The sequence below is a fragment of the Methylobacterium sp. R2-1 genome, assembly GCF_014191355.1.
Classification (GTDB): Bacteria; Pseudomonadota; Alphaproteobacteria; order Rhizobiales; family Beijerinckiaceae; genus Methylobacterium.
In genome coordinates this window covers 1-57002 of sequence record NZ_JACHWM010000005.1, presented here as the reverse complement: position 1 = coordinate 57002, position 57002 = coordinate 1, and the positions used below count along the sequence as shown (strand labels likewise).

The window sequence follows — 57002 nt, the reverse complement described above, 5'->3', positions numbered from 1 at the left end:
CTGCGCGGTGAGGTAACGCCGCCAGCCGCCGTATCCGGTGATGTCCGTGCCCGAGCCGATCCCCTCGGCCTCGACCAGAAACCCCTTGGGGTTGGTACCATCGGCGAGGTGAAGGGTGCCGATGCCGAGCGGGGCCGGGATGGCGGCCACGAAGCGGCCGAAGGCGGCTGGCGACAGGGCCCAGACTTCGGCGGCGATGGTCGCGCCGGCATCGGCCGCGACCCGCAGCAAGCCCGGTCGCCGGGGCGGACCGCCGGGCAGCGCGTAGAGCCGGTACTCCGGCCGCGTCTCACCCGCCCGGAGGAAGCGCGCCCCGAGGCCGGTCAACTCGCCGTTGAGCGGCAGTCCCGAGAGATGCGCGCCGATCACCGCGAGCTCGATCTCGTCCGGTCCCGCACTCGCCGGCCCGGCCACCGGCGCCGGCACCGGCTCCACGCTCGTGCCGATCGGGACGCCGGAAGCCGCATGGAGACGGGCGCCGAGCGCCGCGAGAAGTCCGTCGCGGCCCCGCGGGGCAATCAGAGTGAGACCAGCCGGCAGGCCGTCGGCCCGGAAGCGGCCCGGCACCGCCAGCGCGCACAGGTCGAGCAGGTTGACGAAGTTCGTGTAGGTCCCGAGTTCGCTGTTGGGTCCGATCGGATCGGCTTCGAGTTCGGCGCAAGTGACGGGCCTAGGGTAGGTCGGCACCACCAGCACGTCGATGCGCTCCCACAGGACGTCCGCGGCCCGGCGCAGCTCGGCCAGCCGGTAGAGGCCCGCGAAAGCGTCGGCGGCACTGAAGCCGGCGGCCCGGCCGATCACCGCGCGGGTCGTCGGGTGCAGCGCCTCGGGCTGAGTCTCGATGAGCGGACGGATCGCCTGATAGCGCTCGGCGACCCAGGGGCCGTCGTAGAGGAGCGCGGCGGCGGCGAACAGCGGCGCGAGATCGACCGCCTGGGCCGAGCCTGCGACGGTAGCGAGGTCAGCGAGCCCCGCTGCGAAGGCCGCTTCCGACAGCGGGTCGCTGCCGAAGCGGCGGCTTGCGGCATCCGGCACCCCGACGCGTAATCCGGGCGGCAGCCCGGGTGGCTGGGCCGGGATCGGCAGGTCGCGGGAATAGGGGTCGGCGGCGTCGTAGCCAGCCATGATCCGAAAGACCCGATCGGCGTCCGCGACCGTGCCGGCAAAGACCGAGACGGTGTCGAGCGTGCGGCAGGCCGGCAGCAGGCCCCGGCCCGACACGGACCCGAGCGAGGGCTTCAGCCCAACCACATTGTTGAGACCCGCCGGCACCCGCCCGGAGCCCGCCGTATCGGTCCCGAGCGCGAAGGCGACGAGACCATGCGCCACCGCCACTGCTGAGCCGCTGCTCGACCCGCCGGGCACGATGTCCGCGTTCAGGGCATTGCGCGGGGCCGGATGCGGCGTGCGCAGGCCGACGAGCCCGGTGGCGAACTGGTCGAGATTGGTCTTGCCGATCAGGATCGCGCCCGCGGCAAGGAGGCGCGCGACGGACGGCGCGGTCTCGGACGCGAGATATACGAAGTCCGGGCAGGCCGCGGTGGTGGGCAGGCCGGCCACGTCGAGATTGTCCTTCACCGCGAAGGGCACGCCCCAGAGCGGTTGGGCGACAGGGTCGAAGGGGCCGAGCGCCTCGGTCGCGGCGACGGTCTCGGTCTCGGGCAGCAGGGTGAGGAAGATGCCGGGATCGTCGATCGCGGCAAGACGCCGGTAGGTCTCGGCCAGGACCGCCCTCGGGTGAAGGCCGGTCGCGTAGGCCGCGTGCAGGGCGGAGATCGTCGGGAAGGGAGGCACGGTCCGTCCTCGTGTGTGCGTATCACAGGCCCGCGAGGCGGGCGGCTTCTCGGGCGATGCGCCCGTCCGGCGCGATCAGGGCGTCGAGCACCCGGAAGTGGTCGGCCCCGGGCACGGCGTGGAGCTCGCCGGCGAGGCCCAGCGCCCGGCGTGCCGCGTGGTAATCCTTGGACTGACGGCACAGCTCGGGCAGCTCGGCCCCGCCGTAGATCACAGAGACGGGCGGCCCACCCGGCGCGAGGCGGCGGATCGGCGAGAACTCGGCCACCTCCGCCTCGGAGAGGCGCAACGCGTCGTCGAGCGCAGTCCCAGCGATCGGTTCGAGATCGAAGATCCCGCTCACCGCCAGAGCGGCGTCGACTGTGTCGGCCGCAAGCGTCGTCATGAGCGACGCGAGATGGCCACCGGCCGACCAGCCCGCGACGACGAGGCCGCCCGTTCCGGTCTCCCGGCGCAGAAGGCGCAGCCCGGTCGCGATCTCCTCGGCGATCCGGGTGAGGCTCGCCTCCGGCGCGAGGGTGTAGCCGACCAGAGCCACATCGAGGCCGAGGGCGAGCGGCCCCTCGGCCATGCAGCTGAAATCCTCGCGGGCATTGCGCTGCCAGTAGCCGCCGTGGACGAAGGCGAGACAGGGCGCCCCCGCCGTGCCGCAGCGGTAGAGATCAACGGCCTGCCGTTGGGCAGGTCCGTAGGCGAGGGTGCTCCCCGCCTTGCTTTCCCGGAAGGCGGCGCTGCGGGCGCGCCAGCCCGCCAGGAGGTCGGCGCTATCCCGGACCGCCCCCGAATTGTCGTAGGCTCGGGTTAGCGCTGCCCGATCGAGGCCGCGCCAGTCCACGGTATCGAGCGCCGCCATCAGGCAGCCTTCGGCGCGTGATGGCTGTGAAGCTGGGCCGACAGCATTCGGCGAAGGTCGTTGAAGGCGGGACTCGACACATCCCGGCGCCGCGGCAAGTCGACGGTGTGCACGGTCTCGATCCGTCCCGGACCTGGCGACATCATGACGATCCGATCGGCGAGGAAGATCGCCTCCTCGATGGCGTGGGTGACGAACAGCACGGTGAGGCCGGTCCGCGCCCACAGATCGAGGAGCTCATCCTGAAGGCGCTCGCGGGTCATGGCGTCGAGCGCCCCGAACGGCTCGTCCATGAGGACCATCTCGGCCTCGTTGGCGAGCACCCGGGCGATGGCCACGCGCTGCTTCATGCCGCCCGAGAGCTGGTGCGGATAGGCGTCGGCGAAGCGGCCGAGCCCGACCAGATCGATGTAGCGGCGGGCGGTGTCGCGGACCTCCGCCGCCGGCCGGCCCCGCGATTTCGGTCCGAAGCCGATGTTGTCGCGCACTGAGAGCCACGGGAACAGGCCGTAATCCTGGAAGACCATGCCGCGGCTCGGCGCCGGACCGGCGATCGGCTTGTCCCACATCAGGGCCTGGCCCGCGCTCGGTGCCTCGAAGCCGGCGGCGATGCGCAGGAGGGTCGACTTTCCGCAGCCGGAGGCGCCGAGCAGGCAGACGAACTCTCCCCGCTGGACGGTGAGGCCGGCGCCTCGCAGGGCCTCGGTCCGGCCTCCCCGCGCGATGTAGGTCTTCGAGACGTCCCGGATCGTCAGGATGGGAACGGTGGGCTCAGCCATGGGAGGGACTCCAAGAGAGGAGGCGGCGGCCGATACGCATGACGACCCAGTCCGAGACGAAGCCGGCGACGCCGATCACGCCCATGCCGCAGATCACGATCTCGGTGCGGGAGAGCTGGCGCGCCTCCATGATGACGGCCCCAAGACCGGTCTGGACGCCAGTCATCTCGCCCACCACGATCACCACCCAGGCGAAGCCGAGGCCGAGCCGCAGACCGGTGAAGATCGATGGGAGGGCGGCAGGCAGCACCACCCGGAGAAACTGGGCGGGACCCGTGCAGCCCAGCATCGCTGCCGCCTCGAACAGGCGCGGCTCCACCGAGCGCACGCCGAACACGGTGTTGACGAGGATCGGGTAGAAGGCGCCCAGGAACACGAGGAAGAACGCTGAGCTGGCTCCAAGCCCGAACAGGATCATGGCCAGCGGCAGCCACGCGGTGACCGGGATCGGCCGCAGGATCTGCAGCACGGGATCGAGCAATGCGCGGACCACGGGCACGCGCCCGATCATCAGGCCGAGCGGCAGTGCCGCCGCAGCGGCCAGCGCGAAGCCGCCATAGACCCGCGACAGCGAAGCCCAGAGGTGAGTCCACAGGGTGGCGCTGAACGCGTCGTCGTTGATGCCGCCGAACGCCATGTCGCGCAACGCCAGCCAGACCTCGGCGGGGGGCGGGACAAGGCTGTAGGGCCGGTCCGCGGTGGCGAAGTGCCAGATCGCGAGCGTCGCCAGCGGCACTACCAGGGCAAGGGCAGGGCCGCGCAGGCGCTTGAGGAGGACACGGAGCGGGGGGGCGGTCGGCATCGGGCTCTGGCTCTGAGCCGGCAGGGCGGTCGGCAAGGTGGCTGGGACGGCAGCTCCCTCGATCGCGGCGCTCATGCGTCCCTCATCGCGTCGACGAAGCGTGTGTCGATGAAGCCGGCGTCGGGGAGCCGCTTGATCTGCTTGAGCGCCAGCATGCGTTCGGCGTAGACCTTGGCCTGACGCACCTCGTCCGGCCCGAGCTTCCAGGTGAGTTCCACGTTCGGGGCCGAGAGCACCAAGGCCTCACGCTTCTGGCCGAGCTTGCTCACGGCCATGGCGATCATCGCGTCCCGATCCTTGGCGGCGAACTCGGTAGCCTTGCGGTGAATCTCCAGCATGGTGCGCACCAGGGCGGGCCGCTCGGCAAGCGTGTCCCGGTGGGCGCCGAACACCATGTTGAGCGACCCCATCTCGGTGCCGTAGGGATACTCAACGAGTTGACCGACTCCCGAGGCGAGGCTGACGCCGGGGGCGGGCTCGGCGCCGACATAGGCGTCGACGTCGCCGCGGGCGAGCGCGAGGTGCATCTCTGAGAAGGAGACGCGCACTGGGGTGATGTCCTTCACGGACAGTCCTTCCATGCGCATCCGCTCCAGGGCGAACACCTCCTGCGTGCTGCCGGGCCAGATTGCCACGCGCTTGCCGCGCAGGTCCTTGATCGCCCTGATGTCGGAATCCTTGCGGGCGATCACCCCCATGCCGCGGTTGCAGGTGGAAGCGATCACCACGATCGGCTCGCCGGCCGCAGCCCCCAAAGTCGCCGCCGCGAGGCCGAAGGTGCCGAAATCGACCGACTTGGTAACGACGGCGTTCTTGCCCTCGGTCGGGCTCTCGAACGGAATGACCTCGACCCGCACGCCTTCGGGCGTGAAGCGCTCGTAGAAGTGCGGCGCAATCGAGTGGATGAGCTTGAGCGAGCCCATCCGGATGACCGTGGGGGCGGCCTGCGCCCGGGCGGCGCGACCGGGAAGGGAACTCACGACGAGGCCGGTTCCGAGACCGGCGAGTAGGCTGCGGCGGTCGATCATCGGACGGCTCCTGTATGTGGCAACGTCTTGAGCGTATGAAGCGCGCCTGTTGCCGACGAGTGCTATTTCTTGACGACCCTGTTGCGATTCAGGCAACACCTGCGGCGGGAGTATGGTGATGAAGCATCTGCGCAGCCTCACCGCTGTGGCCGAGGTCGCCCGCTGCGGCTCGATCCGGCGGGCGGCCGAGCGCCTCAACATCACGCCCTCGGCCCTCACCAGACAAATCCAGGACATCGAGTACGAGCTCGGAACCCCGATCTTCGAGCGCCTGACGCAGGGGATGCGCCTCAATGCGGCGGGGGAATTGTTGGCCCGGCACATCCGCGACCAGGCAGCGGACCTCGATCGGGTCCGCTCGCAGATCGCCGACCTCTCCGGCGTACGCCGGGGTCACGTGGCGCTTGCCTGCAGTCAAGCCTTCGTCACCCGGATGATCCCGGAGGAAGTCGAGACCTATCGGGCACAGTTTCCCCAAGTCGCCTTCACCGTGCAGGTGCGCGACCATGTCCAGGCGGTGGCCGCCCTCGTCTCCTTCGAGGCGGACCTCGCGCTCGTCCTTCAGCCGCCGCCCTCGGCGGAGCTGCACGCGCTCTATGCCGGCCGCCAGCCCCTGTGCGTGCTGATGCGCGCAAGCCATCCCCTGGCCACCGAGGACGGGCCGATCCGGCTGCGCGACTGCCTCGCCCACGCGCTGGCGCTGCCCGACCGCTCGCTCGCCATCCGCCACCACATCGAGCAGGCGCTCGCCCGCCGCGGCGTCGAGATCCGGGCGACCGTGGAATCCGGATCGCTGGAATTCCTGCGCAACGTCGTCCTGCGGGAGGATGTCATCAGCTTCCAGGTTCCGAGCGGGATCCCCGACGACCCGCACCTGCACAGCCGCCCGATCGATACCCGCGACCTCGAACCGATGAGCGTCGTGCTGGCGCAGCTGCGCGGGCGCCTGCTGCCGGTCGCGGCCACCAAGTTCGCTGATCAGCTCGCCGCGCGCTTGAACCGTCAGGCGGCCGCCTGACCATCGGCCAGCTGTCGGCGCAACTGAAACCTATGGTCAGGCCTTAGCCGAAGTCTGCTGCGGAGATGCAGCCGAGCGGCTGCGAAATCCTCCCACTCTGCCACTCACCTGTTTTAGATGGTTTCACCCGCCCCACCGTTGATCCAACTGCGCTTTTCCCACTACTACCGTCTCACTTGCTGGGCCGAACGCCGGGGGTTGGGCGGACATGTGGTGCTTAGGATCAACAGCCAACGGCGTTGATCGTCGCTCGGGAGAAGAAGCCCGGCCAGTAAGGAAAAGGCAGCCGCTACGTCGTCATCCAAGATGATCATAGATGCAGTCGTCCACCTAGTCACGAACGAGTGTGATCTGTTGACGATTTTTGCCTGTGATGCGGCGCCTCGCCCCATCGTTCCTAGATCGACATTCAGTCTTGCAGGTCACAGCGTTCTCACACAGCCAGAATCGGGAATTCGCGTCGACTCTATGCAGATTTGCGTAGAAGGTCCGCGCGACCCGACTGACAAGCGCACTGAGCTGCCCGGCCTTCGGCTTCAATCCTGGGGAGGACCGACAGTGTCGGCGGCAAAGGCCTGCCGGGATCCAAGCGGCTTCGGCCGCCCCGTGGTGCTGTCGCGGGCAGTCTGTCGCTCCATCTCGGCATTCAGTTCCGCCCCGAGGAGAGCGATGACGACGGACAGCCAAATCCAAGTCATGAACCCCACGCCGGCACCGAGTGATCCGTAGACACGATTGTAGCTGTCGAAACTGGCCACATACCAGGAGAACAGGACGGATCCGCCGACCCAGGAGAGGGCGGCGGCGACGCTGCCCCAGCTCACCCAGCGCCATTTCGCCTCTCGTCGGCTCGGGCCATAGCGATAGGTCAGCGACAGGCTCAGGCTGACGAGCAGCAAGAGGGCCGGCCAACGCATCACGCGAAGCGCGGTATCGGTGAGCCCGCCCAAGCCCATGCGGCCCAGTACGATCGGCAGGACCACCACCATGCCGGTCGCCGCGACAACAAAGACAATGCCGGTCAAGGTGAAGAGAAAGGTGGTCGCGTAGAAGCGCACCAGCGATCGCTTCTCGCGCTCTCGGTAGATCACGTTGAGCGCGTCGAAGAGCGCACTTACCCCCGAGTTCGCGCTCCAGAAGGCAATGAGCAGGCTGAGGAGCGAAGCGGTGCCGAGGGCACCCGTACTCTGCCGGGCGATGCGGACGAGTTGCTCTGACAGCAGGTCGAGAACGCCGTTCGGCAGAACGCCTGTAAGCAGGCTCAGGTGTTGTCCGATCGCTGTCGGATCCGAGAACAAGCCGTAGAGCGAGACGATGGTGGCAAGCGCCGGAAAGATCGCAAGCAGGGCGAAGAACGCGACACTCCCCGCCGTCGCCAGAACCCGATCGCGGGGCAAGGAGAGGACGATCCGCCAGAGGATGTCTCGCCAACCAAGAGCTGGAATGTCGGTGGGTTGATCAGCTGTGCGGCCGCGGTTGCGCTCGTGCGATCGGGCGATCGCGATCCCGATGCTCCGCTCGTCAGGTGGTCGCGTGCTGATGGATCGCCAATCTTCGCCTTCCGCCTCGTCCTGATGCATGAGGCGCCTCGTCGAGCCTGCAACGGCTCAAGTTCATCATGACGGAGCCATAGGCAAGCGCCGGTCACGTGGAGCGCGGTTATGTATGCGCGCGGAAATGCCGACTGTCGAACAGATCCAGCTCTCGTGTGTTGATCGCTCGTTGGCTGCGCGCCTGCAGGCCGAAGCGGCGCAACGGCGCACATCGATTCCCGGCACCCACGCGAGCGATAATGGCAGAGTTCCGAACAGCCCTGGTCGCGGGCGCAAACGGCATCATCGGCAAGGCGGTGATGCAGGAGCTCGCGACAGCGGAAGGTTGGCACGCGCGTGCCGTCTCCCGTGGATCGCACGGATCGTGCGAGGCCATCGCGGCGGATCTGACCGATCCGGAGGCGACCCGCGCCGCACTCGCACAAGCCCGCGACACCACGCATCTATTCTACGCTGCGCTCGCGCCGCAGCCGAGCCTCGCAGATGAGGACCGGGTGAACGGGGCGATGCTGCGCAACCTCCTCGATGGGTTGGATGCCCACGGCGCGCCGTTGAAGCGCGTGGTGCTGTATCAGGGCGCGAAGGTCTATGGTGTTCATCTCGGGCCTGTTCCGGCACCGTTCTATGAGGACGAGAACCCGCGCCACATCGGGCCGAACTTCTACTTCACGCAGGAGGACCTGTTGCGGAGCCGCGCGGAGCGCGGCGGCGCGGCTTGGTCGATCCTGCGCCCTGACGTGGTGGTCGGCGACGCGGCCGGCAACGCTATGAACATTGCCATGGTGATCGGCGCATACGCCGCCCTGTGCAGAGCGGAAGGGGCAGCCTTCCGCTTCCCGGGACCGGCCCACGTTTACGAGCAAGTGTTCGCCCAGGTAACGGATGCCCGCGCCCTCGCTCGGGCGAGCCTCTGGGCGGCGACGTCCGACGCCGCCCTTGGGGAGGCCTTCAACTACGTGCACGAGCCATTCCGGTGGCGGCGGGTTTGGGAGAAGCTCGCCGCCGCGCTCGATCTGCCCGTCGGGCCGCCGGTTCCAATGCGCCTGGCTACCCACATGGCGGACAAGAAGTCGGTCTGGGAGCAGCTGGTGGCCGAACAGGGCTTGAGCGACATGCCCTACGAGCGTGCGGTCGGCTGGAGCTTTGGCGACTTCGTGTTCCACAGTGACTTCGACCTCGTCTCCGATATGGGCAAGATTCGCCGCGCTAGGTTCGGAGAGAGCGTCGACAGTGTCGAGGCCCTGGTATCCGCAATTCGGCGACTACAGGCGGCGAAGGTGCTGCCGCGCTAGGGCCCCTTGCTCCGGTGGCAGACGCCTGGCTCGATCCGGCCGCATTGCAATCGCAGCTAATGCCCAGAGCGGTAATCGCCTCATGACCGGCGCTCGACCGCGAACTGGACCTCAAATGCCACCATGCAAACCTTCACGAGCGGCGGACGGCGGATCGGCGTGGAGCGGTTCGCCGCCTGCAGCGACGCCGCAGGGACGATGGGGAGCGGGGCCACGATGCCCGCCGTCCTGCTGCTGCACGGTGCAGACGGGCTGACCTTTGCCGAGGGCTATCGGCTGGCCGCTCGCACCATCGCCGCTTCGGGCTACCATGTCGCGTTTGTTCACTATCTCGATCGGACGGCTGATCAGCGCGTTGCATATGCACGCCTGCGGCAGGATTTTCCGGTTTGGACGGAAACGGTGCGCGATGCCGTCGCTTGGCTGGCGGAGCAGCCGGAGATCAACGCGCGACGGCTCGGCATCGTCGGGATCTCGCTGGGCGCAGCGCTGGCCTTCGCGACAGCCGCGACCGAGCCGCGGGTGCGCGCGATCGTCGACTATTTCGGTCCCCTGCCGGACGAGCTTGCGCGCGAGCGCCCGCGTCTGCCTCCAACGCTCATCCTGCACGGCAGCGCTGATCCCATCGTGCCGGTGTGCCATGCACGAGCGCTCGAACAGCTGCTCCTTGAGCAGAGCACCGCGTACGAGATCAAGATCTACGAAGGACAGGGCCACGGACTTTCGGGAGCCGCCCAGTTCGATGCGGCGGCACGCGTGGTACGCTTCCTCGACCAGCATCTCCAGAGCTCAGCCGCGTAAGAGTGTAGCTCATACAGGGATGCAGTGCGTCGACAGCCGTCTCGGGGCACGCCAAAGCATCGGAAAGTCTGCCCGGTTCTCACCGACGAGAGAATGACAGCCACCTAGGCCACCCGGCTTCCCTTCGCAGGAGTTCTGAGGTGCGGCGGACGACACCGAGGCGCGTCGGCGCCGATTGTGCATCTGCCGCGAACCGGCAACAGACCCGTTCGAAGCGAGAGCGAGCTTCACCGGACGGGCGTGCTGCTTCGGTGGAGAGCACTTTCGCTCTACAACAGGATGCACGTCAGCGATGAGACAGGGCGAGAGGAGCCCCCCGACAGACCGTGTCGGAACGATCTGCCGGTCCCTGCGGCGAGCCATCATGGAGCGGGCCCTTACCCCGGGAGACCGATTGCCTGAAGACGCGCTCGGCGAGCGATTCAACGTCAGCCGCACCATTGCGCGCCAAGCGCTCGGCCAGCTCGCGGGGGAGGGATTGGTCGAATTGCGCCGGAACCGCATTGCCGTGGTCGCGAGTCCGAGCTGGGAGGAGGCACGCGATACCTTCGACGTACGCATCAGCCTGGAACGCATTGTGGTCCAGCGGCTGGCTGGCCGTTTGAGCGCCGAGCAGCAGGCCACGCTAGAAGCGCACATCGCGGGCGAGGAGCGGGCGAGCGGCGGTCCGGAGCCGGCCTCGATCCGGCTCGCCACAGAGTTTCACCTGCTGCTCGCCGAAATGACAGGGAGTCCGGTGCTCCGCCGCTACGTGGCTGAACTAGGCTACCGCTGCGCCCTGATCTTGTCGCTTTACAGCCGGCCGCACTCATCGGACTGCGCGGTGAGCGAGCACAGGGAGATCGTGGCGGCGCTCGTTGCAGGCAATGCCGGGCACGCGGTCACGCTCATGGACCACCATCTCGACGCGGTGGCCGAGCGGGCGCGCATCCTCACCGAGCCCCAGCGCGAGCACGACCTCATCCGCCTGCTCGCCCCCTACGTCGACGGCTAAAGGATCAGGCCGTCATGCTCTGCCGCTCGAGAAGCCGCTCGGCGCTATCGTTCCACACTTCCATCGAGACAATCAGACCGTCCTGCACGGTGAACCGGTCGACGTAGCGGTTGCCCTCGAACGCGGTGCCGTCCGGCCACGCGCCGTAGAGCGTGCCGAGGCTGTAGACTGTGGTAATGCCCTCACCTGGCACGACGTCGAGCCGCTCCATACGCTTCTTGACCCAGGCGTAGCGGCCGGCGTTGAAGGCCGTCACCTCGCGCGGATGCCTGAACACCCGGCCGCCGGTGAAGACGATTTCGATGCCGGGCGCCATGTAGCGCGCGGCGGTCTCGGGATCGGGCACCATCGAGGCTTCCAGATATGCCGTCACAACCGCCGCATCGTGCGCGGCCTCCGCTACCTTCGTGTTCATGCCCGGATCTCCGTGGTGCCGAGCGTCCATCGCGCTCGGCCTCGCGAACCGAGCATGGCGGAGCCGACCAACGCATGCATGCAGAAAGTGTATGCACTTTGCTGGCGCTTTGTGCACACTTTACGGGCACGCCTCGGCCGATTCGAAAAAAACGAACGAAATCAACGATGCCTTGGCTGGCACGGCTGTTGCGGACGTCGGTCGACCACATACGGGATTGGACGCCATGCCTCATCGCCCCACCACCGCTCAATCCCTCATGCGGCGCCTTGCCCTCGGCGCCCTCCTGATAGGGTTCTCGAGCCTCGGCCCGGTTCGGGCTGCCGAACCGGTGCGAATCGGGCTGGTCACGGCCCTCAGCGGTCAGTCGGCGAAGTCGGGCGAGGCGATCTCCCGCGGAATCGGACTCGCGATCGAGGAGATCAACCGCAGCGGCGGCGTCCTCGGCCGCCCCCTGGAACTCGTCGCCCGCGACGACGAGGCCAATCCGTCGAAGGGTGTACTCGCCGCCCGCGAACTGATCCAACGGGCCGGCGTGGTCGCGCTGATCGGCGGTCTCGACACGCCGGTCTCGATGGCGATCGTACCGATCGCCAACCAGATGAAGGTGCCCTTCGTCGGGCCCTGGGCGGCCGGAACCGGCATCACCCGCAACGGGGCGGCGGACAATTATGTGTTCCGGGTCTCGGCGGTGGACGCGCTCGTGGACGAGGCCCTCGTCGCCTACGCGGTAAGGACCTACGGCGCCAAGAAGCCCGGTGCGATCCTCGTCAACAATGCCTGGGGTGAGTCGAATCAGCAGGGGATCGTCGCGGCGCTGAAGGCCGCGAACCTGCCCAGCGCCGGTATTGAGAAGTACGAAGCCAACGACATCGACATGGTTCCGCAATTGTCCCGCTTGCGGGAGGCGGGGGCCGACGCGCTGTTCCTCGTCGGCAATGTCGGCCCTTCGGCCCAGGTGGTGAAGTCCCTCGACCGGATGGGCTGGAACGTCCCAGTGATCTCCCACTGGGGTCCGGCCGGCGGGCGCTTCGACGAACTCGCGGGCCCTGGCGCGGCACGGGTGCACTTCGTCCAGACCTTCACCTTCGCGGGCAATGACAGCCCGAAGGCGAAGGCGGTGCTCGATGCCCTGAAGGCGAAGTACCCGGCGATCAAGTCCATGGCCGACGTCACGCCCGCCGTCGGCATCGCCAATGCCTACGACGCTACGCACCTGATCGCACTGGCGATCCAGGCCGCCGGCGCCACAGAGGGGCCGAAGGTCCGCGACGGCTTTTACAAGGTCCCAGCCTATGCCGGCCTGATCAAGACCTACGAAGCGCCCTTCGCCCCCGATCGGCACGACGCGTTGAGGCCGGACGACTACATCTTCGCAAGCTTCCGCAACGGCGAGATCGTCGCGGTGGCCAAGTGAGCAGCCTTCCCGAGGTAGGGCAGGAGACGTCACGATGCTGACCAGCACCCTCGTCAGTGGGCTCGGCCTCGGCAGCATGTACGGGCTGGTGGCGCTCGGCTTCCACATCACCTTCGCGGTCTCCGGCACCGTGAACTTCGCGCAAGGGAGCGCCGTCACGCTCGGGGCGGTGCTGGGCTACACCTTCGCGGTTCAGCTCGGCTGGCCGATGCCACTGGCCGTCGCCGCGGCTTTGGCCGGCTGCGCGCTGCTCGGGCTCGCCGTCGAGCGGCTGCTGGTGCGCCCCTTCGTGGTGCGCGGCTCCGATGCGTGGCTCCTGGCGACGGTGGCCGGCGGAATCATCCTCGACAACGTCCTGCTGTTCACCTTCGGCAAGGAACCGCGCAGCCTGCCCTCGACGCTGGTCGCGGCGCCCGTGCAGATCCTGGGCGCGGGCGTCTACCCGCTTCAGCTCCTGATCCCCGTGGTCGGCGTCGCGGCGGCTCTAGCGATCCGCGCCGTGTTCCGCGGGACCGAACTTGGCCGCGTGCTGCTGGCGGTGGCGCAGAATTCTGAAGCTGCGCGGCTGATGGGTATCGACGTCGCCCGCACCGTGGCCTGCGCCTTCGCGCTCTCCGCCGTGCTCGCGGGTGCGGCGGGCTTGCTGATCGCGCCGCTCTTCTCCGTCTCGGCCGAGATGGGCGCCCTGTTTGGGATCAAGGCCTTCGCGGTAGCGATCCTCGGAGGGATCGGCTCGGCCACCGGCGTGGTGCTAGCCGGCCTCCTCTACGGCCTCGTGGAGGCCGGCGTCACCGCGACGCTCGGATCCGGCGCGACCCAGATCGTCGTCTTCTCGGTCATCATCCTCGCCCTTGCGCTTCGCCCGAACGGCCTGCTCGGCCGCGCCGCTGTCAATAAGGTTTGACCATGCGCTCGCCTCTCCGGGCGCCGGCCGCGATGCCGCTCGCCATTCTGGCCCTGATGCTCGCGGGCCTCGGCCTCGTCGCCGCAACGAGCGGCTACAGCCACTTCGTCATCGCCCTAGTGGCACTGACGGTGCTGGCCGGCACCGGCCTGAACGTCCTGCTCGGGCTCTCGGGGCTGATCTCCTTCGGCCATGCCGGGTTCTACGCGCTCGGCGCCTATGCGAGCGCGATCCTGACGCTCAAGGGCGTGAGCTTCTGGCTGGCGCTTCCCGCCGCAGCCGGGATCGCAGCCCTCGTCGGTGCCGCGCTCGCCGTGCCCGCGATGCGGGTGCGCGGGCCCTATCTCGCCATGGTGACGATCGCGTTCGGCTTCCTCGTCGAGCACGCGCTGATCGAGGGCGGCGAATTCACCGGCGGGCAGAACGGCCTCGTAGTCGCCACCGGCCCGAGCCTGTTTGGCCTTCCCCTCGGGGAGCGCGACCTCGCGATCATCGCGGTAATCGCCGCGGGCCTCAGCCTTTACGGCTTTCACCGGCTCCGCCATGCCCGTCTCGGCCAGGCTTTGCGCGCGGTGCGCGACGCGGACGTTGCCGCCGCCTCGCTGGGCTTCGATCCCGTCCGAGTGAAGACCGCCGCCTTCGCGATCTCGGCGGCGCTGACCGGGCTGGCGGGCGCGGTGCTGCCGCCCCTGATGCTGTTCATCGCGCCGAGTTCGTTCCCGTTCACGCAGTCGATCCTGTTCGTCCTCGCGGTGGTGGTCGGCGGGGCCGGCACCGTGCTCGGCCCCCTGTTCGGCGCGCTGGTGACGGTGCTCCTGCCCGAGGCGCTGGCGGGTCTTGCCGAGTACCGGCTGCTGTTCTTCGGCGTGACGACTCTGGTGGTGCTCTGGCTGGTGCCGGCAGGCATCGTTGGCAGCCTCAGCCGCATGCTGCCGCGGGGCGGCGGAGTGCGCTCGGAGCCGGGAGCGGACGCGCCGGATTTCCTGAAACGGACCGAGGGCGAACCGCTCGCCGTCGAGGAACTCGGCATCGCCTTCGGCGGTATCCGGGCGGCGGACGGGGTCGCCTTCGAGGCGCTGCCCGGCGCGATCACCAGCGTCATCGGTCCGAACGGCGCGGGCAAGACCACCGTCCTCAACATGATCTCGGGCTTCTATCGGCCGAGCACCGGCACGATCCGCCTCGGAGGGCGTGAGCTCGCCGGACGGCCGGCCCACGTGATCGCCCGTGCCGGCATCGCCCGCACCTACCAGACGACGCGGCTGTTCGGCTCGCTCAGCGTCATTGAGAACGTCATCCTCGCTCGGACACCCGGACGGCTGCTGCGCCGGTCGCGGTCGTCTGACCGGCACGAGGCGGCGGCATTGCTGGCCTTCGTCGGCTATGCCGGCGCCCTCGACCGGCCGGCCAGCGAACTGCCACATGTCGACCGGCGGCTGGTGGAGATCGCCCGCGCGCTCGCCGGAGCCCCGCGCGTGCTGCTCCTCGACGAGCCGGCCGCCGGCCTCGCCCGCGCCGAGACCGACCGCCTCGGCGCGCTGCTGCGCCGGATCGCGGCCTGCGGTATCGCGGTGATCCTCGTCGAGCACGACATGCCCCTGGTGATGGGCGTGTCCGACCGTATCCTCGTCATGGATGCCGGCCGCCCGATCGCCCGCGGCACGCCGGCCGAGGTGCGCCGGGACCCTGCCGTTCTGCGAGCCTATCTCGGGGCCGCCGAGACCCCGGCCCGGCCGCGGGCCGCGCCTTGGATCGGTCCCGCCGACGCGGTCCTCGCGGCCCACGGCCTGCGCGCTGGCTACGGAGCCGCGCCCGTTCTCGACGGCATCGCCCTCGCGGTGCGGCCGGGCGAGACCGTGGCGCTGCTGGGCTCCAACGGCGCCGGCAAGTCGACGGCGATGCGGGCGCTCGCCGGCCTGCTGCGCCCGGTCGAGGGATCGGTGGTGCTCGCGGATGCGCCGGTCGCGGCCTTGCCTGCCCACGCCATCGCGCGGCTCGGCCTCGCCCTCGTCCCGGAAGGGCGCCAGGTCTTTCCCGAACTCACCGTCGTCGAGAACATCCGCCTCGGCGCATGGAGCCGGGGCGGCCGGGTCGATTCGGCGGAGGTCGAGGCGCTGCTCGACCGGTTCCCGCGCCTGCGCGAGCGAGCGGGCAGCCGCGCCGGCCTGCTCTCGGGCGGGGAGCAGCAGATGCTCGCGATCGCCCGCGGGATGATGGCGCATCCGCGCATCCTTCTGCTCGACGAGCCCTCCCTCGGGCTCGCCCCCGCGATCATCAACAGCCTCTACGCGACCGTGGCCGAGCTGCGCGATGCGGGCACGACGATCCTGATCGTCGATCAGATGGCCGCGCTCGCGCTGACCGTGGCGGATCGGGGCTACGTCCTAGAGCAGGGACGCGTCGCCGCATCCGGCACGGCGGCGGAGCTCAAGGCGGACGCGGCCCTCGAGGCGGCCTATCTCGGCGCCGCGTGAGGCCGCACTTTCCCTCACCGACAGGAGCGAGACCCTTCCCGTGACGACATCGGAGCCGACAGTGTCGAGCCATGGCCGCTACGCCTATTCCGCCCTGCCGGACCGCCCGGTCTACGATTGGCCGGGGGGGAAGCGCCTCGCGGTCTATATCGCGCTGAACCTCGAAACCTTCGATTTCGGTGATGGCCTCGGCGCCGAACTGGCGCCGGGCGGGCCGCAGCCGGACGTGCTGAATTTTGCTTGGCGCGACTGGGGCAACCGGGTCGGCGCGTGGCGCATCCGCGACATGCTCGATGACCTGCAGATGCCGGCGAGCATTCTCGTCAACAGCCGGATCTACCGGGATTGTCCGGGTCTGATCGAAGCCTTTCGTGTTCGCGGCGACGAGATCGTCGGGCACGGGCGCAGCAATGCCGAGCGGCAGGGCACTCTCTCGGAGGCCGAGGAGCGGGCCCTCATTGCCGAGGCGACCGCGGTACTGAGGCGGGAGGAGGGCAGAGCGCCGGCGGGCTGGCTCGGGCCTTGGATCTCGCAGTCGCGGGTCACGCCGGACCTGCTGGCGGAGGCAGGCTACCGCTACCTGCTCGACTGGTGCCACGACGACCAGCCGACTTGGTTCGCGACGCGCGACGGCGGGCGCATCCTCTCGGTGCCCTATCCGCAGGAACTCAACGACATCCCTGCCATCGTCGCCCGCAAGGACACGGGTCGGGCCTTCGCCGAGGCCATCACCGACGCCTTCGAGGAGATGCTCGACCAGTCGCGCCGCGCGCCGCTCGTCATGGGCATCGCCCTGCACCCCTACATCGTCGGCCAGCCGCATCGACTGCGCCCCCTGCGGCAGGCGCTCGAACGGATCGCCGGGCATCGCGACACGGTCTGGCTCACCACGGCCGGCGCGATCGCGGCGCACGCCGCCGAGTTGGCGGAGTAGCGGCACCGTGGCGCGGCCGGCCTCAGGCATCCCCGGGCGACCGTCTGTCGCTCGGCCCAAATGGAAGCGGCAGGGACGCCGTCATGGATCGTAGCGCAGACCCTCACCATCCCGCGCCAACCGCCACGCGGCGCGCGCTTCTCCTAACCTCTGCGGCTGCCCTGGGGGCGACGACCATGCCGAGCCGTCTCTTCGCCGAAGCGAGCGCGCCCCGCGGGGTCCTCGCCCGATCCAGCCAGGGCATGGTGACGAGCCCGCACGAACTCGCCAGCGAGGCCGGACGGGAGGTGCTGCGGGCGGGCGGCAACGCCATTGAGGCGGCGATCGCGATCAACGCGACCCTCTGCGTGACCTATCCGCATTTCTGCGGCCTGGGCGGCGATGCCTTCATGATCGTCAGCGATCGCAAGGGCGCCACCTTGACCCTCTCCGGCATCGGGCAGGCGGCCGCGAAGCTGCCGGATGACGGTCGGCCGATTCCGCTGCGCGGATCCGGATCGGCGATCACGGCGGCGGCGGCCGTCGATACCTGGGAGCAGGCCTTCGCCTTCAGCCAGCGGGCGTGGGGCGGTCGGCAATCTTGGAAGGGGCTGTTCCAGCGCGCCATCGCCTATGCATCGGACGGCTTTCCCCTGACACCGTCGCAACGCTTCTGGGCGAACTTCCGCGCGAAGGAGATCGGCAACTGGCCCGATGTCGTGCGCGTGTTCACTGCCGAGGGTCGCGTCCCGGACGTCGGGGAGACCTTCCGGCAGCCCGACCTCGCTCGCACGTTCACGACGCTTGCGGAGAATGGCGGCCGTGACTTCTACGAGGGCGAGTTGGCCCACCGGATTGCGCGTGGCTTGCAACAGGCGGGCTCGCCCCTGACGGCGGACGACCTCGCCCGCTGCCGGGCTCGGAACGAGAGCGCGCTGCGCGTGCCCTACCGGGGCGGAGAGCTCATCAGCCTGCGCCCGCCGACACAGGGGCTGACCACCCTCGAGATCATGGGCGTTCTCGATCGCTTCGACGTGGCCTCACTGCGTGAGGGCAGCGCGGATTACTACCACCTCCTCGTCGAGGCGGTGAAGCTGGCGTTCATCGACCGCAACCGCTTTATTGCCGATCCCGATTTCTTTGACGTTCCCGTCGAGACGCTGCTGTCGGCCTCCCACTTCGATGCGCTGGCTCGCAGCATCGATCCGCGCAGGGCAGCGCCCTGGCCGCATGTCTTTAAGACCGGCGATACCGTCTTCATCGGAGCGGCCGACCGAGACGGTAATTGTGTCAGCCTGTTGCAGACGGTCTATTTCGATTGGGGAAGCGGTGTCGTCGCGGGCGATACCGGCATCCTCTGGCACAATCGCGGCGCAGCGTTCAGCGTTGATGCCGGGAGCATCAACGTGCTGCGCCCCGGCAAACGGCCGTTCCACACCCTCAATCCCGGGATGTATCTCAAGAACGGCCGTCCGCATCTGTTGTACGGAACGCAGGGCGCGGATGGTCAGCCGCAGACGCTCTCGGCAGTGCTGACGCGGCTGATCGACTATCGCATGGACCCGCTCACAGCCCTTGCACGGCCCAGGTTCCTTCTCGGAAAGACGTTCTCGGACAGCCGCGACAGTCTCAAGCTCGAACTCGATGCAGGACAGGCCGTGTTCGACGAACTCAGGGCGCGTGGACACGAGATCAGCCCCATCCCCGCGCAGAGTCCACTGGCCGGTCATCCTGGCGCGATCCGTATCGACGATGACGGTGGCTTTGTCGGCGCTCACGACCCGCGCAGCGACGGCTTGGCCCTCGGCCTCTGAGGCCGCTTGGAGTCTGATTGGCTCGAAGGCGGTCTGTCGGCCGGTGCTTGCCCACATCTGCGTCTTTGACTGCAGTTCAGCCGCCATGGCGTGAGCGCGCCGATCATACGCTCGGCGCTACAGTAGGTGCAGCGTTCGGTGCCCGGCCGTCCAGCCGAGGATCACGGCATCGATCGCGTTGCCGAGCGAGATCTTCGAGGCGCGATAGTCGAGCCCTTTCTTGCCGGGTGGCCTATGACCGGCTTGTTGGACACCCCCTAAGCTATTGGAGCTCGGTCGTCGGATCCAAAAGGACTGAGGAGCCCGAGGTCGAGTTCCGCTGTGCCGTAACCACTCGATCCGCATCGACCTAGAACTCACGCCGACACCTGCGACGCTGCAGGGAGCATCTCCGGCTTCATCGTCACACCGAAACCGGGTGTTCGTAGATCCGGCAGCAGGCCAGTCAAAGCGTGCTTCGGGTCAGGTGTTCGCGCGCCTTACGACATGCATAATCGCGGGAGACCGCGAATTCGCGGCGGTAAACCGGGACAAGCGGCTCTGGATCCCGGCAGACCGTGCTTCCCGCTGCCGGTGTGAACCATTCGCACTGTCGGGGAACTTGGGTCCCTCGCCAAGGTTGGCAGAAGCCGAAGCTGGAGATTCCTGGAATGCTGGCGATGAATTACCGCGGCCCATACAGGGTCCGGGTTGACCGTAAGCCTGTGCCGGTATGCGAGCACGTCCAGGATGCCGTCGTGCGGGTCACTCGAACCTGCATCTGCGGCTCCGACCTGCACCTCTACCACGGCCTCGTGCCGGATACCCGAGTTGGGATGACCTTCGGTCACGAGTTTATCGGTGTCGTGGAAGAAGTCGGACCGGCGGTGAAGAACCTGTCAGTCGGTGACCACGTGCTCGTGCCGTTCAACATCGCCTGCGGCCAGTGCCATTTTTGCAAGCAGGGCCTGTTCGGCAACTGCCACGAGTCCAACTCCCAAGCCAGCGCAGTCGGCGCGATCTACGGCTACTCTCATACGGCCGGCGGTTATGACGGCGGCCAAGCCGAGTACGTGCGCGTTCCTTACGCAGACGTCGGTCCGTGCAAGATCCCGTCGAATATGGACCTCGACGATGCGGTACTCCTCACCGATGTCGTGCCAACCGGCTATCAGGCCGCCGAGATGGCAGGCATCCAACCAGGCGACACGGTCGTCGTGTTCGGGGCCGGCCCTGTCGGAATCATGGCGGCGCGATGCGCATGGCTCTTCGGCGCCGGTCGTGTGATCGTCATTGACCACATCGATTACCGCCTCGACTTCGCCCGTACCTACTGCCCGGCCGAGGTGTACAACTTCCGTTCGTTGGAGGATCCTGTGGTCTTCCTGAAGAAGACGACCGACTCGCTCGGAGCGGATGTCTGCATTGACGCTGTTGGCGGGGATGCCGCCGGTAGCGCCCTGCACACGCTGCTTGGCACGAAGTTGAAGCTTGAGGGCGGCTCCGCAACAGCGCTGCACTGGGCCATCAACTCGGTAAAGAAAGGGGGCGTTGTCTCGATCGTCGGCGTGTACGGACCTACCGGCAACCTGATCCCCATCGGCAATGTCGTGAACAAGGGGATCACCATCCGAGCCAACCAAGCCTCAGTCAAACGTCTCCTGCCACGGCTGATCGAGCACATCGAAGCCGGGCGGCTCAACCCGAAGGCGCTCATCACGCACAAGGTGCCGCTCGAGGAGATTGCGGACGCCTACCACATCTTCTCGGCTAAGCTCGACGGCTGCATCAAGCCGGTGCTGGTCCCCCCTTCGGCACACGGTTGAGGATGACAGGCATGAAGAACCTACCCATTGACCCGTCGAAGGTCCCCGGCTGGGGCGTTGATGCGAACCCTGAGAACGACCCGACCTACCCCATGCGCGACCGGTCGCAGGAGGATAAGCGGGGCATGAATTGGAGGCGGCCGCCTCAACAGCGGGAGACGGTCGAGATCCTACAGTCCATCGAGCGGAACAACCTCACCGCCGTTTTTGGGACGTCGACACCACCGAGCGGCGTCAGCGGGATGATACGCCGTCAGGCATTCAGGTACAGCGAGTCGGAATGGGCGCACTGGCTCATGCTAATGGCCGCCGATCGCGTGAACGTCGTCGAGGGCCTTGTTGAGGACGTTGGTCGCGGTCGCATCCCGAATATTCCGGGCGAGATGGGCATCCGTTCCGAGCTGGAGCACAACCAATCCGGGCTGATGAGGAAGGTGGTGATCTCGGGTGCCATCCTGAGCCTCGGCATCCTGGCAGCGCGGATCTTGGCAACCGACGGGTCCAGGCGGCCTCCCGCGACACGACGGGACTAAGGGGTGGGCTGCCGTCGCATGATGGTATTACAGCACCCCGTGCAAGGCGATGACAGCCGTGGACACGGTTACGCAGCCAGCCTGAAACGCCGAGCTCGTTCATGCCCGCAAACTCTAGCTGGACCTATGGACCACAACATTTTGATGTCGTAGCTGTAGGAAGTATGTGCAGCGAAGACGGAGTGGGCATCTCACCGGCAGCGTAGACGGACCGGAAGGGCACAGCAGTTCGCACGCCGCTTGTGTGGCATGAGCCGACCTTATTGCGTGATGGACGGAAGATCTGCTCTTGCGAGGTGAGCAGATGCTCTCGGAACGGGCGGACATCTCTCGTAACGTAAAGCCTCGCAGTTCATGCGAGTCTGCCTAATTCTCCAACTCAACCGCGCTTGAGCGGCGTCGCGTCGTCGCCCGGCCGTCTCCTTCGATGCACGTCGGCGAATCGCAGTAGGGGGTTCGAGATCCGGCATGCATCGTCACTGCCCTCTGGGTCGACGTGTGGAACGTCCAGGCTCCAGCAAGGCCGCCCTGCGACGTTCCTTGCGCAGCATGCGCTAATCCTACCCTGTGAATCCGGTAATCCGTTTTCTCCTTCCCTCAACAGCCGAAGTAGCGCCTACAGCGATCGTTGCCCCGAGCAGGAGGCAATTACTTTCTTCATCCGTCCCCGACTTCGCGGTTTAACCGTGAACGTTGGGCTCGCCTCCCTGGGCCCAGGCAGGGTCCAGGAGGATGAAGATGACGGCGATCCCGCGCGAGATCAGGCTTACGGGCGATCGCCAACGCCTTGACGTGTTGTGGGAGGATGGTACGGCTTCGCGTTTGACGGCTGCCATTCTGCGGGCACACAGCCGCAGTGCTCAAGCCGTGCGGGTCGAGATCGACGAAGGCCCGCCCGCATTGCCGCACGATATCGCGATCGAGGACGTCGTGCCGGTCGGTGCCTACGCGGTGAATCTCGTCTTTTCCGATGGGCATGACCGCGGGATCTTCCCCTGGCCGTACCTTCGCGCGCTCGCTGACGAAGCGGCTGCCTCGGGAGAGTGGCGATGAGCGCGGGTCAGGATGCCATTCAAGAGGCGACCAATGAAGTGGCCTGCGATGTGCTGGTGATCGGCGGCGGCACGGCCGGGCCGATGGCGGCACTGAAGGCCAAGCTGCGCAACCCGGCCGCCCGCGTGATCCTGTTGGAGAAGGCCAACGTCAAACGCTCTGGCGCGATCAGCATGGGTATGGACGGGCTGAACAACGCCGTCATCCCAGGCTACGCGACACCGGAGCAGTACACCAAGGAAATCACGATCGCGAATGACGGCATCTGCGATCAGGCGCCCGTCTACAAATACGCCGAACGCTGCTTCGAGATCATCCAAGAACTCGATCGTTTCGGCATCCGCTTCCAGCGCGACGGGAATGGCGACTACGACGTCAAGAAGGTGCACCATCTCGGCACCTACGTGCTGCCGATGCCGAACGGCGACACCGTCAAGAAGGCGCTCTACCGGCAATTACGCAAGGCGCAGGTGCTGATCTCGAACCGCTTCATGGCAACGAGGCTTCTGAACGCGCCCGACGGCGCGGTGGCAGGCGCGGTGGCGGTCAACACCCGCACCGCCGAGTTCCTGGTGATCCGCGCCAAGGCGGTGATCCTGTGTCTCGGGGCGGCCGGACGGCTTGGCCTGCCGCATTCGGGCTACCTGTGGGGCACGTACGAGAACGCGGCCAATTCCGGCGACGGCTATTCGATGGCCTACCATGCGGGCGCCGGGCTCGCGAACCTCGAATGCTTCCAGATCAACCCGCTGATCAAGGATTACAACGGCCCGGCTTGCGCCTACGTCGCCGGCCCGTTCGGCGCTTACACCGCCAACAGCCAAGGCAACCGCTTCATCGAGTGCGACTACTGGTCGGGCCAGATGATGCAGGAATTCTACAACGAGCTTCAGAGCGGCAACGGTCCGGTCTTTCTCAAACTCGACCATCTTCACGCGGACACCGTGTCGGAGATCGAGTCGATCCTGCACAAGGTCGAGCGGCCCTCGCGGGGACGCTTCCATGAGAACCGTGGCACCGACTATCGCCATCGCATGGTCGAGATGCACATCTCGGAGGTGGGCTTCTGCTCGGGCCACAGCGCGTCAGGCGTGTTCGTCGATGAATTCGCCCGCACCACCGTGTCGGGATTGTATTCGGCCGGCGATATGGCGAATGTCCCCCACAACTACATGCTCGGGGCCTTCACCAACGGGGCGGTGGCAGGCGAGCACGCGATCGACCATGCGGGGGAGATCGACCTTCCGGCAATCGATGTCGAGGCGATCGCTCGCGAGCGGGAGCGGGTGCTGGCACCGACTCGACGGGAGGACGGCATCCCGCCCAACCAGATCGAGTACAAGACGCGCCGCTTCGTGAACGATTACCTGCAGCCGCCGAAGGTCACGGCGAAGATGGAGATCGGGCAGCGGCGCTTTTCCGAGATCCGCGAGGACCTCGAGACGCGGATGGTCGCCCGAGACAGCCACGAATTGCTGCGGGCGCTGGAGGCCGCCTCGATCCTCGACTGCGCCGAGATGGCTGCCCACGCCTCGCTCTACCGCACGGAGAGCCGCTGGGGTCTTTACCACAACCGCACCGACTTCCCCGAAAAGAACGATGCGGATTGGTTCTGCCACGCGATCCTGCGGAAGGCCGACGGCCGAATGGTTAGCGAGAAGCGGCCGGTCACCCCGTACATCGTGCCGATCGAGGCGGAGGAGCGCGGTGCCTACGATCGCCAACGCGTCCGCCGGCAGGCTTGAGCCAAGGAGAACCCGATGCCTCTCGCCCATTCGCCCAGTGCCGTGCCCGTCACCGTCGACGAGGCCAAGTGCATCGCCGACAAGGGCTGCACGGTCTGCGTCGATGTCTGCCCGCTCGACGTGCTGCGGATCAGCGACCTCACCGGCAAGGCCCACATGAAGTACGACGAGTGCTGGTACTGCATGCCCTGCGAGACGGACTGCCCGACCGGCGCCGTCACCGTCCAGATCCCCTACCTGCTGCGGTGAGCCAGATGCCCGTGACCGATCCGTTCGAGAATTTCGGCGACGTCGCCGAGATCGCTTTGGGCCTCGACGATGCTGACCCGGCGGTGCGCCGGGTCGCTGTCCTGGCGCTGGCCGAGACCGCTGACCCGGATGCGGTACCTCATCTCGCCCGCGCCGTTGCCGATCGGAACCTGGACGTGCGGCGACAGGCAGCGCTCTCGCTCGGCGGCTTCGATGGCCCTCAGACGGCCGAGGCGCTTGCAGGTGCGCTCACTGATCCTGACAAAGCAGTCGCCGTCGCTGCCGCCGAGAGCCTGACCGAATTGAAGGATCAGCGCGCCGGTGCGCCGCTGCTGCCGCTGACCGGTCATGCCGACCCCTTCGTGCGCGCCGCGGCGCTGCGCGCCCTGCGCGGTTTGAGGCTCCCGGAAGCGCTCGGTCCCGCGGTCGCGGCGCTCGGCGATCCCGAGCCGGCAGTTCGGGCGCAAGGTGTCGGCGTCATCGCCTACCTGAAGCAGGAGGCGGCTTTACCCTCGCTCATCGCCGCGACCCGCGACGCGGATGCCGAGGTGCGCCGCGCCGCTCTCGGCGGGCTTGCATTCGCCCGCCACGCCAGCGCGGTCGATGCCATCGCGGGCGCGCTGCACGATTCCGAGTGGAGCGTGCGCGAGACCGCTGCCGAGGCGCTCGGCCGTGCCGGAGCGGCGGAGAGCGCCGAGGTGCTGATCGCGGTGCTCGATGATGCCGCTTGGCAGGTCCGCCAGAAGGCGCTGCGCAGCCTCGGCCGCCTGAAGGTCCGCCGCGCGGTAACGTCGGTGGTCCTCGCCCTTTCCGAGGAGATGGCAGGCTTGCGCAAGGAGGCCGCCGCGGCGCTTGGGGAAATTGCCGATCCGACAGCGCGGGCGGGGCTGGAGGGGATCGTGAACGATCCCGACCCGGACGTGCGCAAGACGGCTCGCTGGGCACTGGGACGGCTAGCGGCGTAGCGCTTAGCCGCATACCAAATTCGGGTAGTCCCCTCGGGATGGCGGATTTGGCTTCGGCGGGGTTCCATCGTGCTTGTACGATGGGACCCCTCCTCAAGCGCCGCGCGGGCTCCGCGATACGGTTGCCGCTTATCCCTCCGTCAGAACGATCTCCTGCAACCGGCCGGGCCGCATCAGGCGGATATGCGCCCGGTCGATTGCGACGACGCCGTCGCGCTGGAAGCGCTTGAGCATCATCGTCACCCACTGACGGGTCGATCCGACCAGCGCGGCGAGTTCGTCGTGGGTGATGCGGCGGCGGATGATGATTGTGCCGTTCTCGGGCGTGCCATAGAGGTCGCCGAGGTTGAGAAGCAGTTGCGCCAGCCGCTCGATGACCGAGCGCGTTCCGAGCATCTGCGCCATCGCTGTGTAGCAGCGGCCCTTCGCTTCCAGCGCGGCGATGAGGCAGAGCGCGAAGCCCGGCATCTGGCGGATCAGCCCGCGCAGGGTCGCACTCGACAGAACGGTCACCCGCACAGGCTCGATCGCCTCGCCCGACCACTGGTGGCAGCCGCCGCCATAGATGCTGGGGCCGCCGATGAAGTGGCCCGGCGTCCAGTAAGCCAGCGTCACCTGTCGGCCCGAAGGCCCCGAGTAGTACACGCGCACGCGTCCCTCCTCGATCAGGAAGATGCCCTCGTGCGGCTGGCCCTGGGTGAAGACGCTCTCGCCGGGCGCAAGGCTCAGCGTGCGGCCGGCGGCGCGCACCCGGGCGATCTCGGACGGAGTGAGGCCGTCGAGGAAGCCGGCACCGTCATCGAGCCCCTCGACCGTCTCGCTGAGGAAGAGCGCGCTGGCGATCAGGGGCGCCGGACGACGGGGTTCGGAGAGGGCGAGCGATGCCGACGACATGGGGACCTCGGGAGAACATAAGGGCTCGGGACCCAGGATGCGCGGACACAGCCGCGCCCCGTCTCCCGTTCCGATTATCGGTACGGCCCGCTTGAGAGCAATTCCAAATCAGAATGTGGTTAGAACACATTCTTCTCCCGTCGACGATTTCGCGAGAAGAGATTTCCGAAGTCCCATGAATAGTTGTCAAGCGGTCGAAAACTGAGCTTGCCGATGAAATTAATTGCTCGCGGCCGCGGCTCTCTAGACGGCACATCCATGGAGTCACCGCCCTCTTGAGCGGTCGATTCATTTACCCCACGGAGCCTGACGGTGACACATCGCTTCCCGCTCACCCGCCGCCTCGCCACCCTGCTCCTGACGGCCACGGCGCTCGGCGGGGCGATCCCCGGTGCGGCCCGAGCCGAGACCATCCGGGTCGCCGTCGGCACGCAGGACACGACGATCAACTGCGCCACCGGCGGCCTGCTGATCCGCGAACTGAAGCTCCTCGAAAAGTTCCTGCCGCGGGACGGCAAGTACAAGGACGCGACCTACGACATCCAGTGGCGCAACTTCACGAGCGGGGCGCCGCTCACCAACGAGATGGTGGCGGGCAAACTCGACCTCGGGGCGATGGCCGATTTTCCCGGTTCGCTCAACGGCTACGCCTTCGCCAAGGCTGGGCGCCGCTCCCTGTTCATCTCGGTGCTCTCGGGCAGCGTGCGCGGCAGCGGCAATGGCATCGTCGTGCCCAAGGAGTCGCCGGTGCAGTCGTTCGCCGAACTCAAGGGCAAGACGATCTCGGTGCCCTTTGCCTCGACCTCACACGGATTGCTGCTGCGGGCGGTAAAGGCGCAAGGCTGGGAGCCGGGCCGCGACGTCACCATCATCACCCAGGCGCCTGAGGTGGCAGGGGCGGCGCTTCTCGCTAACAAGATCGAGGCGCACGCCGACTTCGTCCCCTTCGCCGAGCTGTTCCCCTGGCGCGGCTTCGCTCGCAAGATCTACGACGGCGCGCAAGCCAATGCCCCGACCTTCCACGGCGCGCTGGCCGACGGTGACTACGCGGAGAAGTACCCGGAAATCGTCACGGCCTATCTGCGTGCGGCGATCGAGGCGGATCGGCTAATCGCCGCCGAACCGGAAAAGTATTCCGAACTGATCGAACGGGTGACAGGGATCGAGGCGGAGGTCGCCTACCTTTTCCACGGTCCGCTCGGCCTTCAGACCCGCGACGTGACTTGGAAGCCGGAGTACCGGCAGGCGGTGAAGACCTCGTTCGAGACGCTCAAGTTCCTGAAGAAGGCTGATTCCGACATCGACCTCGATCGATTCGTCGAGGACCGTTTCATCCGTGCGGCTTCGGCTCAAGCCGGTCTCGACTATGAGGTGCGGCTCAAGGACTATGCTCCATTGCCGCTCGCGGCCAACGACGCCGCCACCGGCCAGCCGATCACCGATCCATCCCGCGTTGCGCAGCTCTGGATCCGCGGGGAAGGGAAGGTTCGCCATTACGCCTCACCCGAGGGGGCTCTCGCGGCGCTTGCCAAGCTCGAAAGTCAGGGAAGTGAAGCCCGTGCGTTCTACGCGCAGGATCGCGGAACCGGGATCAAGCTGTTCGCCAACCAAGCCTGGTTCGTGCGCGATGCGAAGGGCGGCCTGAGCGCCTTCCTGCTCAAGGGCGACGCTCAGGCCTACGCCGCGGCGCAGGGCGGCGACGTGATTGACTTCGCCGCCGCACGGGCCGGTCAGGCCCGGCTCTCCGCGCGATGAGCGTGCCGATGGTCCCGACGCTGAGCGCTTCGACGATCGAGGCGCCTCGCTCACTCCGCGCGCCGCACCGGCGGGCGCGCCGGGTGAAGATCCTGGGAGCCCTCCCGCGCAGGATCTCGCTCGGGCACTCGGCGCGGCGCGGGCTCGCCCTGGCTCTCAGCCTGCTTGCGTGGCACCTCGCGGCGAGCAGCCGGCTCGATCTCGGCCTCGTCACCTTCCGCAACGTGCCGACTCCGGCAGCGGCAGCGCAGGCGGCCTGGGCGCTGCTCCACGCGCCTGCGCTGCCGCTTCATCTGGGATCCAGCCTCGTCCGGGTGCTGTCCGGCTTCCTCGCCGCGCTGGGCGTGGGCGTCGCCCTCGGCCTCGCCATCGGCCGATCGCAACTGGCGCGCGACCTGTTGCTGCCGCCGCTCGAAGTGCTGCGCCCGATCCCGGCGGTCGCCTGGATTCCACTCGCGATCCTGATGTTCCCGTCCTCCGAGATGTCGATGGCCTTCATCACCTTCACCGGTGCGCTGTTCCCGATCCTTCTCAACACCGTGCACGGGGTGGAATCGGTGCATTCGCGACTGGTGGCCGCCGGCCGCAGCCTGGGGGCAGGCGATGCCGCGATCCTACGGGAGGTGATCCTGCCCGGCGCCGCGCCCAGCATCGTCACCGGCGCAGCGATCGGCATGGGCACCGCGTGGTTCTGCCTCGTGACTGCCGAAATGATCTCTGGCCAGTACGGGATCGGCTACTTTACCTGGGAATCCTACACATTGCAGAACTACGACGACATCGTCGTCGGCATGCTGCTGATCGGCCTGCTCGGGATGGGATCGAGCCTTATCGTGCGCTGGCTCGGCGCCCTGGCGACGCCGTGGATCGGTGCGGGAGTCCAGCGATGAGCGCGGGGACGGCACCGGCCGGCCCCCACGCCGGCAACGAGGGTCGGGCCGCCGGTCACGTCTCCGTTCGCGACGGCGCGATCCGGCTCGGACGGGGCGAGGCGGCCTTCGATGTCGTGGAGGACATCGATCTCGACATCTCAGGCCGTCAGTTCGTCTGCATCCTCGGACCTTCGGGTTGCGGGAAGTCGACCCTGCTCGGGGCGGTGGCCGGTCACCTCGCCCTGTCGCGCGGCAGCGTCAGCCTCGACGGGTCGGCGGTCGCGGGACCGCATCCCGACCGCGGCATCGTCTTCCAGCAGCACACGCTGTTTCCTTGGCTCAGCGTGATCGACAACGTCGCCTTCGGCCTGAAGATGAAGGGCATCGGCCGTCGCGAGCGCCTGGAGCGTGCCCGAGTGCTCCTCGCACAGGTCGGCCTGTCCGACTTCGGCGAGCGCTATCCCGCCGAACTGTCGGGGGGCATGCAGCAGCGGGTGGAGATCGCCCGCGCGCTCATCAATCAGCCCCGCGTCCTGCTGATGGACGAGCCTTTCGGGGCGCTGGACGCGCAGACGCGGCTGACGATGCAGGAGCTGCTCCTCGACATCTGGACCCAGCACCAGACCACGATCCTGTTCGTCACGCACGACATCGACGAGGCCCTGTTCCTCGCCGACCGGCTCATCGTCATGACGCCGCGGCCTGGGCGCATCCTCGATGATATCCCCCTTGCGTTCGGTCGCCCTCGGGAGCGCGGCCTGATCACCCACCCACACTTCACAGCGGTTAAACAGCGCTGCCTGACCCTCCTCCAGAGTGCGCCCGGCGGGGTGCCGCTCGCGCGGCTGAGCCCGATTGGGGTGTGAACCGAACCACTCCGGGTGGAACCGCACCGGCCCCATCGCGCGGCGGGGCCGATGGCATCAGATCGGCCGGTCTCACACCCGCACGCGCGGAAACACCTGCTCGGCGAAGCGGCGCATCTCCGCCTCGAACGGCTGGAACTGCAGCATGAACAGTTCGATCCCAGCGGCGTGGAAGGCGCGAATGCGCTCCGCCACGGCGTCGTAGCTGCCCACGAGCCCGGCAGCCGTGCCGCCGTTGGTGCCGACATGGTGCGAGGCGGCTGCGTCGGTCTTGGCGAACATCACACTCGCGGCGTCCGTGCGTGCCCGAGTGTCGGCGCGGAGGGCCTCGTCGCGGCGGCTCAAGTCGAGCAGCCGGGCGAATTCTTCCTTTGCTTCCGCGTCCGTCTCTCGGGCGATCACGAAGGCTGAGAGGCCGTAGCGCAAGCGGCCCGCAGCGGCCGGGCGACGGGCGACGTCAGCGATGAGATCGGCGACCGCTTCCAAGGGCTGACCGTTGATGAACCAGACGTCGCCGTGGTCGGCGACCAGCGCGCGGGCCGGCTCGGATTCGCCGCCGACGTAGAGTGTCGGCCGCGGCCGATACGTACCAGCCGGCTTGAGTTGATAGTCTTCGACGCGGAAATGCCGGCCTTCGAAGCCGACCCGCTCGCCCCGCAGCAACCGATCGACGAGGGCGATCCACTCGCGACCGTAGGCGTAGCGCTCGTCATGGGCCGGAAACGGAAGGCCGGCCTGTTCGAATTCGGCGCGGTTCCAGGCATTGACGAGGTTGAGGGCGAAGCGCCCCTGGCTGACGTGCTCGATTTGAAGCGCCATCTTGGCGAGCACGACGGGGTGATAGAGCCCCGGCTTGATCGCCGCGATGATCTCGATCCGATCCGTCAGCGCCGCCAGGGCGGCGGAGGCAGTCCAGGCCTCCAACTGGTCCCTGGTCTCGTCGTAGGGGTTCACCGTGTGCTGGGCGACGAGGACGGAATCGTAGCCGAGGTGTTCGGCCTCAAGCACGACGGCGCGGTTGCGTGCCCACGAGGCGTCGTGTGGCTCGTCCGGATCGTGGCGAGCGGCGCGGGAGCCGTGGACCGGGGCCCAGACGCCGAAGCGGAGCGGGTGCGTCATGGCTCAGCCTCTTCCCGTCCCTTGCCCGGCCGAAGGCTGCCAGATCCGCACGGCCGTGGCGTCGAGCCGGCGCGGGATCAGCCCGGCTTCGTGAAAGGTGTCGGCGATGGCCTGCTGATCGGAGAGCGCTGCCCTGTCGACCGCCCTGACCGCGTAGGAGCGCCGCTCGTTGACCGTGCTGACGACTTCCGGCGGGAGGTCGCCCCAGATCGGGGCGAGGAGGGCAGCGGCCTCCTTGGGGTTCTTTTTGACCCAGAGGCCCGCCTCGACCAGCGCGGCGAATACCGTGGCAACGACCTCCGGCTGCTCGGCGGCGAAGCTGTCATTGACCGTGTAGTAGCGGTTGTAGCTCGAGAGGCCGGTGGCGTCGGCGAGTACTCGGATCGGGCGCTTGGCTTGCACGATGGCGAGGAACGGGTCCCAGATCGACCAAGCCTCGATGCCGCCCTGCTCGAACGCGGCGAGGCCGTCGGCCGCCTCCAGATAGGCCGGGCGGATATCGGAGAAGCGAAGTCCCGCCCGCTTCAGCGCGCCCGCGAGGATGAAGTGGCAGCCCGAGCCCTTCGAGACGCCGACCGTGCGGCCCTTGAGGTCCGCGACTGTCCGGATCGGTGACTCGTCGGGCACGATGATCGCCTCGGCCCGCGGCGAAGCCCCCTCCATGGCGTAGAAGGTCAGTGCGGCACCAGCCGACTGCGTGAAGACCGGCACCGCGTCCGCCACGTCCGCGTGAAGATCGACGGCGCCCGTGTTCATCGGTTCGAGCACCTTGGTGAAGAGATGCCAGCTCACGCCAAATCCCTGCCGGCCGAGCCGCTCCTCCAGGATGCCCCGCGCTTTCAGGACGGTGAGGAGTGTCGAGGAGCGCTGGTAGCTCAACTTCACTGTCCGGCCCGCACGGGCCGGGCCGGATCGACCGAGGGTGAGGCCGGCGGCGAGGGTGCCGGCGAACTGGCGGCGGGTCAGGCTCATCGGGATTCCGTGTGCTCGGTGGGCCGGGCAGGGGGGCTCGGCGGCGGGACGTCGGGCCGCGGATCGGCGGTGAAGCCGTCGCGGTTCGGCATGGCGACCCTCGGCAGGGAGGTGGCATCGAGGCTCGCCTCTTCGGGCAGCAGGCCGTTGAGGTGCAGCACGTAGGCACTGACCGCGTAGGTCTCGTCGGGCGTGAGTGATTGCGGCGCATCGAACGGCATGGCCCGGCGCACGTAGTCGAACAACGTCGTGGCGTAGGGCCAGAAGCTACCGACGGTGCGCAGCGGTTTGGCACTCGCGAGGCTGCCCAGTCCGCCGGCCAGCGCCTCGGCGGCAGCCCCCTCGCCGCGGGCGCCGTGGCAGGCGGCGCAGCGCGCTGCGTAGAGGCCCGCTCCGTCGCGCACGCTGCCACGGCCGGGTGGCAGGCCCTGGCCGTCGGGGCGCACGTCGATGTCCCAGGCGGCGATGGTCTCAGAGCTTGCCGGCCTGCCGATGCCGAGGGGCTCGGCCGCGAGGGGACCCGCGAGACCCAGGCTCAGGATGAGCGGCAGGAACGCCTCATACCGCATAGGTCACCGACCCGTTCGGCTCGATGCTCCAGCCGAACACCGCGTTGTTGTGGTAGAAGGAGCGGGTGCCGCGCACCGCGACCAAGGCTTCGCGGCTCGGCTGCACGTAGCCGGTCTCGTCCCGCGCCCGGCTCAGGAGGCGCGCGGGCCCGCCCTCCCAGCGCCACGGCAGGCGGAAGCGGGTGAGGCAGCGCGGCAGCACCGGCCCCTCCAGATGCGCCTCCCGCCAGGAGATACCGTTGTCCGTCGAGACCTCGACGCCTGCGATCCGCCCGCGCCCGGTCCAGGCCAATCCGCGGATCTCGTGGAAACCGGGCTCGTGCAGATGCTGGCCGCCCGACGGCGCGGTGATGATGGATTTGGCCTCCATCACGAAGGTGAACTGACGCACCGTGCCATCCGGCATCAAGTCGGTGTATTTCGAGGTCTCTTCCCGGGTCTGAAACGGCTGGTCGCCGACCTTGATGCGGCGCAGCCACTTGATGCTCAGGTTGCCCTCCAGTCCCGGCAGGAACAGCCGCAGGGGATAGCCCTGCTCCGGGCGCAGCCGCTCACCGTTCTGCGCATAGGCGAGGATCGCCCCATCGAGCGCATCGAAGGGGATCGAGCGGGTCATGGCGCAGGCATCGGCTCCCTCCGCCAAGATCCAGGCCGCGCCCGGCTTTACGCCGACTTCGGCGAGCAAAATTGAGAGCTCGACGCCGGTCCACTCGGCACAGGAGATCAGGCCGTGGCTGTCCTGCACCGTCCAGTCGGGCTTGGCCCCGAGCCAGGGCGTGTTGCCCGAGCATTCGAGGAAGTGCAGCCGCGAGACGGCGGGAAAGCGGACGATGTCGTCCATGGTGAGGGCCAGCGGGCGCTCGACGAGGCCGTGCACGACGAGACGGTGTCGGTCCGGATCGATGGCTGGGATGCCTGCATGGTGGCGCTCGAAATGCAGGCCGTTCGGCGTCAGGATACCGTGCAGGCCCTGGAGCGGCGTCACCGTGGACGACGCTCCGGGAAAGCGCGGCGGCAGCCGGGGGTAGCGCGCGAGCGTCTCGCTCGGGCTCGGCCGGCCGTAGCCGGGGGCGGTGGCGCCCTGCTCGCGTGTCCAGGGCGGCACGTCGAGGGGGTTTGCCTCCGCCAGCGCGCCCGTGGCGACGCCTGCTCCGGCGAGTGAGCCGGCCATGCGGAGGAAGCTGCGCCGGTTCTCCATTCGCTTGCGCATCCTACTTCGCGCTCGCCTCGGCCTGGGCCGCCTCGAAGAAGCGGGTGTCGAAAAGTCCGTCCGTGGGCGGGGTCTTCTCACTGATGCCGAGCGTGGTCTGGAAGGCCAGCATCGCGCCCGTCGCCGCCACGATGGAGCGTGGATCGGCGACGTACTGAGTCGCCGGCGACGCGAGCGCCTTGCGCAACGTGGCGGCCGTGACGATGCCCTTGCCCAGCGCGACCTCGACCGCAGGCAGCGCCCGCTCGGGCTCCCGCTTGAGAAGGTCGACGGCCCGCACGATCGCCGAGACCAGGGTGCGCACCGCGGCCGGGTTCTGCTCCAGGAAGGCGCCGCGGACCGCCACCACCGTCCCTGGCTGCCCGGGGAACAGGTCGTTGCCGCCCGCGACCAAGCGGATCTGCGGGTTGCGCTCGCGAATGATGCTGAGACCCGGCTCCCGCACCGTCGCGGCATCGACAGCGCCGGCGAGGATCGCCTGCTGGGCCGCGTCAATACCCAGGGTCACGATCTGCACGTCGGCCGGATCGACCCGGTGGATCTCGCGCAGCCAGTAGGACAGGTTGGTGTAGGGAATCGAGCCGAGCGGCTGTGTCGCGATTTTGGCCGGGCGGCCCGTCTCCTCCCGGAAGCGACGGAAGGCTGCTGCCGGCGCCGCGCCGTCGGCGAGCGGACCAGCGAGCTTGGCGCCAGCCACGAGCACGCTCTCGCCGACCGCGGTGGCGGCCACCACCCGCAGGTCGACGCTCCGGGTCCGGCCAATCGCCACCGGCGTGATACCGGCAACGTAGACATCGAGCGTTCCGCTCGCCGCCGCCTGCACGGCGTTCGGCCCGGAATCGAACAGCGTCACCGCAGGCTTCAGTCCACCCGCGCTGAGCCAGCCCTCCCGCTCCGCGACGAACAACGGTGCGGCGCCGAGCACTGGTATCGCCCCGATTCGCACGGCAAGCGGCTGCGTCTGCGCGGCGCAGGTCCCTGAAGTGACGAGGAGAAGAATCGCCCACCGGATGACTTGAGACAACATGATCGTTCTTTTATTTGGGAGATAAAGATAAGATCTGTCTAGACCCGTCTGCATTATGAACAATTGACCCGATTACGCAAGACTTCTGACTGTGCTGAGGCTATAGCCCGATCGCACAACAGTGCGAGATGAAGGGCCGATTGATGATCCAGGACGAGAGCGCGCGTCGGGCGCGGCTGGGCGAGCACGTGGCGCCGTCCGGGCTCTACGAGGCGCTCAAGGACCGCCCCTTCCTCGGCTCGGTCCGCTGCAACGTCGACACGCTGGTTGCGGGAAGCTGGCACGAGATTGAGCTGACCTACGAGGTCGGCGCTTGCGGCATCGCAGACGGGGCGACTTTCAAGGCCACCTTCAAGTTCTACTCCGACTGGGCGCTGTTCCAGACCGCCGACCCGTCGTCCGCCAACTACGTCAGCGCCGAGTACGAGGCCGGCCCGCTCGTGCCGGGCCAGTCGCCCGCCTCCGTGCAATCGCTCAGCGTCCGCTTCGACCAGAAGGGTCACGAACGGCCGTTCCAGAAGGCGGTGATCATTGACGTCGTCGACGGCTATCTGAATGCGGGCGACCGCATCGTCATCCGGCTGGGCGATCGACGGGCCGGCGGGCCGGGCACCCGCGTCCAGACCTTCGTCGAGGACGGCTTTCGCTTCCGCTGCTACGTCGATCCGCTCGGCACCTCACGCTACGTGGCGGTGCCGGGCGATCCGGTCATCGCGATCGTTGCGGGACCCCCGGCGCGGATCCAACTCGGCGCTCCCCGCTTTGTGGCCGAGGGTATCGCACCGCCCCTGACCGTGGCGTTGCTCGACCGCTGGGGCAACGTCGTCCGCGACCTTGGCGGGTCCGTTGAAATCGCGGCGTCACAGGGCGGGGCCGAGGTGTATCGGCGCCAGCACGCGGTGCCGGATGAGGGCTGGGCGGTGCTGCGGGTCGAGGATCTGCCGGGCGCCTCGGGAGAATTGCGCATCGCTGCCGCGCGTCCCGGCGCCCGCGATGGTTCGGAGGGCATAGCCTTCGTCACGGGGCTTCCTGACGCGCCGGTGGTGCGCGCGCTCTACGGTGATCTCCACGTCCACGCCCACGACACGGTCGGCACCAACAGCCCGGCCTACAACGCTGCCTATGCCCGCGACGTGGCCGGGCTCGATGTCTACGGCTACACGGCCAACGACTTCCAGATCACCGACGAAGCGTGGCGCGAGGGCGTGGCGGTGACCGCCACCTTCGATGCCCCCGGGCGGTTCGTGGCCTACGCGGTGCAGGAATGGTGCGGCAGCTCGACTGCCGGCGGCGACCATCAGGTGCTGTTCCTCGGTGATGATCCACCGGGCTTTCCGCACAACGAGCGGGGTGAGCACAACCGGACCTTCCTGTGGAACGAGAGCATGGGCGGCAAGGGCGTCGAGGTCGGTCGCTGGCCGGTCGAGGATCTCTGGGCGGCCTACGGGCATGACCCGGAACATCACCTCGTCATCCCGCATGTCGGCGGGCGCCGCTACATTCCCGACTGGCACCATCCCGAACTCGAGCGGCTGGTCGAGATCGCCTCCGCCTGGGGCCAGTTCGATTGGCTCTATCAGGACGTGATCGCGCGGGGCTACCGGCTCGGCGTCTGCGCTAACGGCGACGAGCATCGCGGCCGGCCCGGCGGCGGCGCGCCGGGCGTGCAGGTCTTCGGCGTGCGCGGCGGGCTCACCGGTATTCTCTCCGACCGCCTCGACCGTCGCGCCGTCGGCCGGGCACTGCGGGCGCGCCACACCTTCGCGACGACCGGCGAGCGCAGCGCGGTCCTCGTCCGGAGCGGTCCGCACCGTCAGGGCGACGCCTTCACGAACGTGGGCCCCGCACGGCTCGATTACCGGTTCCTCGGCGAGGCGGGTTGGGAGGAGCTCAGCGCGCATGACCACACCGGCGAGATCTGGCGGCGAGATCTCCACGCCGAGCTCGGCTTGTCCGAGCGCTTGGTGCGCCTGCGCTTCGGCGGCGCGCGCATCCGGGACCGCTATCGCTGGGCATCTTGGGAGGGTCGCATCCGCATCCTCAACGGTACCATCCGCCGGGTGAGCGCGCAGGGCTTCGAACATGCCGAGGAGGCGGCGTGGCGCTCCGGCCCGACCGAAATCGCCTTCCGCTCGGAGACCTACGGTGACAGCGACGCCATCGAGATCGACGTCTGCGGTCTTGGCGAATGTCGCATCCTGGTCGGGGGGACGATCGGCGGCTTCGTGAAGGTCGGCGATCCACGCCGGCCCGCGCCCTTCGTCCACGCGCCGGACTTCCGCTTCGAATGCAGCGGCCGCGAGTTGATCGAGGCAGGCGCCCTGCGGCGCGATCTCGGCGGCGCGGGGTTGTTCCTGGCTCTTGAGCGCCTGACGGAACAGCCGCTGCCGCGGGATGTCGCCGGCCACATCGACTTGGAGCCGGACAACGCGGCCTTCGGCTTCCGGCCCGTCTATTTTTCGGGTCGCCAGCGCGATGGCGGCCGCGTCTGGTCATCGGCGCAGTTCATCACCTTCGAGAACGGGCGCGATGCGAAGGAAGACGCGGCAGGATGATCGTCGATCTCCGTTTGACGGCGAGACGAGGGCGACGGTCAGCGTGTCGTCCTCGATGAAACGCCCGCCCGGAATCTGAGCCTGAAGATGCGTCGCTGAAACGACGAAAATGTTGTTCTCGCTCATGTCGAACAGCAGGAACGACCGTCTATAGAACGTCATATATAGAGTTGATGTTTGCGAAATTGCTGGCTCGCAAGCGTAATCGCGCAGTTCTGCTTGAGCTTGGAGCAAGAATAGCCGATTTCGGGAACGGGACGCAGTCGGGAGTCGCTTTCGCGGGCCGGGCTGGCGGCGGGTAGCGAAGGGTGACCGGACGATGTCGCAGGTTGATGCAGGCTGGGGGGCCGGCCCGAGTGAACGCTACGAGGTACTCGCTACGCGCTTCAGACCGGTCTTCGCCGAGATCCGCGCCACTGCCGTCGCGCGGGACGTCGAGCGTCGGTTGCCCCATGCCGAACTTGCCTGGCTGAAGGAAGGGGGCTTCACCACCTTGCGCCTGCCCGCTGAGGTGGGCGGGCACGGCGCGAGCCTGCCCGAACTGTTCAACCTGCTGATCGAGCTGTCGGCGGCCGATTCCAATGTCACCAACGCGCTGCGCGCGCATTTCGGCTTCACAGAGGATGTGCTGACCGCTGCCTCGCCGGAATGGCGTGCCCGATGGATCGCCCGGCTCGCCGCGGGCGAGACCGTCGGCAGCGGCGTGTCCGAGACGGGGTCGGCCAAGGTCGGGCAGTTCGACACGGTGGTGCGCCAACACGGTGGCGAGCGGGTAGTGGACGGCCGAAAATTCTACACGACGGGCGCTCTGTTCGCCGACTGGATCCACCTCTCGGCGCAGGACGAGGCGGGCGCGCCCGTGGTGGCCGCAGTTCCGACTCGCGCGCCCGGCGTCACGATCGAGGACGACTGGGACGGCTTCGGGCAGGCGCTGACCGCGAGCGGCACCGCCCGCTTCGACGGAGTCGTACTGGCGCCGGAGATGATCAAGCCGGAGACGGCGCGCTTTCCTTATGCCATGGCCTTCTTCCAGCTCGTGCATCTGGCCACGCTCGCCGGGATCGGCCGTGCGGCGGCCGAGGATGCGGCCCGGTTGGTCGCGGCCCGCGCCAGGGTCTACAGCCACGGCAATGCCGCGCGAACCGCCGACGATCCGCAGGTTCAGGCGGTGGTGGGCCGGGTGCGGGGAAATGCCTATGCCGCGGGCGCCATCGTGCTGAAGGCGGCCGAGAGCGTCCAGCGCGCCTCCGAGGTAGCGCAGGCGCAGGGGCGGGAGGCCGCCGAGCCGGCCTCGGCGCTCGCCGATGTCGAGGTCAACCAAGCCGTGACCGTGGTGACGAACCTCGTGCTGGAGGCAACGACCGTGCTGTTCGACGCGCTCGGCGCCTCCGCCGTGAAGGCCGAGCACGGGCTCGACCGCTACTGGCGCAATGCCCGCACGCTGACCTCGCACAACCCACGGATCTACCGCGAGCGCAGCGTCGGCGCATTCGCGATCAACGGCACCCCGCCGCCGCGCGAGTATCGCGTCGGGACGGCGTGACAGGGGCCTGCCAAGTCCCGTCACATTGATCGGAGATGTTTTGCGCCGCGCTGACGAACGTCACTAATCGCGCGGCGTCTTCCAGTCGGGGCAAGGCCGTAGCGCCCGGAGGCGCCTGTATCCGGGCAAGCCTCCGCGACGGCGATGCTTGAACCAGGCAAGCCTGTTCTGACCTTCGCCGAAGAAACGTGATCGGGGCGGGTCTTATCGTGACCCTCTGTCGCCCTTTGAGCGGCACGGCCGGCCTGCTACGGAAGAAGTCGAGCCCAGCAGGCCGCCGCTCGGGGGAAAGTCAGATTTGAACCGAGCGAGTGACACCACCCAGCATATCGATCTCACTGCCTGCGACCGGGAACCGATCCACATCGTCGGCAGCGTCCAACCCCACGGCTTCCTCCTTGCCCTAGACGCACGGACTCTCGTGGTCGCCCAGGCGAGCGCCAATGCTCCCGTCGCTGCGTCGGCCGGCGCAGCCCTGGAGAACGCCTTTCCCGAGCTGGCCGCGCTCGCACGCCGCTACCTCGACACCGGCGGCGAGCTCGACGGTGCCCAGTATCTGCGCACCGTCACGCTGGGCTCCGGGGCCACGCGGCAGGCTTACGAAATCGCCGCGCACCGGGTCGGCGACCTCCTGGTTCTCGAACTGGAGGAGACCGACGACGCCTCCGGGGAGGCCGGCTTTGACGCGCTGAACCCTCGCCTGCGCGCCTTCGTGCAGAGGCTTCACACCGCCCCGAGCGTCGAGGATCTCTGCCAACTCCTCGCCGCGGACATCCGTCACATCACCGGCTTCGACCGCGCGCTGGTCTACCGGTTCGACCGGGACTGGCACGGCACGGTGCTCGCCGAGGACGGCAACGGCGTGCTGCCCTCCTATCTCGACCTGCGCTTCCCCGCCTCGGACATTCCTGCCCAGGCGCGCGAACTTTACCGGCGCAACCGCCTGCGCATCATCCCGGACGCCGGCTACGCGCCGGTTCCGATCCGGCCGGCGACGACGCCCTCCGGCAAGCCGCTCGATCTCAGCCAATCGGTGCTGCGGTCGGTCTCGCCGGTCCATGTCGAGTACATGCGCAACATGGGCACGATGGCGTCCATGTCGGTCTCCATCCTGGTGGACGGGGCGCTGTGGGGCTTGGTCTCGTGCCACAACGGCCTGCCGAAGCGCGTGCCGCTGCAGGCGCGCAACGCCTGCGATTTCCTCACCCAGGTCTTCGCCCTGCAGCTCTCTGCCAAGGTTCGCGGCGAGCAGGCCGAGCAACGCCTTGCGCTCAGCGCGGTCCAGGCGCGCCTCCTCGGTTTCATGGCCGAGGAGGACAGCTTCGTCGACGGCCTGTTCAACCATCCGAACGACGTCCTCGCGCTCGTGAATGCCTCGGGCGCCGCCGTCGTCACTGCCGACCGCTGCCGGCTCTTGGGCTCGGCTCCTCCAGAGCGCGAAGTGCGTGCCCTCTACGAGTGGTTGTCGGCGCGCGGCGAGGCCGAGGACGTCTTCGTGACCGAGGCGCTGGCGGAGGAGTTTCCGCGGGCGCAAGGCATCGCCGACCGGGCAAGTGGCCTCCTCGCGATCTCGGTCTCGAAGCGCTACGCCAGCTACATCCTCTGGTTCCGGCCGGAGGTGGTGCGGACCGTGAAGTGGGGCGGCAATCCCGTGAAGGCGGCCCGTCCCGGCCCGGAGGGCGGCCCTGACCGCCTGCACCCGCGCAAGTCGTTCGAGACCTGGAAGGAAACGCTGAAGGGCCGTTCGCTGCCCTGGTCGCTGCCGGAGGTCGAAGCGGCGAAAGACCTGCGCGCCTCGGTCCTGGGCATCGTGCTGCGCCGGGCCGAGGAACTGGCCGCCATGAGCGAGGAACTGCAGCGCTCGAACAAGGAGCTCGAAGCCTTCTCCTACTCGGTGAGCCACGATCTCCGCGCGCCCTTCCGGCACATCGTGGGCTACGCCAATCTGCTGAAGAATCGCGAGAGCCCCAACCTCACGGAGAAGGGGCGGCACTACGTCGACACCATCATCGAGGCCGCTCTCTCGGCGGGGACTCTCGTCGACAACCTGCTGACCTTCTCGCAGATGGGGCGGCACGCCCTGAACAAGGTCTCCGGCGACCTGAACGCGCTCGTCGAGGAGGTTCGCCGCAGGGTGATCCGTGACGTCGCGCCGGACCGGACCGTGCGATGGGAGGTGGGCCCGCTCGGTCGCGTCTACGCCGATCCGGCGATGTTGCGGCTCGTCATCGAGAACCTGCTCTCGAACGCGGTGAAGTACAGCCGTGACGAGGCGGCGGCGGTCATCGAGGTCGGCCGGCTGCCGCCGCACGACGGCGAGGCGGTCTTCTTCGTGCGCGACAACGGCGTCGGCTTCGACATGGCCTACGTCGACAAGCTGTTCGGCGTGTTCCAGCGCCTCCACCGAGTCGAGGAATTCGAGGGGACCGGCATCGGCCTCGCCAACGTGCGGCGCATCGTCGAGCGCCACGGCGGTCGGACCTGGGCGGAGAGCCGGCTCGGCGAAGGCGCGACCTTCTACTTCACCCTGCCGGTCCGCGAGGAGGCGAACTGAAATGGCGGCCCTGAAGCCGATCCTTCTCGTCGAGGATAATCCCAACGATATCGAGCTCACGCTTGCCGCGCTTGAATCGAGTCAGCTCGCCAACGAGATCGTCATCTGCCGCGACGGTGCCGAGGCGCTCGATTTTATCTACCGCCGAGGCACCCACGAGCGGCGTCGGCAGCAGGATCCGGCCGTGGTGCTGCTCGACCTGAAGCTGCCCAAGGTCGATGGTCTTGAGGTGCTGGCAAAGGTGAAGGGCGACCCGGACACCCGCGGCATCCCGGTGGTGATGCTGACATCCTCGCGCGAGGAAACCGACGTCGTCCGGTCCTACAATCTCGGCGTGAACGCCTTCGTGGTGAAGCCCGTCGCCTTCGATGAGTTCTTCGCCGCGATCCGCGAGATCGGCGTTTTCTGGGCGCTCCTCAACGAGCCGCCAACCCGCAGAGGAGGATGGCCATCGAACGCGTAATCGGACGCCGGGCGAGCCCGCTGCGCATCCTCCACCTGGAGGACAGCGACCTCGACGCAGAACTCATCGAGGCCGAACTCGAACGCCTCGGACATCCCGTGCGGATCGAGCGGGTCATCACACGCGACGCGTTCGCCGCCGAGGCTCGGCCGGACCGGCATGACCTCATCCTCGCGGACTACGTGCTGCCGACCTTCGACGGCATCAGCGCGTTCCGCATCGCGCAGGCACAGTGCCCCGACATCCCGTTCGTATTCTGCTCCGGTACGCTGGGCGAGGACATCGCGGTCGAGGCGCTGAAGGACGGTGCCACGGACTACGTGACCAAGCAGCGGATCGACCGTTTGCCGCACATCGTGGTGCGCGCCCTTGCCGAGGCTCGAACCAGAGCCGAGAAGCGCGTGGCAGAAGCCGCCCTACAGGCACTGAACCAGTCGCTTGAGGTCCATGTCGCCGAGCGCACTCGCGAACTCGCCGAGGCCAACGCCGCGCTCCAGCAGCAGATCGTCGAGCGCGAGCGCGCCGAGGAGGCCTTGCGCCTGATGCAGCGGCTGGAGGCTGTGGGGCAGCTGACCAGCGGCGTGGCCCACGACTTCAACAATCTGCTGACGGTCATCGCGGGCAACATCGAGTTCCTGGAACGGGACGTGTCGAGCGAGCGCTCGAAGCGGCGCCTCGCGATGATGCGAGGCGCGGCCGCGCGCGGCGCCAGCTTGACCGCGCAGCTCCTGGCCTTCTCGCGCCGCCAGCGGCTGGAGCCGAAGCCGGTGGACCTGAACCGGACGGTCGCCTCGATGCGCGACCTGCTGCAGAGCTCGATCGGCGGTGCGGTGCGGATCGAGACCGCCCTTCAGGCCGACCTGTGGCCGGCCCTTGTCGACGCCACTCAGATCGAGCTTGTGATCCTCAACCTCGCCATCAATGCCCGGGACGCGATGGCGGTCGGGGGCCGGCTGACTATCGAGACGGGCAACGTCGCCGTCACGGAGGCGCCGACCCGGCCGGAGCAGCCGAGCCCGGGAGAATACGTGATGATCTCGGTCAGCAACACCGGGACGGGTATGACGCCGGAGGTGCTGGCCCGGGTGTTCGAGCCATTCTTCACGACCAAGGCGGTGGGGAAGGGCTCCGGCCTCGGCCTTGCGCAGGTCTTCGGCTTCGTCAAGCAGTCCGGTGGCGGCCTCAGGGTCGACACGGTTCCCGGGGAGGGCACCTCGTTCAAGGTGTACCTGCCGCGCGCCGAGAGCGAGGGCGTGACGGTGCCGGTCACGGTCTCCAACGCCGATTGGGCCCGCTCCCGCCCACCGGGAACGCAGCCGATGCTCCTCGTGGTCGACGATGACGGCTGGGTGCGCGAGGTGACCGCGACTCGGCTCAGCGAAGCGGGCTACCAAGTGCGAGAGGCGGCCTCGGGCCTGCAGGCGCTCGTGGCTCTCGAGGCCGATTCCTGCGTCGACCTCGTCGTCATCGACTTCGCAATGCCCGGAATGAACGGGGCGGAGGCCGCGACCGAGATCCGCAAGCGATGGCCGGAGGTGCCGGTCCTGTTCGTCACCGGCTACGCCGACAAGGACGCGCTGACCCAAGCCGGCGCGGTCGGTGCGGACGCCATCGTGCAGAAGCCGTTTCAGGACGGTGAGCTCGAACGCAAGGTGGCCGCGACCCTTGCGGCGAGGCCGATGCCGCACTTGCGCCTCGTCTCGGACCGTAATCGAAGCGCTTGAGCGGCGTGCTTCAGCGAGATGCTAGTGGGGAACAGGGCGCTGCCGTGGACAAGCCGCAGGCCCTGGATGCAACCATGCGCCCGAGCGGAAATCCTCGCGAGAGCCGTCCCCGCGCACGAGCCACCGAGATTGTCCTCTCCTATGCCTTGGTCCCATGCTTGAGAATGCCGTGACCGAGTTCCCGCTCTTCCTCGCCGGAGGCGGGCGGATGGGCGCGATCATGCGCGTCCATGACTGGTCCGGCTCTCCGCTCGGGCATCCCGACATTTGGCCTCCTTGCCTGCGCTCGACCGTCAGCCTGATGCTGGGCTCGCGCTTCCCGATGTTCGTGGCGTTCGGATCCGAGCTCAACTTTCTCTACAACGACGCCTATGCCGAGATCCTGGGCGACAAGCACCCTGGGGCGCTCGGACGTCGCTTCCACGACATCTGGTCGGAGATCTGGCCCGACATCGCCCCGCTGATCGAGAGGGCGTTGTCCGGCGAGCCGACTTGGTCCGAGGACATGCCGCTGACCATGAACCGGCGCGGCCACGACGAACAGACCTGGTTCACCTTTTCCTACTCGCCCGTGCGCGACGAGCAGGGCCGGGTCGCCGGCATGTTCTGCGCCTGCAGCGAGACGACCCGACGCATCCGTGCCGAGGCTGAGCTGCGCGAGGCGGAGGCGCGGGTCAGGGCGCTCGCCGATCACCTGCCGGGCGGCTACGTCTACCAGATTGCCACGCCCCGCGATGGATCAGGTCGCCGCTTCCTCTACGTGTCGCAGGGCTTCGAGCGCATGACCGGCTTGCCGGCGCAGGCCGTGCTCGCGGATCCAGCCGCCGCCTACGACCTGTTTTTGCCGGAGGATCGGAGTCGCCTGGCGGAGGCCGAGGCGGCGGCTATCCGTGACCTCGCACCCTTCGACGTCGAGGCACCGATGCGCCGGCCCGACGGCCGCATCATCTGGACGCGTATCGTCTCGGCGCCGCGCGCTCTCGGCGACGACCTGGTCTGGGACGGGCTGCACCTCGACGACACAGCCCGCAGGCAGGTCGAAGAGCGACTGCGCGAGAGCGAGCGGCGCTTGCGGCTGGCGACCGAGGCGGCCGAGGTTGGGCTCTGGGACGTCGACGAGGTGAACGGGACCCTGTTCTGGCCGGCGCGGGTGAAGGCGATGTTCGGGATCTCGCCGGAAGTGCCGGTGACCATGGCCGACTACTATGCCGGCCTGCACCCGGACGATCGCGAGGCCACGAGCGCCGCCTATGCGGCCGCCGCAGATCCGGACCGACGCGCCGTCTACGATGTCGAGTACCGCACGGTCGGCAAGGAGGACGGCGTCGTCCGCTGGGTCGCCGCCAAGGGCCGCGGCATCTTCGAGGGCGATCGCTGCCTGCGCGTGCTCGGCACGGCCATCGACATCACGGCACGCAAGCAGGCCGAGGCGGCGCTGCTGGATCGCGAGGCACGCCTCAAGGCTGTGTTCGCTCAGGCCGGTGCCGGCCTCGCCCTGACGGACTTCAATGGCCGCTTCACGGAAGTGAACGAGACCTACTGCACCATCGTCGGACGCCCACGTGACCAAGTGCTCGGGGCATACATGCAAGAGATCACCCATCCGGACGATCTTGCAAGTAATGGTGCCTTGTTCGAGGCAGCGGTCCGCGAGGGTAGGGCGTTCGATATCGAGAAGCGATACGTCCGGCCCGATGGCGAGATCGTCTGGGTGCGCAACAGTGTCTCCGCCGTACGCTCCGACGACGGCACGATTGCAGCCATGCTGGCCGTCAACGTCGACATCACCGATCGTGTCCGCGCCGAGGCTGCTCTCCGGGAGAGCGAGGAGCAGTTCCGCGTCCTCTCCCAGGTGTTGCCGAACTTCGTATGGGCGACCGAGGCGGATGGCCGCGCCACTTGGTTCAATGAGCGCGTCTACGCCTATGCCGGCCTTAGCCCGGGGGAGCTCGATGCCGATAGCTGGCGCGCCATCGTCCATCCCGATGATCAAGAGCGGGTGGCCCGTGAATGGGTTGTCGCGGTGACAGCCGTCGCGAGCTACCAGTGCGAGTACAGGCTGAGGCGGGCTGACGGCACCTACCGCTGGTTCCTGGGCCGCGGACAGCCTGTTGTGGGGAGCAACGGCGCCGTGCTGCGCTGGGTCGGCACCAGCACCGACATCGACGAGCAGAAGCGAGTGATGGCCGAGCTCGTGCGCTTCAATGAGACCCTGGAGCGGCGCGTCGCCGAGCGCACGGCGGAGCACGACCGGGTGTGGCGCAACTCGCGTGACCTGCTGGTGGTAGTCGGCGGCGACGGCGTCTTCCGAGCGGTGAACCCCGCCTGGGAGACCATCCTCGGCTATAGCCCGGCGGAGGTCACGGGCCGCCACTTCGGCGACTTCATATCGCCGGATGACGTCGAGATGACCCGGGCCGCCCTCGAACGCGCCGTCTCCAGCGGACCGCTCACCGACTTCGAGAATCGCTACCGGCATAAGGATGGGACTTCGCGCTGGATCTCCTGGCGCACGTCCATCGAGGGCGACCTCGTCTATGCGTACGGGCGCGACGTCACGGCCGAGAAGGCGCAAGGAGAGGCGCTCCGGCAAGCCGAGGAGGCGCTGCGCCAGTCTCAGAAACTGGAGGCCGTCGGGCAATTGACCGGGGGCGTGGCCCACGACTTCAATAATCTACTGACCATCATCCGCTCTTCTGTGGACTTCCTCCGGCGACCGGACCTGCCCGAGGAGCGCAAGGACCGCTATCTCACCGCGGTCTCGGAGACGGTGGATCGGGCGGCGAAGCTGACCGGTCAGCTCCTCGCCTTCGCGAGGCGACAGGCGCTCAAGCCAGAAACCCTCGATGTCGGCGCCCGCCTGCGCGGCGTGGCCGACCTGCTCGACACGGTGACCGGCGCCCGCATTCGGGTCGTCACCGAACTCCCGAAGCAGCCGTGCTTCGTCAAGGTGGACTTGAGCCAGTTCGAGACGGCGCTCGTCAACATGGCAGTCAACGCCCGCGACGCGATGGAAGGGGAGGGGACGCTGACGCTACGCCTCGATTGCTGCGTGGCGCTGCCGAGCATCCGGGGCCATGCGGGTGCGCCGGGCCCCTTCGCGGCTGTCTCGCTTCACGACACCGGCTCCGGCATCGCGCCCACCGTTATGGCGCACGTCTTCGAGCCGTTCTTCACCACAAAGGAGGTCGGCAAGGGCACCGGCCTCGGCCTCTCCCAGGTCTTCGGTTTCGCCAAACAGTCGGGTGGTGACGTGGCCGTCGACAGCGCCCCCGGTCGCGGCACGACCTTCACGCTCTACCTGCCCGAGGTCGAGCCCGAAGCCGTAGCGGCCGACGGAGAGGGCAGGGCGGGGTCGGTCGAGCCCGGCGGCTTCGGCCAGCAGGTACTGGTGGTCGAGGACAACGTCGAGGTCGGGCGCTTCGCCACCCAAATCTTGGAGGATCTCGGCTACGTCACGACCTGGGCGGGGAATGCTGACGCCGCGTTGGCGTATCTCGCCACGGGCGGAGCCGGATTCGACGCCGTGTTCTCGGACGTGGTGATGCCCGGCATGAACGGGGTCGAACTGGCGCGCGAGATCAGGCGGCGGTTCCCGAACCTGCCGGTCGTTCTGACTTCGGGATACAGCCACGTTCTCGCTCAGGAAGGCAGCCACGGATTCGAGCTCCTGCAGAAGCCCTACTCGGCCGAGCAGCTCTCGCGCATCCTACAACGCGTCACGGCACGCCGGGTCGGCACCGGGCGCTAGAGTGCGTCCGACCGGATCGGGTCGACCTGAGTTCGAAGGCGGACCGGAGAGCAGCACCTCCCTCGAGGTCGCCCGGGCCGGCGCAGTATGCTGGCGCGAGGCGTCCGCCCAGGGGAGCTCTGAGAAGAGCGCGGGACGCGACCGGCCTCGCTGGGCGTGGCCGGACTAGAAGCAACGTGCGACGAAACGCTTTTTCAGAAACGATGCGTTTCGTTCGTTTCCATTTTCTATCTACATCGGTTGTCTCATTGTGCTCTCGACGGAGTACCTTTCCGGCACGTCTTCACAGGCCGCAGCGGACGCGCTTCTCGATTCAAGCGCCATCACAGGACCTGATCGAAAATGGGAGAAGAGCGATGAGCTGGCATAGTGCCGACGACCCGGTCCCGGGCGACCATTTCAGTTGCGACGCGATCCAGACCCTGATCGTACCCCGCTCGCGCGATCTCGGCTCCTTCGCGGTACGCCGCGCACTTCCTTCCACCGAGTGCCGGATGGTGGGCCCGTTTATTTTCTTCGACCAGATGGGGCCGTCAGAGTTCCTGCTCGGCCAAGGAATGGATGTGCGCCCTCACCCTCACATCGGCCTCTCGACGGTCACGTACCTGTTCGACGGCGAGATCATGCACCGCGACAGCCTCGGCACCGAGCTGCCGATCCGGCCGGGTGAACTGAACTGGATGACGGCCGGACGCGGCATCACGCATTCCGAGCGCACCGCCCCGACCCTCCGGCAGACCGGTTCGCGACTCTTCGGAATCCAGAGCTGGGTCGCCCTGACGGCGCAGGACGAGGAGAACACCCCGGCCTTCGAGCATTACGACGCCTCGGCGCTTCCGGTTCTCACGGGCGAGGGCAAGACCGTTCGTCTGATTGCCGGTGAAGCCTTCGGGGCGCGTTCACCGGTGCGCACATCGAGCCCAATGGTCTACGCCGACGTGCTGCTGGAGGCCGGCGCCGTCCTGCCGCTCGACCCGACCTACGACGAGCGCGCGATCTACACCGTCGCGGGGGCGATCGAGATCGCTGGCGACGGCTTCGGCCCCGGCCAGCTCCTGGTGTTCCGGCCGGGTGACCGCATCAGCGTCCGTGCGACGGAAGCGGCCCGGTTCATGGTTCTGGGCGGCGAGCCGATGGATGGCCCGCGGCACCTCTGGTGGAACTTCGTGTCGTCGCGGCCCGAACGGATCGCGCAGGCCAAGGAGGATTGGCGCCAGGGCCGCTTCGATACGGTGCCCAACGATGCCGAGTTCATCCCGCTGCCGGAAGAGCCTCAGCCCGTCCGGTATCCATGAACGAATGCGCGCGGGCCAGTGAGGGACTCGCGCGCCCGCTGACCGCACCCACCATCCGGCGCCCCAGCGACGGCGCCGCGCTACCCGTCCACAGGTCGGACCAACAGGCTCGACCAAGAGGTTCGTCCAAATCATGGCTATCGAAGCATCCGGGGCCGCGAGCGAGCTCGTTCAGGTCGTCGCCCTTCTCGCTGCCGGCGTCGTCGCCGTCCCCCTGTTCAAGCGGATGGGGCTCGGCTCGGTCCTCGGCTACCTCGTGGCGGGGCTCGCCATCGGGCCGTTCGGCCTCGGCCTGTTCACCGACGCGCACGCGATTCTCCACGTGGCCGAACTCGGCGTCGTCATGTTCCTCTTCATCATCGGGCTGGAGATGGAGCCCTCGCGGCTCTGGGGCATGCGCCGCGAGATCTTCGGGCTCGGCCTCGCGCAGGTCGGCGCCTGCATTGCTGCCCTCACGCTCGTCGGCGTCGCCATGGGGTTCCCGGTCGTCGTGGCCTTCGTGGCCGGCACGGGCTTCGTGCTCACCTCGACCGCCATCGTCATGCAGCTCCTCGAAGAGCGCGGCGCTCTCTCGACCCCGAAGGGTCAGAGGATCGTCGCCATCCTGCTTCTCGAAGATCTCGCGATCGTGCCGCTGCTGGCCGCCGTGGCCCTGCTGGCGCCGGGCGGCGCCGAGACGAGCGGGACCGAGCGCGCCATCGCTGTCGCCATCGCTCTCGTTTCCATCGCCGCGCTCGTGGCTGCGGGCCGCTGGCTGCTCAACCCGCTGTTCCGCCTGCTCGCCGCGGCGAAGGCGCGGGAGGTCATGACGGCGGCCGCGTTGCTGGTCGTGCTCGGCTCGGCGCTGGCGATGCAGCTCGGCGGTCTCTCGATGGCGATGGGCGCCTTCCTCGCCGGCGTCCTGCTCTCCGAATCGAGCTTCCGCCATCAGTTGGAAGCCGATGTCGAGCCGTTCCGCGGCATCCTGCTCGGCTTGTTCTTCCTCGGCGTCGGGATGTCGCTCGATCTGGCGGTGATCGCCGCGAATTGGGGCCTGATCCTCATGAGCGTGGCCGCCTACATGGCGGTGAAGAGCCTCGTCATCTACGGTATCGCCCGGGCCCTGCGGACCAAACATAGCGAGGCGCTGGAGCGGACGGCGCTGATGGCGCAGGGTGGCGAATTCGCTTTCGTGCTCTACGCGGCGGCGGCGAGTGCCGGGATCATCGACGGCACGACCAACGCGATCCTCACGGCCACCGTCATCCTGTCGATGGCGATCACGCCGCTCACCGTCATCGCCTTCGACCGCCTCGGGCCGAAGGCCGCCACGTCCACGGACGGCGTCGAGGCTCCGGAGGATCTCGTCGGCAGCGCCTTGATCATCGGGTTCGGCCGCTTCGGGCAGATCGTCAGCCAGCCACTGATCTCGCGCGGATGCTCGGTCTCGATCATCGACACGAGCGCCGACAACATCCGGCTCGCCGAGGGGTTCGGCTTCAAGGTCTATTACGGTGACGGCGCCCGGCTCGACATCCTGCGCGCGGCCGGCGCCGCTACGGCGCGGGCGATCCTGATCTGCATCGACGACCGCGCGATGGCCAATCGCATCGCGGAGCTGGCGAAGGCGGAGTTCCCACTGGTCCCGGTTCTGGCCCGCGCCCGCGATCGCGAGCACGCGGTCGAGCTGATCGAGGCGGGTGTCGCCTACCAAGTGCGCGAGACACTCGAATCGGCCTTCGCCTTCGGCGAGAAGGCGCTCGTGACGATCGGTTCGGAGCCGGAGGCGGCCGAGGAGATCATGGAAGAAGTCCGCCGGCGCGATGCGGAACGCCTCGACCTCCAAGTCGTCGGCGGCGTCTATGCCGGTCGCGAGCTGATCCGCGGCAACGCCGCCCAGCCGGCGCACGGGCACGGGTGAGCCCGCGCAAGGGAAGGATGCTCGGGGGCGACCCATGGCCATCTATCTCAGCCTCGCCGCCCTCGCCGGCCTCCTCTCGGTCCTGTCGCCCTGCGTCCTGCCGCTGCTGCCGCTGGTGCTCGGCGCGGCCGCCACGGAGCACCGACTGGGACCGGTGGCGCTCGCCGCCGGCCTCGCGCTCTCCTTCGTCGCAATCGGCCTGTTCGTCGCTACGATCGGCTTCGCGATCGGTCTCGACAGCGACCTGTTTCGCAAAACCGCGGCAGCGCTGCTCCTGGTGCTCGGCCTCGTCCTGATCGTGCCGGCAGCCCAGACCCGGCTCGCCGTCGCAGGGGGGCCAGTGAGCAACTGGATGGAGCGGAGGTTGAGCGGTTTCTCGATTTCGGGGCTGACGGGCCAGTTCGCCGTTGGCCTCCTGCTCGGTGCCGTCTGGAGCCCCTGCGTCGGTCCGACCCTCGGGGCCGCCTCGCTCCTGGCCGCTCAGGGACGTGATCTCGGCCATGTCGCACTGACCATGCTGCTGTTCGGCCTCGGAGCCGGCCTGCCGCTCGTCGCCCTCGGGATGCTGTCGCGCGAGCTCCTGATGCGCTGGCGCGAGCGGATGCTCGGCCTCGGTCGGGGGCTCAAAGCGGCGCTGGGTGCTGTTCTCGTCCTGACGAGCGGGCTGATCCTCTCCGGCTTCGACCGGGCGTTGGAAACGTCACTGGTGAATGCTTCGCCAGAGTGGCTCACGGCCCTGACGACCCGCTTCTGAATGATGACGGGCAGCTCGCCGACAGCGAAGCGGCCGGTCCGCACTGGCTAAACATCAAACTTCTTCAGTTTGGTCTCCGGAGAGAAAAACCATCCCTCGGACGGCGCCAATTTGGAAAACCCGGCCATTGCCGCTGCGCTAACTTATGACGACTTCTAGATTAGCTTTTCGAACCCCGCGTGCCGCGATGCGTCCTGTCCAATTCGACTCTTTCGGTGAGCCGATCGCTCAGCCGCTGTGCGACGAGCCCGTTGCCTCGCGGATCGCGCTCCGTACCGGCGTGGGCCTGTTCTGGGCGCTGGTGGTCGTCATTGTCGCCGCGCGGGCCGCTTACTTCCATCCGGATCTCGCGGAACGGTTCGGTAGTGTTGCCACGGTGATCGATCAGCTCAGGGCCGTCGTCGGAGCCTGACGGTCGGGCCCATGAGCCTCCGTTGAGCGCCGCGAGATGCTGCCGCGCATTTATTCGGGCCGCTGCCGTCTTCCGCTGAAAACCGGTGCAGATTTCAGAGACAGGGCGGACGCCGAGGACGGCAGCGCGTCCTCATCCTCCGAAGGCCATCCGTTTGACCGTAGCAGTGCCCCGTACCGGACGAACACGCCGGAATGGGCCGTGCCAATAAAGCCCGATCTGCTGGGTTAAGTTCGGACCCACGGACCTCCGCTGCCCAGCCGGAGCACGTTTGAGATTCGTGCACTTCGAGGATGGATGCCCACGCGATGAGAATCATCCGGTGAGCGTCGTGGTGCCGGTGATCGTTCGTGACGCTGTCGCCCGTGCTACTGCTGTTGATCAGCCTGGGGCTGATCTTCCTGCTCCGTCTCGGCTGAGACGGCAGCCGGCGCGTCTCGGCCCGACGAGCCGGACTCAGTGCGAGGCCCGCTCCGCCCAAGCCCGGTCGAGACGGGCGGCGCGGTAGGCATCCGGGATGGACAGCGCCCAGACGAAGAAGCCGCCGGCATGACGCCCGACGAGGCTCGCATCGGGCGCGGCGAACCGGGCGGTGAGCCATCCGCCCAGAAGAGCGAAGAGCGCGAAGCCGAGCCCCCGCGTCGCGCGGCCCGTCCAGACATGGCCCATGCCAGGCAGGAGAGCCGCGGCCAGCAGGACACGGGTGGGATCAGGCAGCGTGCGCATGCCGCGTCTCCGAGCATGGTTCGGACAGGGTCTGAACAAGGTCCAGGCCGTCGCGCAGAGCCCCATCGAGCAGCTCCGGCGCAAGGCGCGCAAGCGGAAAGCGGATGCCCCGGAGGAGCAGGTAGGTGCCCCGAGCGCCCTGGCTCGCCTGCACCGTCAGCCGCAGGCCGTCGGGCATCACCAGGACCTCCTTCACCCTCGGATCGGCGAGGATGCGGCTCAACGCGGGCGCCGCGCGGGCGAGCAGCGCCTCGGCTCCTGCCGTCCCCCGCACGAGGGTGTCGGGTGGCCACGTCTCGGGGGCGGGAAAGCGGATTGGAAGCTGATCGGGGGCGTAGAATTCCGCCCCGGCCGGACGGCGCAGGACATCGAGGATCGCCCCCGTTGCCAGCGGCGTTCGCAGAGTGACTTGGAGCCAGAGCTGCGGCAGCCGCCGGTGGACTAGGGAGTCCGGCACGAAGCGGACATCGACGGCGGCTTGCGAGACGCGACCGCGCAGGGTCGCGAAGCCGGCTCGGTCGCGTCCGAGGCGTGGCGCCGCGAGTTGGCCGGCGCAGTCGTCGAGAAGCCCGCCCCGCCACGCCGCCTCCCACCGGTGCTGGAGCACGCAGGATGCGGCGCTGCACAGGAGGATCAGGACCGTCAGGCCAACGAGCATCGCCGCACCTCAATAACCGCGGGGCTTCGGCCAGGGCATCGTGAACTGGTCGCCGCGGCGGACATACTTGTAGCGATGCAGGACGAACCAGGCCGAGGCGGTGATGTAGAAGGTCATCATCGCCACGAGCTGGGTGCCGTAGCCGAGGAAGACCGCGAGATAGGTGACCACGCACAGGATGAGCAGCAGCGCGGCCGGCAGCGGATGGAGCGGATGCACGTAGCCGCGCTGGATCGAACCGAGCGGCCACTTGCGGCGGAACAGAACGATCGACAGCGCCATCAGCGTATAGCCGAGAAGTCCCGACAGGATCGAGAAGGTGATGGTCTGGTCGAGCGGTGTCGAGACGGCGAATAGGATCGCGATCGGCACGAAGAAGACGATGGCGCGGTAGGGCGTGCGATAGGTCGGGTGAACCGCGCCGAACCAGACCGGCATGTAGCGGTCCCGGCCCATGGCGAACCACGCCCGCGAGGCGTCGTTGATGCAGCCATTGGCTGAGGCGACCGTGGCGAACAGCGTGCCGAGGAACAGGAACAGCTCCAGCCAGCGGCTGCCCGTGAGCCGGGCCGCGTCGTAGAGCGGCGTCACCGCCTGGCCGAGATATTCCCACGGCATCAGTCCGGAGCAGACGTACCAAGTGAGCGTGGCGGCGATCAGCAAGGTCATCATTCCCGTCATGGTGCCGAGCGGCAGCGCGCGGGCGGGTGAGCGCACCTCTTCGGCGGCCTGGGTCGTCCCCTCGATGCCGAGATAGAACCACAGCCCGAAATGCATCGCCGCGAGGATGCCAAGGGAGCCGTAGGGCAGACCGCCCAGCAGCGCCTCGTGCTTGAGCACCGCGCCGGGCGCCCAGGGCTGTGCAGCCACGAACAGCACCACGATCGCCGCGAAGGCGGCGGAGGTGATGACGAGGTTCAGCGTCAGCGTGGCCAGCACGCCGCGATAGTTGAGGAAGGCGAGCGCCACGACGGTGAGCACCATGAAGGCGCGCTTATCGACTGTGCCTTCGAGCCCCAGACTCTGGGCGAAGGCCTCGATCAGGTCACCGGCAACGATGGCGTTCGACACCTCCAGCATGGTGTAGGCCATGACGAGGTAGAGGCCGACGTTGAACGCTGCGAGTGGCCCGATGATGTGCTTGGCCTGGGCGTACTGGCCGCCGGCCGCGGCTACGGTCGAGGTGATCTCGGAATCGATCATCGCGACGCAGGTGTAGAGGATGCCGGCGAGCCAGCAGGCGGCCAGCGCCGCCACAGCGCCGCCCTTTCCGACCGCGAAGTTCCAGCCCATGAACTCGCCGACGAGGACGATGCCGACGCCGAGCGCCCAGACATGTCCGGGTCCCAGGACGCGCAGCAGCGCGACCTTCCGGTGCGCGGTCGGCGGCGCCTGGGCCGCGGCGGCACTCGCCTCGGCGGGCGGCTGAGCAGACACACGCTCCGCGGTCGGTTGGATTGTAGTCATCACGACCTCGCCGCCGTCTCGCCGACCTCGGAATCGACGATCTCGCCCTCCTCCGATGAGAGGAGGTAGCTCTCGTCGTAGGTTCGGTTGGTGCGCAGGAGGTCGTATCCCATCCAGAGGGCGAGGACGGCCGCAGCCGCCCAGGCGCCCCAGTTCATCACGAACACCATGATGTGTTCCCCCGAAGTGGCAGGAAGTCTCGGCAGATGACCTTGGGAGCAGGGAAGACGGATCGAGCGGCTGACCGTTCGAGCTCAGGCCTTCGGCGTGCCGTCGAAATGCTCGGCGATGACCTCGCGGTACTCTCGGTCCGAGTAGCGGAACATGAAGATGAAGTAGCCGACGATGATCGCGGCGGTGAGCGCCACGAGGCTCCAGTTGAACGCGTAATCAAAGCGCGTGCCGATGATCCCGGCCGCCTTTTCCGGCGTGAAGCCGAGCTTTTCCCACTGCCCAGCCATCGTGGGGTTCTGACCGAGGGATTCCCAGGTAGGGTTCGGCGTGGCGGTCGCGGTGGTACCGCCACCGGCGAGCTTGAGCAGCAGGGGCAGGTAGAGGGTGATGAAGACGAGAACCAGCATCAGAACGGCGTCGACGATCTGTCCGACGACAGACTGGACCGGCGGTTCGTAAGGCGTGCGTCCGGCCATCTTAGGCCTCCCCCGACCGACGCATCTCCCGAAGGCGATCGAGGTAGTACAGGTCCGTCCCGTAGATCGCGTCGCGATCCTCACGATAATGCCGGATCATGGCCGCGATCGCCGCCGTGTTGAGCAGCACGACGCAGGCGCCGACTCCCAACACGAGCAGCGTGACGCCGCAATTGTCGCAGGCCTGTCGCATGGTCCAGAAGGTGAAAGCATAGACGAGCCAGACCATCCCGACCGCGAAGATGGCAGCCGCTCGATCCCGGCCGAACATGACTGCGACGCGCGCATCCTGCATGGCACATCTCCTCCCGGAGAACCGTTCTTACAAGGAATTCCGGCTTCCTTTCGAGAAATATCCTGCCGTTTCAAACGTGCGTCAACCCAGATTCGCCGCCGCACCGCACCATATTGCCGAATGCCTACGCAGGTTGTCGCGTGTTTGGGCAGCGCGGTGTGGCGGTCGTTGAACTGAGGGACCGGAGAACGAGTCCGGGCGTTTTGACCGCGCTGTCATCATGATCGGAGGACGGATGCTCGACGCTGTGATCTACGACCGTCTGCTCGACACGGCCTCCACGATCTCGGAGCCGCTGCGCGCTGCCATCGCCGCCGTCGGTCTGATCGAGATCGCGCCGCCGTCTCATGCCAGCGTCGCCGAGCGTCTGTTCATCGAGGTCGTGAACCAGCAGCTCTCGACGAAGGCGGCCCTCTCGATCTGGACTCGCGTCGAGGCCGCGGCAGCCGCGCAGGGGGGCGCGCCGCGCGATCTCTTCGTCCCGGGCTACGAGACCTTGCTACGCGGCTGCGGCGTCTCGGCGAACAAAGTGCGCGCGCTCCAGGCTATCCGCGATGCGGAGGAGGCCGGTCTGCTGGGCGCCGAACTCACCGCACTTCCGCATGCCGAGCGTTCGGCCGTCCTGTGCCGCATACGAGGCGTCGGCCCCTGGACTGCCGATATGGCGGGCATCTTCCACTTTCTCGATCCCGACATATGGCCCGTGGGCGACGTTGCCGCCGTCGGCGTTCTACGGCGTCTCACCGGGGTCGACGATACGGTCGCAGTGGCCGCGTGCTTCGCGCCCTATCGCTCGATCCTGGCCCGCTACATGTGGCGCAGCCGGGATACGGCCTCCATCGCGGCCTGATCCGGTCAGCGGCCGGCTTCGAGGAACGGCCGAAAGTTCTCCAGCCAATCGCGCAGCCAGATCTCGGCCGCCTGCTTCGCACCATCCGCCTCCTTCGCGTGGCCCCAGATGTCTTCGGAGAGCGGGCTCCACCACGTCCAGAGGCGGTTCGATCCATCGTACTCGACAGTGGCGACCTCGATCGCGCCGACCCGGCCGGTGAAGCGCTGCAGGGGCACTTCGGAAATTCCGCCCTGGGTCCAGATGATCGTATCGTTTGACATGGCATCACAACGCGATTGGCACCGCGCGCGTTCGGCGCCGGTCGCCGGTGATACCGGGATGTGACGAACACGCCCATTCACGGCGTGCAGCGGCGTTCGGACTTGACCGAAACGAACTCTTCCGGCATGCGCGCGTTGTCTGCCCATCGTCGCCGTGCGCTCGATGTGCGGCTTCACAGGAACTTTCTACCCCCATGCCCGACGACAGTAGTCGATCGACCACGCCGCCTTTGGCCAACCGCGTGATCTGCGCCTGATCGTCTGATCCGGCTCACCCGCGACCGGCCTTTGGCGGCTGGTCCGACAAGAGGTGAGCCATGACTGACTCCAACGTCATTTTCCGGCGTGCCCGCTCCCGTGCGGCGAAGTCCGGCCGCAACAACAGCGTCGTGCTCGTCGTGGCGCTGATGATGGCGCTCGTCTTCGTACCCGTACTGGCCCTTCACGCTGCGGCGCTCTCCGGCGCCGTGGCCGGAGACGAGGTGCGGCCGGACGAAGTCGCCGTTGCCGTGACCCACAAGAAGGTGTCGGGTTAAGCGGCACCGCGAACGCTCGGCAAACAAAAACGTATGGCCCGCCCCGTCCGCAAGTGGCTCGGATCCGCTGGTCTGTGCAGTCTGCATAAACGTATCCGGCCTTCCGACAGCGCCGTTGGCC

50 protein-coding genes (1 of these 50 running past the window's edge) are annotated in these 57002 nt (G+C 67.9%); 30 read left to right on the top strand and 20 right to left on the bottom strand.

Annotation, left to right across the window (positions count from 1 at the left end):
• The 5 genes in view from atzF to FHU13_RS08645 are tightly spaced (at most 22 nt apart) and all read right to left on the bottom strand, a layout consistent with a single transcriptional unit that may run on beyond the window.
• Nucleotides 1–1794, bottom strand: the 5' portion of a protein-coding gene (gene atzF, locus FHU13_RS08665; protein WP_183435475.1) for an allophanate hydrolase. 18 nt of this gene lie to the left of the window's left edge; only the first 1794 of its 1812 coding nucleotides appear in the window; its start codon is at nt 1792–1794; its stop codon lies off the left edge, out of view.
• Between the two features lie 22 nt (nt 1795–1816).
• Nucleotides 1817–2647, bottom strand: a complete 831-nt coding sequence (locus tag FHU13_RS08660; protein ID WP_183435474.1) for an alpha/beta hydrolase — start codon at nt 2645–2647, stop codon at nt 1817–1819.
• A complete protein-coding gene (locus FHU13_RS08655; protein ID WP_183435473.1) occupies nt 2647–3426 on the bottom strand; it encodes an ABC transporter ATP-binding protein in 780 nt (259 codons plus the stop codon). Before FHU13_RS08655 ends, FHU13_RS08660 begins: the two co-directional genes overlap by 1 nt.
• Nucleotides 3419–4303 carry an ABC transporter permease gene (locus FHU13_RS08650; RefSeq protein ID WP_183435472.1) on the bottom strand — a complete coding sequence of 295 codons (885 nt, stop codon included), beginning with the start codon at nt 4301–4303 and terminating at the stop codon, nt 3419–3421. Before FHU13_RS08650 ends, FHU13_RS08655 begins: the two co-directional genes overlap by 8 nt.
• Complete coding sequence (locus FHU13_RS08645; RefSeq protein ID WP_183435471.1) at nt 4300–5256, bottom strand: ABC transporter substrate-binding protein; 957 nt, start codon at nt 5254–5256, stop codon at nt 4300–4302. Before FHU13_RS08645 ends, FHU13_RS08650 begins: the two co-directional genes overlap by 4 nt.
• A gap of 118 nt (nt 5257–5374) precedes the next feature.
• On the opposite strand from FHU13_RS08645, the gene FHU13_RS08640 reads away from it, so the two are divergent.
• A complete protein-coding gene (locus tag FHU13_RS08640) occupies nt 5375–6274 on the top strand; it encodes a LysR family transcriptional regulator (protein ID WP_183435470.1) in 900 nt (299 codons plus the stop codon).
• 536 nt (nt 6275–6810) lie between these two features.
• Here the strand turns inward: FHU13_RS08640 and FHU13_RS08635 are convergent.
• Complete coding sequence (locus tag FHU13_RS08635) at nt 6811–7854, bottom strand: YihY/virulence factor BrkB family protein (protein WP_183435469.1); 1044 nt, start codon at nt 7852–7854, stop codon at nt 6811–6813.
• Nucleotides 7855–8066: 212 nt separating this feature from the next.
• On the opposite strand from FHU13_RS08635, the gene FHU13_RS08630 reads away from it, so the two are divergent.
• The 3 genes from FHU13_RS08630 to FHU13_RS08620 all read left to right on the top strand — a co-directional run bounded on the left by FHU13_RS08630 (nt 8067) and on the right by FHU13_RS08620 (nt 10914).
• Nucleotides 8067–9119, top strand: a complete 1053-nt coding sequence (locus FHU13_RS08630; protein WP_183435468.1) for an SDR family oxidoreductase — start codon at nt 8067–8069, stop codon at nt 9117–9119.
• Nucleotides 9120–9335: 216 nt separating this feature from the next.
• Nucleotides 9336–9920, top strand: a complete 585-nt coding sequence (locus FHU13_RS08625; protein ID WP_246714565.1) for a dienelactone hydrolase family protein — start codon at nt 9336–9338, stop codon at nt 9918–9920.
• Nucleotides 9921–10212: 292 nt separating this feature from the next.
• Nucleotides 10213–10914: a GntR family transcriptional regulator gene (locus FHU13_RS08620; protein WP_183435466.1), complete on the top strand. Its 702-nt coding sequence runs from the start codon at nt 10213–10215 to the stop codon at nt 10912–10914.
• A gap of 4 nt (nt 10915–10918) precedes the next feature.
• Here the strand turns inward: FHU13_RS08620 and FHU13_RS08615 are convergent, their stop codons facing one another.
• On the bottom strand, nt 10919–11329 hold the full coding sequence (locus FHU13_RS08615) for a nuclear transport factor 2 family protein (protein ID WP_183435465.1): 411 nt from the start codon (nt 11327–11329) through the stop codon (nt 10919–10921).
• A 226-nt stretch (nt 11330–11555) separates the two neighbouring features.
• Between FHU13_RS08615 and FHU13_RS08610 the strand changes: the two genes are divergently transcribed.
• The 11 genes from FHU13_RS08610 to FHU13_RS08560 all read left to right on the top strand — a co-directional run bounded on the left by FHU13_RS08610 (nt 11556) and on the right by FHU13_RS08560 (nt 25201).
• On the top strand, nt 11556–12746 hold the full coding sequence (locus tag FHU13_RS08610; protein WP_183435464.1) for an ABC transporter substrate-binding protein: 1191 nt from the start codon (nt 11556–11558) through the stop codon (nt 12744–12746).
• Between the two features lie 34 nt (nt 12747–12780).
• The gene (locus FHU13_RS08605; protein WP_183435463.1) at nt 12781–13650 is read left to right on the top strand and encodes a branched-chain amino acid ABC transporter permease; all 870 of its coding nucleotides are present in this window, start codon (nt 12781–12783) and stop codon (nt 13648–13650) included.
• Nucleotides 13651–13652: 2 nt separating this feature from the next.
• On the top strand, nt 13653–16124 hold the full coding sequence (locus FHU13_RS08600) for a branched-chain amino acid ABC transporter ATP-binding protein/permease (RefSeq protein ID WP_183435462.1): 2472 nt from the start codon (nt 13653–13655) through the stop codon (nt 16122–16124).
• Nucleotides 16125–16164: 40 nt separating this feature from the next.
• Nucleotides 16165–17058 (top strand): polysaccharide deacetylase family protein, encoded by an 894-nt coding sequence (locus FHU13_RS08595; RefSeq protein ID WP_183435461.1) that lies wholly within the window; start codon nt 16165–16167, stop codon nt 17056–17058.
• 83 nt (nt 17059–17141) lie between these two features.
• Nucleotides 17142–18851 (top strand): gamma-glutamyltransferase, encoded by a 1710-nt coding sequence (ggt, locus tag FHU13_RS08590; protein ID WP_183435460.1) that lies wholly within the window; start codon nt 17142–17144, stop codon nt 18849–18851.
• A 650-nt stretch (nt 18852–19501) separates the two neighbouring features.
• Entirely contained in the window at nt 19502–20656 is a 1155-nt protein-coding gene (locus FHU13_RS08585) for a zinc-dependent alcohol dehydrogenase (RefSeq protein ID WP_183435459.1), read from the top strand.
• An 11-nt stretch (nt 20657–20667) separates the two neighbouring features.
• A complete protein-coding gene (locus FHU13_RS08580; protein WP_183435458.1) occupies nt 20668–21189 on the top strand; it encodes a hypothetical protein in 522 nt (173 codons plus the stop codon).
• A 738-nt stretch (nt 21190–21927) separates the two neighbouring features.
• Nucleotides 21928–22242, top strand: a complete 315-nt coding sequence (locus FHU13_RS08575) for a gamma-butyrobetaine hydroxylase-like domain-containing protein (RefSeq protein WP_183435457.1) — start codon at nt 21928–21930, stop codon at nt 22240–22242.
• A complete protein-coding gene (locus FHU13_RS08570; RefSeq protein ID WP_183435456.1) occupies nt 22239–23987 on the top strand; it encodes a fumarate reductase/succinate dehydrogenase flavoprotein subunit in 1749 nt (582 codons plus the stop codon). The genes FHU13_RS08575 and FHU13_RS08570 overlap by 4 nt, the downstream gene beginning before the upstream one ends.
• Before the next feature lie 15 nt (nt 23988–24002).
• The gene (locus FHU13_RS08565; RefSeq protein ID WP_183435455.1) at nt 24003–24236 is read left to right on the top strand and encodes a ferredoxin family protein; all 234 of its coding nucleotides are present in this window, start codon (nt 24003–24005) and stop codon (nt 24234–24236) included.
• Nucleotides 24237–24241: 5 nt separating this feature from the next.
• The gene (locus FHU13_RS08560; protein WP_183435454.1) at nt 24242–25201 is read left to right on the top strand and encodes a HEAT repeat domain-containing protein; all 960 of its coding nucleotides are present in this window, start codon (nt 24242–24244) and stop codon (nt 25199–25201) included.
• Between the two features lie 129 nt (nt 25202–25330).
• Here the strand turns inward: FHU13_RS08560 and FHU13_RS08555 are convergent, their stop codons facing one another.
• Complete coding sequence (locus tag FHU13_RS08555) at nt 25331–26095, bottom strand: Crp/Fnr family transcriptional regulator (RefSeq protein WP_183435453.1); 765 nt, start codon at nt 26093–26095, stop codon at nt 25331–25333.
• Nucleotides 26096–26407: 312 nt separating this feature from the next.
• On the opposite strand from FHU13_RS08555, the gene FHU13_RS08550 reads away from it, so the two are divergent.
• The 3 genes from FHU13_RS08550 to FHU13_RS08540 are packed head-to-tail and all read left to right on the top strand — an operon-like array spanning nt 26408 to nt 29588.
• Complete coding sequence (locus FHU13_RS08550) at nt 26408–27850, top strand: ABC transporter substrate-binding protein (RefSeq protein ID WP_183435452.1); 1443 nt, start codon at nt 26408–26410, stop codon at nt 27848–27850.
• Between the two features lie 8 nt (nt 27851–27858).
• Entirely contained in the window at nt 27859–28740 is an 882-nt protein-coding gene (locus tag FHU13_RS08545) for an ABC transporter permease (protein WP_183435451.1), read from the top strand.
• Nucleotides 28737–29588, top strand: coding sequence for an ABC transporter ATP-binding protein (locus FHU13_RS08540; RefSeq protein ID WP_183435450.1), 852 nt, complete (start codon nt 28737–28739; stop codon nt 29586–29588). The genes FHU13_RS08545 and FHU13_RS08540 overlap by 4 nt, the downstream gene beginning before the upstream one ends.
• A 72-nt stretch (nt 29589–29660) precedes the next feature.
• Here FHU13_RS08540 and FHU13_RS08535 read toward each other — a convergent pair whose 3' ends face one another.
• From FHU13_RS08535 to FHU13_RS08515, 5 genes are read right to left on the bottom strand one after another with little or no spacing between them, the layout of a single operon-like run.
• Nucleotides 29661–30707 (bottom strand): LLM class flavin-dependent oxidoreductase, encoded by a 1047-nt coding sequence (locus FHU13_RS08535; RefSeq protein WP_183435449.1) that lies wholly within the window; start codon nt 30705–30707, stop codon nt 29661–29663.
• A 3-nt stretch (nt 30708–30710) separates the two neighbouring features.
• The gene (locus tag FHU13_RS08530; protein ID WP_183435448.1) at nt 30711–31679 is read right to left on the bottom strand and encodes an aliphatic sulfonate ABC transporter substrate-binding protein; all 969 of its coding nucleotides are present in this window, start codon (nt 31677–31679) and stop codon (nt 30711–30713) included.
• Nucleotides 31676–32248 (bottom strand): c-type cytochrome, encoded by a 573-nt coding sequence (locus FHU13_RS08525; RefSeq protein ID WP_183435447.1) that lies wholly within the window; start codon nt 32246–32248, stop codon nt 31676–31678. The genes FHU13_RS08530 and FHU13_RS08525 overlap by 4 nt, the downstream gene beginning before the upstream one ends.
• Nucleotides 32238–33458 (bottom strand): sulfite dehydrogenase, encoded by a 1221-nt coding sequence (soxC, locus tag FHU13_RS08520; protein ID WP_183435446.1) that lies wholly within the window; start codon nt 33456–33458, stop codon nt 32238–32240. The genes FHU13_RS08525 and soxC overlap by 11 nt, the downstream gene beginning before the upstream one ends.
• A 1-nt stretch (nt 33459) precedes the next feature.
• On the bottom strand, nt 33460–34485 hold the full coding sequence (locus FHU13_RS08515; protein WP_183435445.1) for an ABC transporter substrate-binding protein: 1026 nt from the start codon (nt 34483–34485) through the stop codon (nt 33460–33462).
• A 128-nt stretch (nt 34486–34613) separates the two neighbouring features.
• On the opposite strand from FHU13_RS08515, the gene FHU13_RS08510 reads away from it, so the two are divergent.
• From FHU13_RS08510 to FHU13_RS08465, 10 genes are all read left to right on the top strand, one after another.
• A complete protein-coding gene (locus FHU13_RS08510; protein ID WP_246714564.1) occupies nt 34614–37040 on the top strand; it encodes a hypothetical protein in 2427 nt (808 codons plus the stop codon).
• Between the two features lie 319 nt (nt 37041–37359).
• Nucleotides 37360–38583 carry an acyl-CoA dehydrogenase family protein gene (locus tag FHU13_RS08505; protein WP_183435444.1) on the top strand — a complete coding sequence of 408 codons (1224 nt, stop codon included), beginning with the start codon at nt 37360–37362 and terminating at the stop codon, nt 38581–38583.
• A 298-nt stretch (nt 38584–38881) separates the two neighbouring features.
• Entirely contained in the window at nt 38882–41137 is a 2256-nt protein-coding gene (locus FHU13_RS08500; RefSeq protein ID WP_183435443.1) for an ATP-binding protein, read from the top strand.
• 1 nt (nt 41138) lies between these two features.
• Complete coding sequence (locus FHU13_RS08495; RefSeq protein ID WP_183435442.1) at nt 41139–41600, top strand: response regulator; 462 nt, start codon at nt 41139–41141, stop codon at nt 41598–41600.
• Nucleotides 41582–43324: a response regulator gene (locus FHU13_RS08490; RefSeq protein ID WP_183435441.1), complete on the top strand. Its 1743-nt coding sequence runs from the start codon at nt 41582–41584 to the stop codon at nt 43322–43324. Before FHU13_RS08495 ends, FHU13_RS08490 begins: the two co-directional genes overlap by 19 nt.
• A gap of 208 nt (nt 43325–43532) precedes the next feature.
• Nucleotides 43533–47075 (top strand): PAS domain S-box protein, encoded by a 3543-nt coding sequence (locus FHU13_RS08485; RefSeq protein ID WP_246714579.1) that lies wholly within the window; start codon nt 43533–43535, stop codon nt 47073–47075.
• 356 nt (nt 47076–47431) lie between these two features.
• A complete protein-coding gene (locus tag FHU13_RS08480; RefSeq protein ID WP_183435439.1) occupies nt 47432–48370 on the top strand; it encodes a pirin family protein in 939 nt (312 codons plus the stop codon).
• Between the two features lie 133 nt (nt 48371–48503).
• On the top strand, nt 48504–50270 hold the full coding sequence (locus tag FHU13_RS08475; RefSeq protein ID WP_183435438.1) for a monovalent cation:proton antiporter-2 (CPA2) family protein: 1767 nt from the start codon (nt 48504–48506) through the stop codon (nt 50268–50270).
• Between the two features lie 34 nt (nt 50271–50304).
• A complete protein-coding gene (locus FHU13_RS08470) occupies nt 50305–51024 on the top strand; it encodes a cytochrome c biogenesis CcdA family protein (RefSeq protein WP_183435437.1) in 720 nt (239 codons plus the stop codon).
• A gap of 187 nt (nt 51025–51211) precedes the next feature.
• Nucleotides 51212–51436 (top strand): hypothetical protein, encoded by a 225-nt coding sequence (locus tag FHU13_RS08465; RefSeq protein ID WP_183435436.1) that lies wholly within the window; start codon nt 51212–51214, stop codon nt 51434–51436.
• A 456-nt stretch (nt 51437–51892) separates the two neighbouring features.
• Here the strand turns inward: FHU13_RS08465 and FHU13_RS08460 are convergent, their stop codons facing one another.
• From FHU13_RS08460 to FHU13_RS08435, 6 genes are all read right to left on the bottom strand, one after another.
• Nucleotides 51893–52162, bottom strand: coding sequence for a hypothetical protein (locus FHU13_RS08460; protein WP_183435435.1), 270 nt, complete (start codon nt 52160–52162; stop codon nt 51893–51895).
• Nucleotides 52146–52820, bottom strand: coding sequence for a hypothetical protein (locus tag FHU13_RS08455; protein ID WP_183435434.1), 675 nt, complete (start codon nt 52818–52820; stop codon nt 52146–52148). Before FHU13_RS08455 ends, FHU13_RS08460 begins: the two co-directional genes overlap by 17 nt.
• A gap of 9 nt (nt 52821–52829) precedes the next feature.
• Nucleotides 52830–54287, bottom strand: coding sequence for an APC family permease (locus FHU13_RS08450; RefSeq protein ID WP_183435433.1), 1458 nt, complete (start codon nt 54285–54287; stop codon nt 52830–52832).
• Complete coding sequence (locus FHU13_RS08445; RefSeq protein ID WP_183435432.1) at nt 54287–54457, bottom strand: hypothetical protein; 171 nt, start codon at nt 54455–54457, stop codon at nt 54287–54289. Before FHU13_RS08445 ends, FHU13_RS08450 begins: the two co-directional genes overlap by 1 nt.
• Nucleotides 54458–54541: 84 nt before the next feature.
• Nucleotides 54542–54937, bottom strand: a complete 396-nt coding sequence (locus tag FHU13_RS08440) for a hypothetical protein (protein WP_183435431.1) — start codon at nt 54935–54937, stop codon at nt 54542–54544.
• Between the two features lies 1 nt (nt 54938).
• On the bottom strand, nt 54939–55232 hold the full coding sequence (locus FHU13_RS08435) for a hypothetical protein (RefSeq protein WP_183435430.1): 294 nt from the start codon (nt 55230–55232) through the stop codon (nt 54939–54941).
• A 235-nt stretch (nt 55233–55467) separates the two neighbouring features.
• On the opposite strand from FHU13_RS08435, the gene FHU13_RS08430 reads away from it, so the two are divergent.
• Complete coding sequence (locus FHU13_RS08430) at nt 55468–56082, top strand: DNA-3-methyladenine glycosylase (protein ID WP_183435429.1); 615 nt, start codon at nt 55468–55470, stop codon at nt 56080–56082.
• 5 nt (nt 56083–56087) lie between these two features.
• On the opposite strand, the gene FHU13_RS08425 is transcribed toward FHU13_RS08430, so the two are convergent.
• Nucleotides 56088–56345 carry a hypothetical protein gene (locus FHU13_RS08425; RefSeq protein ID WP_183435428.1) on the bottom strand — a complete coding sequence of 86 codons (258 nt, stop codon included), beginning with the start codon at nt 56343–56345 and terminating at the stop codon, nt 56088–56090.
• A 317-nt stretch (nt 56346–56662) separates the two neighbouring features.
• Here FHU13_RS08425 and FHU13_RS08420 point away from each other — a divergent pair, with 317 nt between their 5' ends.
• Entirely contained in the window at nt 56663–56881 is a 219-nt protein-coding gene (locus FHU13_RS08420) for a hypothetical protein (RefSeq protein WP_183435427.1), read from the top strand.
• Nucleotides 56882–57002 lie beyond the last annotated feature (121 nt).

Excerpts from the sequence above, each read along its gene's own strand:
- FHU13_RS08615 (WP_183435465.1), bottom strand. The coding sequence starts at position 11,329 with ATGAACACGAAGGTAGCGGAGGCCGCGCACGATGCGGCGGTTGTGACG.
- FHU13_RS08545 (WP_183435451.1), top strand. The coding sequence starts at position 27,859 with ATGGTCCCGACGCTGAGCGCTTCGACGATCGAGGCGCCTCGCTCACTC.
- FHU13_RS08485 (WP_246714579.1), top strand. The coding sequence starts at position 43,533 with ATGGGCGCGATCATGCGCGTCCATGACTGGTCCGGCTCTCCGCTCGGG.
- FHU13_RS08515 (WP_183435445.1), bottom strand. The coding sequence starts at position 34,485 with ATGTTGTCTCAAGTCATCCGGTGGGCGATTCTTCTCCTCGTCACTTCA.
- FHU13_RS08605 (WP_183435463.1), top strand. The coding sequence starts at position 12,781 with ATGCTGACCAGCACCCTCGTCAGTGGGCTCGGCCTCGGCAGCATGTAC.
- FHU13_RS08445 (WP_183435432.1), bottom strand. The coding sequence starts at position 54,457 with ATGGTGTTCGTGATGAACTGGGGCGCCTGGGCGGCTGCGGCCGTCCTC.
- FHU13_RS08635 (WP_183435469.1), bottom strand. The coding sequence starts at position 7,854 with ATGCATCAGGACGAGGCGGAAGGCGAAGATTGGCGATCCATCAGCACG.
- FHU13_RS08600 (WP_183435462.1), top strand. The coding sequence starts at position 13,653 with ATGCGCTCGCCTCTCCGGGCGCCGGCCGCGATGCCGCTCGCCATTCTG.
- ggt (WP_183435460.1), top strand. The coding sequence starts at position 17,142 with ATGGATCGTAGCGCAGACCCTCACCATCCCGCGCCAACCGCCACGCGG.
- FHU13_RS08530 (WP_183435448.1), bottom strand. The coding sequence starts at position 31,679 with ATGAGCCTGACCCGCCGCCAGTTCGCCGGCACCCTCGCCGCCGGCCTC.
- FHU13_RS08465 (WP_183435436.1), top strand. The coding sequence starts at position 51,212 with ATGCGTCCTGTCCAATTCGACTCTTTCGGTGAGCCGATCGCTCAGCCG.
- FHU13_RS08580 (WP_183435458.1), top strand. The coding sequence starts at position 20,668 with ATGAAGAACCTACCCATTGACCCGTCGAAGGTCCCCGGCTGGGGCGTT.
- FHU13_RS08625 (WP_246714565.1), top strand. The coding sequence starts at position 9,336 with ATGCCCGCCGTCCTGCTGCTGCACGGTGCAGACGGGCTGACCTTTGCC.
- FHU13_RS08555 (WP_183435453.1), bottom strand. The coding sequence starts at position 26,095 with ATGTCGTCGGCATCGCTCGCCCTCTCCGAACCCCGTCGTCCGGCGCCC.
- FHU13_RS08525 (WP_183435447.1), bottom strand. The coding sequence starts at position 32,248 with ATGCGGTATGAGGCGTTCCTGCCGCTCATCCTGAGCCTGGGTCTCGCG.
- FHU13_RS08650 (WP_183435472.1), bottom strand. The coding sequence starts at position 4,303 with ATGAGCGCCGCGATCGAGGGAGCTGCCGTCCCAGCCACCTTGCCGACC.
- FHU13_RS08540 (WP_183435450.1), top strand. The coding sequence starts at position 28,737 with ATGAGCGCGGGGACGGCACCGGCCGGCCCCCACGCCGGCAACGAGGGT.
- FHU13_RS08560 (WP_183435454.1), top strand. The coding sequence starts at position 24,242 with ATGCCCGTGACCGATCCGTTCGAGAATTTCGGCGACGTCGCCGAGATC.
- FHU13_RS08645 (WP_183435471.1), bottom strand. The coding sequence starts at position 5,256 with ATGATCGACCGCCGCAGCCTACTCGCCGGTCTCGGAACCGGCCTCGTC.
- FHU13_RS08660 (WP_183435474.1), bottom strand. The coding sequence starts at position 2,647 with ATGGCGGCGCTCGATACCGTGGACTGGCGCGGCCTCGATCGGGCAGCG.
- FHU13_RS08435 (WP_183435430.1), bottom strand. The coding sequence starts at position 55,232 with ATGCAGGATGCGCGCGTCGCAGTCATGTTCGGCCGGGATCGAGCGGCT.
- FHU13_RS08495 (WP_183435442.1), top strand. The coding sequence starts at position 41,139 with ATGGCGGCCCTGAAGCCGATCCTTCTCGTCGAGGATAATCCCAACGAT.
- FHU13_RS08610 (WP_183435464.1), top strand. The coding sequence starts at position 11,556 with ATGCCTCATCGCCCCACCACCGCTCAATCCCTCATGCGGCGCCTTGCC.
- FHU13_RS08460 (WP_183435435.1), bottom strand. The coding sequence starts at position 52,162 with ATGCGCACGCTGCCTGATCCCACCCGTGTCCTGCTGGCCGCGGCTCTC.
- FHU13_RS08585 (WP_183435459.1), top strand. The coding sequence starts at position 19,502 with ATGCTGGCGATGAATTACCGCGGCCCATACAGGGTCCGGGTTGACCGT.
- FHU13_RS08425 (WP_183435428.1), bottom strand. The coding sequence starts at position 56,345 with ATGTCAAACGATACGATCATCTGGACCCAGGGCGGAATTTCCGAAGTG.
- FHU13_RS08420 (WP_183435427.1), top strand. The coding sequence starts at position 56,663 with ATGACTGACTCCAACGTCATTTTCCGGCGTGCCCGCTCCCGTGCGGCG.
- FHU13_RS08505 (WP_183435444.1), top strand. The coding sequence starts at position 37,360 with ATGTCGCAGGTTGATGCAGGCTGGGGGGCCGGCCCGAGTGAACGCTAC.
- FHU13_RS08450 (WP_183435433.1), bottom strand. The coding sequence starts at position 54,287 with ATGACTACAATCCAACCGACCGCGGAGCGTGTGTCTGCTCAGCCGCCC.
- FHU13_RS08440 (WP_183435431.1), bottom strand. The coding sequence starts at position 54,937 with ATGGCCGGACGCACGCCTTACGAACCGCCGGTCCAGTCTGTCGTCGGA.
- soxC (WP_183435446.1), bottom strand. The coding sequence starts at position 33,458 with ATGCGCAAGCGAATGGAGAACCGGCGCAGCTTCCTCCGCATGGCCGGC.
- FHU13_RS08490 (WP_183435441.1), top strand. The coding sequence starts at position 41,582 with ATGGCCATCGAACGCGTAATCGGACGCCGGGCGAGCCCGCTGCGCATC.
- FHU13_RS08570 (WP_183435456.1), top strand. The coding sequence starts at position 22,239 with ATGAGCGCGGGTCAGGATGCCATTCAAGAGGCGACCAATGAAGTGGCC.
- FHU13_RS08455 (WP_183435434.1), bottom strand. The coding sequence starts at position 52,820 with ATGCTCGTTGGCCTGACGGTCCTGATCCTCCTGTGCAGCGCCGCATCC.
- FHU13_RS08475 (WP_183435438.1), top strand. The coding sequence starts at position 48,504 with ATGGCTATCGAAGCATCCGGGGCCGCGAGCGAGCTCGTTCAGGTCGTC.
- FHU13_RS08640 (WP_183435470.1), top strand. The coding sequence starts at position 5,375 with ATGAAGCATCTGCGCAGCCTCACCGCTGTGGCCGAGGTCGCCCGCTGC.
- FHU13_RS08510 (WP_246714564.1), top strand. The coding sequence starts at position 34,614 with ATGAAGGGCCGATTGATGATCCAGGACGAGAGCGCGCGTCGGGCGCGG.
- FHU13_RS08620 (WP_183435466.1), top strand. The coding sequence starts at position 10,213 with ATGAGACAGGGCGAGAGGAGCCCCCCGACAGACCGTGTCGGAACGATC.
- FHU13_RS08480 (WP_183435439.1), top strand. The coding sequence starts at position 47,432 with ATGAGCTGGCATAGTGCCGACGACCCGGTCCCGGGCGACCATTTCAGT.
- FHU13_RS08535 (WP_183435449.1), bottom strand. The coding sequence starts at position 30,707 with ATGACGCACCCGCTCCGCTTCGGCGTCTGGGCCCCGGTCCACGGCTCC.
- FHU13_RS08470 (WP_183435437.1), top strand. The coding sequence starts at position 50,305 with ATGGCCATCTATCTCAGCCTCGCCGCCCTCGCCGGCCTCCTCTCGGTC.
- FHU13_RS08430 (WP_183435429.1), top strand. The coding sequence starts at position 55,468 with ATGCTCGACGCTGTGATCTACGACCGTCTGCTCGACACGGCCTCCACG.
- FHU13_RS08630 (WP_183435468.1), top strand. The coding sequence starts at position 8,067 with ATGGCAGAGTTCCGAACAGCCCTGGTCGCGGGCGCAAACGGCATCATC.
- FHU13_RS08565 (WP_183435455.1), top strand. The coding sequence starts at position 24,003 with ATGCCTCTCGCCCATTCGCCCAGTGCCGTGCCCGTCACCGTCGACGAG.
- FHU13_RS08655 (WP_183435473.1), bottom strand. The coding sequence starts at position 3,426 with ATGGCTGAGCCCACCGTTCCCATCCTGACGATCCGGGACGTCTCGAAG.
- FHU13_RS08575 (WP_183435457.1), top strand. The coding sequence starts at position 21,928 with ATGACGGCGATCCCGCGCGAGATCAGGCTTACGGGCGATCGCCAACGC.